The sequence below is a fragment of the Nocardioides sp. Root122 genome (genome assembly GCF_001425025.1).
Lineage (GTDB): Bacteria > Actinomycetota > Actinomycetes > Propionibacteriales > Nocardioidaceae > Nocardioides.
In genome coordinates this window covers 58449-113346 of the sequence record NZ_LMDE01000016.1, presented here as the reverse complement: position 1 = coordinate 113346, position 54898 = coordinate 58449, and the positions used below count along the sequence as shown (strand labels likewise).

The window sequence follows — 54898 nt, the reverse complement described above, 5'->3', positions numbered from 1 at the left end:
GAGCGGTCGTACCGCTACGTCCCGAACGGCTGGGACGACTGGTACGGAGCGTTCGAGAACCCGGGCGTCGGCTCCTTCCACGGCGGCACCTACGACTACTTCGACACCCCCTACAACATCAACGGGAAGCCGACGAACAACCGGCGCGGTGAGTACCAGACCGACACGCTGGGGATGTTCGCGCGCAAGATCGCGACGGCCAACGCCCGGAGGGCCCGGCCGTTCTTCATGTACCTGTCCTTCACCGCCCCGCACTTCGCCAGCACGAGCGAGCCCGATGACCCGCGACGGGGGCGGGACTTCACCCACCGGGACGGCACCCGCAGCACTTTCGCGACGCCGTCGCGCCCCGACTGGGTCAAGGGCAGGTTCGACCGGGCCGTCACGCGCGCCCCCGGTCTCCCGAAGGGTGGCGGACCGGCAGAGGCAGACGTCTCCGACAAGCCCCAGAAGCTGCGGATGCTGCCCGAGCTCTCGCACCAGGGCCGCCGTGCGCTCGCCGAGGTGACTCGCCAACGGGCCGAGGCGATCTACGTGATGGATCGCCAGGTCGGCAGTCTCGTCCGCACCCTGAAGAAGCGTGGCGAGTGGGACGACACCGTGCTCGTGTTCACCTCCGACAACGGCTACTTCCTCGGTGAGCACCGCCAGCGCACGGGCAAGACCAAGGCGCACGAGCCGTCCTTGCGGGTCCCGTTCCTCATCACCGGTCCCGGCATGCGCAGCGGCGAGGTCCGCAACGACCCCATCTCGACCGTCGACCTCACCGCCACCATCCTCGACCTCGCCGAGGCCGCCGCACCGCACCCCGCCGATGGGGCCAGCCTCACCACGACGATGCTCACCGGCGACCAGGGCTGGGACGTCCCGGTCGTGACCGAGGCAACCCACACCACCAAGGGTCGGCGCACCGACCCGGCCTTCCGCCGAGGCGACGCGCGCACCAGCATCGGTCTGCGCACCGCGCGGTACTCCTTCACCCGCTACGACAACGGCGAGGGCGAGCTGTACGACCTGTACGCCGACCCTGCGCAGATGGAGAACCGGTACGAAGACCCCGCCTACGCGGGGGTGCGCGCCTCCCTCGACGAGCTGTGGTCGCGCTACAAGGACTGCGCGGCAGCGACATGCCAGGTGCCGATGCCCGCGCAGCTCACTGTCGACGCACCCACCCTCTCCGGGCTGACCGCGCGGTACTGGCGACACATCGACGCCGTCTACGGCAGCTGACCGCACCGCGACCCCGGTCGGGCAGAGAGCTCTCTGGTCGTCCGAGGCAACCCACGGGGCCGCGGCTGCGTCAGTACTACGACTGGCCGAAACGCGGCCGCACCTCCCGGGAGTCGCCCCATGCGTCGCATCGCCTCCGCCCTCGCCTGCACCCTCGCCTGCACCCTCGCCGGCACCCTGATGGCCCTCGGGCTCCTCGCCCCCGCTGCCACGGCGGCGCCCGCGCCCGCGGCCGAGTCGGTCCGGACGGTCACCTACAAGGGCTTCGGCGCCACGGTGACCCTCGACCACCTCGACCGCATCTCGCGCACCTCCCCTGCGTTCCAGCACTTCGTCGAGCGCAGGCTCACGCGGCTCTGGAAGTCCAACGACCCGCGCCCGAAGTGCCGCGCGGCCGCCACGATGATCATCAAGACGTGGCGCTCGGACGGCTACGCGCTCGTCAGCGACATGGGCAACTTCGCCCCGTGCCCGGCTGGTGGCTGGGTGCAGATCGCGGTCCGCACGGACGCCGGGTGGCGTACGCCGGTCCGCCTCGGCGCCCAGGAGCCGTTCGGCTGCCGGGTGCTCGGCTCCTTCGAGGTGCCGGTCGCCGTCGTCCCGGACGGGAAGTGCTTCGCCGGCAACGAGCTGGTCTCCTACGAGGACTGGATCGCCGCGCACTGATGCAGTGAACGGCCTCCGGGACCTTGGTCCCGGAGGCCGCGGCACCTCGCCCCTGCCGCCGCGCGACGCCTGCCTGCAGGCTGGAGGCAGGAAGGCGGGCGGCCTCATGAGCACCACGATCGAGCGCAGCGTGCACCTGGCCGCGCCCGCCCAGCGCACCCGCCGGGCAGCGTCCGCTCGTCACGTCGTCGGCGCCTTCTTCCTCGTCATGGGCGGTCTCAACGCCGGCATCGTCGCGGCAGACCCCCAGACGTACCTGCCGTTCGCCGACGGCGCCTTCTGGCCCTTCGTCACCACCGCGTGGCACGAGCTGGTCATGCCCCATCCCCACGCCTGGTTCCTGACACTCGCCGCGGGCGAGGTGGTGCTCGGGCTCCTGCTCCTCCGCGGCGGGGCTCCGGCGCGGCTGGGGTGGTCGGGCGTGATCGCCTTCCACGTCCTGCTGATGGCCTTCGGCTTCGGCATCTGGGTGTGGTCCCTCCCCGCCCTGGCCGTCCTCGTCCCGGCCGCGCGAGCCGACTGGCCGGCTCTGGCCGCCCCGGCGTCGGTCACGCCCGCGCCGGTGGTGAGCCCGCGCGTCGTCCCCGTCACCCTGGGCATCCGACGGACATCGACCCTGCTGGCGTCCACGCTGGCGCTGGCCACGACGGTGCTGGCCGCGTCGCTCTACGGCCTCCTCGCCGACACGCCGTACCGGTCGCTGCCCGAGGCCACCGTCCTCGGCGCCCGCGCGCAGGACGCCTGCAGCATCGTCGTGGCCGGCCTGCTCCTCTGGCTGGTACGCCGCCCGATGCTCACCGCGGCAGCCGACCTCGCCCGCCTCGGCCTGCTCGGCTACCTGGCCTACAGCTACCTGATCTACGCCACCGGCGTGCCGATGAACCGCGCCTTCCTGGCGTACGTCGTCATCGTGGCGCTCTCCCTCGCGGGGCTGGCGAGCGGGCTGGTGCGGGTGTCGGCCCGGCAGGTGCCGGCCGGCACCGCCTCGCCCCGCCTGGCGCGCGGGACCGGCTGGATGCTCGTGGTCACGGGTGTGCTCTTCGCCGGCCTCTGGCTCTCGACCCTGCTGCCGTTCGCGCTGGGTGGCGCGCGACCTGATCCCGAAGGGGTCGGCGGCACGCCCTACCCGGTCTTCTGGCTCGACCTGGCCATCGTCCTGCCGGCGATCGTGGCCGTCGGCGTGCTGCTGCTCCGCGGTCGCCCGGCCGGGCCGCCACTGGCCGTCGTCGCGCTCATCAAGATCGTCACCCTCTTCACCGCCCTGTGGGCCGGTCCGGTGGTGGCGCTGGCCACCTCGACCGACGTCCACCTCGGGCCGGACGCCGTCCCCAGCCTGCTGTTGCTGGTCGCGAGCGCGTGGCTCGTCGGGCGGTGGCTCAGGTCCTTCCCCGCACCCACCCGTCAGCAGAGGAGCCCGTCATGAGCACGCTCGTCGTCTTCGAATCCTTCTGGGGCAACACCGCCACCGTCGCCCAGGCCGTCGCGGACGGCATCGCCGGCCCGGTCGAGGTCGTCGGGGTCGCCGACGCGCCCACCCCGCTCCCCCACGACGTCGACCTGCTGGTGGTCGGCGGTCCCACGCACGCCTTCGGGATGACCCGCGCCGGCACCCGTCGCGATGCGGTCAAGCAGGGTGGGGAGGCGGGGCACGAGGAGACCGGGATCCGTGAGTGGCTGGCCGCCCTGGCCCCGGTCCCGGGCCTGGACGTGGCGACGTTCGACACGAGGGCCGCCGCGGTGCGGCGGCTGCCGGGCTCCGCCGCCCGCGGGGCAGCCCGCAGCGTCTCCCACACCCACCTCGGTCGCGTGGTCGACACCGAGTCGTTCTACGTCGACGACAAGGACGGCCCGCTGCTGGACGGCGAGGTGGAGCGGGCGCGAGCCTGGGGACGGACGCTCCGGTCCTAGCCCTCCCCGGCGGCGCGTCGGGCCTCGCGCTCCCGCCTTCGCCGCAACGACGCCGGCAGCGTCAGGACGAGCGCCAGCGCGATGCCGATGAACATGCCGATGGAGTTGGCCGCGACGTCACGCGGGTCGGACACCCGACCCGGGATCGAGCGCTGGACGCTCTCGATCATCGAGGTGAGCACGATGCCTGAGGCGAGCGCGACCAGCCACAGCCGCGAGCCGACGAGCAGCAGCAGGAAGACACCCAGCGGGACGAACAGCCCGATGTTGGCCAGGAACTCGATGCGGTCGACGTCCAGCCGGCTGGTGAGCGCGTCCAGCTCGGGATAGCGCTCCATCCGCGTCAGGACGCGCAGCGCCAGGTCCTGGTAGTCGGGCTGGTCCTCGGCCGGTGTGAGCGTCACCAGGCCCACGAACCCGAGGTAGAGGAGGGTCAGCAGGCTGAGGAACGGATGTCGGTGCAGCACAGGACCATCTTCCCGGTGGGGCAAGCGATCCCCGCAACCGGCGCGGTGGCGGCCCGGGCGTCGGTGCCGTCCGCGAGGCTGTGCGCATGACCCGGGTCCAGCTCTCCCGCCTGCCCGGCGAGCGCGCGCTCGTCACCGACGGGTCCGGGCAGAGCGAGGTCGCGCTGAGCGCGCTGCCCGGGCTGGTGCGCGAGCGGGAGGCCGCCGAGGCGCCGCGCTGGGTCTGGGACGACACCGCACGGTGGTACCCCTCGCTCCTCGCCGCCGGCGTCCGGGTCCGCCGGTGCCACGACCTCCGGCTGTGCCACCTCCTGCTGCGACGCGCACCCGCCGTCGACGCGCGCCACCTGCACGGCGAGGACTCCGGGCTCTGGGACCACCTCGCACCGGCGGTGGCTGCCGACCCGGGCCTGTTCAGCGTGGACGCCGCGACCGACCACCTGCGCGCCGACACCGAGGACGCCCGGCAGCTCGCGGCGGTCGCGGCCTCGCCCGACGCCCCACGCCTGCGGCTGCTGCTGGCGGCCGAGTCGGCCGGCGCCCTCGCCGCGGCCGAGATGACTCACGCCGGCGTGCCGTGGCGCGTCGACGTGCACGAGCAGCTGCTCGAGGAACGGCTGGGCCAGCGACCCCCGCGGGGCGCCCGCCCCCAGCTGCTGGAGGAGGTCATCGACGACGTACGCCGCCTCCTCGGCGCCCCGGGGCTCAACCCCGACTCCCGTCCCGAGCTCCTCGCGGCGCTGCGGCGGGCGGAGGTCGAGGTGCCCGACACCCGGGCGTCGACGCTGCGGCGGGTCGACCACCCGGTGGTCGAGCCGCTGCTGCGCTACAAGCAGCTGGCACACCTGTTCCAGAACAACGGGTGGGCCTGGATCGACCAGTGGGTCAGCGGCGGACGGTTCCGGCCGTCCTACCAGCCGGCCGGCTCGGCGACGGGGCGCTGGTCCTCCAACGGCGGCGGCGCGCTGTCGTTCCCCGTGCAGGTGCGCTCCGCCGCCGTCGCCGACCAGGACTGGGTGCTGGTCGTGGCCGACGTGGCCCAGCTCGAGCCGCGGGTGCTCGCCGGCATGAGCGGCGACCACGAGCTGGCCCGCGCTGCACGCGGCGCCGACCTCTACCAGGGCATGGTCGACGCGGGAGCCGTCGCGACCCGCCAGGACGCCAAGCTCGGCCTCCTCGGAGCGATGTACGGCGCCACGTCCGGTGAGAGCGGCCGGATGGTGGCCGGGCTGACCCGCCGCTACCCCCGAGCCTTCGGGCTCGTCGAGGAGGCCGCGCGCGCCGGCGAGCGCGGGCAGGTCGTGCGCACGCTGCTGGGCCGCGGCTGCCCTGCGCTCGGAGGGTCGTGGGACGAGTCCCCGGACGCGCCGCCGGAGGACCTCGAGCTGCAGGACCGGCACCGCCGGGCCTACGGCCGGTTCACCCGCAACTTCGTCGTGCAGGGCACCGGTGCGGAGTGGGCCCTGTGCTGGATCGCCGACCTCCGCAACCGGTTGTGGGACCTCGGCGCGACAGGACCGCTCGACGCGCGTCCGCACCTGGTGTTCTTCCTGCACGACGAGGTGGTCGTGCACTGCCCGGCCGATCTCGCCGAGGCGGTCACCCGCGAGGTCGTCGACGCCGCCACGACCGCCGGTTCGCTGCTGTTCCGCGACGTCGCCGTGGACTTCCCGCTCAACGTCTCCGTCGTCAGGTCCTACGCCGAGGCCGGGAAGCCCGGCGCCAAGACAGGCCCGTCATCGGCGCCCCACCTGCCGTGACCGACTGTGGGCCTTGTCTCACCCTGAGCGGGGAACTCGCGTGTCAGGTTGCTCGACACCGAGATTCTTGATCTCGTCGCCGGATGGCCACAGGAATCGAACCTCCCCGCGACCTGCCCGCACCCGACGAGACCCACCCGGCGCTCGACGCCGCCATCGAGCCCGACACGTCCCGCGAGACCGGCCTCGACAAGCTGGTCTTCGGTGTCACGGCGCTGGTCAGCCTGGCGTTCCTCGTCTGGGGCTTCGTCAGCACCGGCAGTCTGGCAGACGCCTCCGCCAGCGGCCTGGCGTGGACGATGGAGAAGGCCGGCTGGCTCTTCGTGCTGACCTCGAGCGCCTTCGTCGTGTTCGTCATCTGGCTCGCGCTGGGCAAGTTCGGCAACATCCCGCTCGGCCGCGACGACGAGGAGCCGGAGTTCCGGACCATCTCGTGGGTCGCGATGATGTTCAGCGCCGGCATGGGCATCGGCCTGATGTTCTACGGCGTCTCGGAGCCGATCACCCACTTCGTCACCCCGCCGCCGGGCACGGGCGAGGCGGGCAACGCGGAGGCAGCGCAGGCCGCGATGGCCACCACGATGTTCCACTGGACGCTGCACCCGTGGGCGATCTACGCCGTCGTGGGGCTCGCCGTCGCGTACGGCGTCTACCGCAAGGGCCGCCTGCAGCTGATCAGCTCGGCCTTCGAGCCGATCCTCGGCCGCCACGCGCACGGTCTCGGCGGCAAGGCGATCGACATGTTCGCCATCTTCGCCACGCTCTTCGGCTCGGCCACCTCGCTCGGCCTCGGCGCCCTCCAGATCGAGTCCGGCCTGCAGATCGTCGCCGGCCTCGGTGACACCGGCAACGCCGTCCTGGTCGGCATCATCGCCGTCCTCACCGCCGCCTTCGTCCTGTCGGCCGTCTCCGGCGTCGCCAAGGGCATCCAGTGGCTGTCGAACATCAACATGGTCCTCGCCGTGGCCCTGGCCCTCTTCGTGTTCATCGTCGGCCCGACCGTGTTCATCCTGAACCTGGTGCCGACCTCGATCGGCAGCTACGTCGCCGACCTCCCGATGATGGCCGCCCGCACGGCGGCCGAGGGCGCGGAGACCAGTGACTGGCTCTCCAGCTGGACGGTCTTCTACTGGGCGTGGTGGCTGTCGTGGACGCCGTTCGTGGGCATGTTCATCGCCCGCATCTCCCGTGGCCGCACCATCCGCCAGTTCGTGACGGGCGTGCTCCTCGTACCGAGCCTGGTCAGCGTCGTGTGGTTCTGCATCTTCGGTGGTGCCGCGATCGACCTGCAGAAGGCGGGCACGGACATCGCCGGCGCCGGTGGCCTGGAGCAGCAGCTCTTCACCACCCTCGAGGCCTACCCCCTCGCCACGGTCTCCAGCATCGCCGTGATGGTGCTGGTCGGCATCTTCTTCGTCTCCGGCGCCGACGCGGCCTCGATCGTGATGGGCTCGCTCTCCGAGCGGGGCACCATCCACCCGAGCCGCCCCACGGTGATCTTCTGGGGTGTCGCCACCGGTGCCGTCGCCGCGGTGATGCTCCTCGTCGGGGGCGCGGACGCGCTCAGCGGCCTGCAGACCATCACCGTGATCGCCGCCCTGCCGTTCGTCCTGATCATGATCGGCCTCGCCGCTGCCCTGGTGAAGGACCTGGCCCAGGACCCGATGGTGGTGCGCCGCAAGTACGCCCTCGAGGCAGTCGAGGCCGCGGTCATCACCGGCGTCACCGAGCACGGCGACGACTTCGTGCTGTCGGTGAAGCGGGACCCCGACGCCTGACGGCCTGGTGCGCCTAGGGTCGGTGCCATGACCGCCACGCTCCGCATCGGTTTCGTCACCGGCGCCACCCCGGACAAGTGGGCGCGCCACTGGCGTGACCGCCGCCGCGAGCCGCTCGAGCTCGTGCCGGTCACGGAGGCCGAGCAGCTCGACGGCGTGCGGGACGGCAGTCTCGACATGGCGATCGTGCGGCTGCCCGTCGACCGCGAGGGCCTGCACTGCGTGCGACTCTACGACGAGCTGCAGGTCGCCGTCGGGTCGCGGGAGCACCTGCTGGCCGCCGCCGACGAGGAGGTCACGACGGCCGACCTCGCCGACGAGCAGCTCGTCCGCCCCCACTCCAGCGGCTGGACGCCGGCGGCCGAGCAGCTCGACTGGCCGCCGATGTCGGAGCAGGAGGCGATCGAGACGGTCGCCGCCGGCACGGGTGTGGTGATCCTCCCGATGTCGATCGCCCGGCTCCACCAGCGCAAGGACGTGGTGAGCCGGGTGGTCTCCGACCTGGAGCCCACGACGATCGCCGTCGTCTGGAGGATCGAGCGCGACGACGAGGTCACCCAGGCGTTCGTCGGTGTCACCAAGGGACGTACGGCGAACACCTCACGCTGACGTCTGCGGCGCACGCCACGGGGTACAGGGCGCTCATGCGCATCGTGATCACTGGGGCCAGCGGCAACGTCGGCTCGGCCCTCGTCCGCCGGCTCTCCCAGGACGGCTCCCACGACCTCGTCGGCGTCGTCCGTCGCCCACCCACCGGCCAGGCACCTGCGCCAGGGATGGACTGGGCCGCGGTCGACCTCACCGACCAGTCGGACGTCCCGGCACTTCAGGAGGCCGTGGCGGGGGCGGACGCGGTGGTCCACCTGGCCTGGGGGTTCCAGCCCTCGCACCGCGAGGAGCACCTCCGCGAGCTGGGCGTCGGCGGCACGGCACGCGTCATCGATGCTGTGCTGTCCACCGGCGTGCCGCACCTCGTCCACATGTCGTCGGTGGGCGCCTACTCGCCCAAGCGCGACGACGCGCCCGTCGACGAGAGCTGGCCGACCGGTGGCGTGCCCACCTCCATGTACAGCCGGCACAAGGCTGCCGCCGAGACGCTCCTCGACGAGCTGCAGGTCGACGCTCCCGGCCTCGTCGTGACCCGCATGCGCCCGGGCATCATCGGCCAGCGGGCAGCCGGCAGCGCGCTCCTCCGCTACGGGCTGCCCACGGTGGTGCCCGCTGCCCTGCTGCGCCACGTCCCGGTGGTGCCTCTCGACGCCGGGCTGGTGATCCCGATGGTGCATGCCGACGACGTCGCCGACGCGCTGGTCCGGGTGGTCGAGGGTCGGGTGCCGGGCGCGTTCAACCTCGCCGCCGAGCCCGCGATCACCGCCCAGGACGTCGCCGACGCACTGCACGCGCGCCTGGTCCACGTCCCGTCGGCCGTCGTGCGGGCGGCCGTGTCGGCAAGCTGGCACGGACGGCTCCAGCCGCTCGACCCCGGCTGGATCGACATGGCCTACTCCGTACCGCTGCTCGACACCACGCGGGCGCGCCGCGATCTCGGCTGGGCACCCACGACGGACGCGAGGGCGGTGCTCTCCGAGACCCTTGCGGGCATGCAGGACACGGACTCCGCCGGGACGCCCGTCCTGCGTCCGCGCACGGTCGCAGGCGGCCTCGTCCGCGCGCTCCGTCGTGGGCCGGTCAGCCGACGGAGCGAACCGTGAGGCCCGACGTGCTGCGGCGACCGCCCCGAGAGTCCGCTACGAGAGCCAGCCCCGGGCACCACCCGGGTCGTCGCCCGCAGGGGTGGACATGCCCGGCTCAGCGAGGCGACGGGCTCAGCGCCCGCCGAGCCGGGATGACGCCAGGGCCCGTCCGAGGAGCATGAGCGGGAGGGACGCGGCGACCACCGGCGGCGTGGCGATGAATATGCCGACCAGGAAGAGCCCGCTCTCGTCCTCTCCCGACCACCACGCGAAGAGCGTGACGATCGTCGACACGACTGCCACGAGCGCCGGCCAGAGCAACCGTGCGCTCCGGGGGGCCAGGGCCCCTGCGAGCACGCAGCCGAGCGCGACCGTGACGAACCACGCGACGTGCATGGCGTCGCTGGCCTTCCCGTCGCTCCACGAGACCCACACCAGCCACGCAGCCGGCGGAGCCAGCAGGGCCACGGCCACGGAGGCGGCCACCGACGTCGGACGTGTCGTCACCATGGGGCGAGTATCGACGCCATCGCCCCACGACCCCTGAGCCCGGGTGCTCAACCTCGCGGGGCGAGCACCTCGGTCCGGACCCACTCACCGAGCACGCGCGCCGACGCCTCGACCACGGTCGGCCAGTCGAGCGCCGACTCGTCGGCGGGGTCCGAGACGTGCTTGACCAGCCGCACGGGCACGCCGAGCTCGCGGCAGGCGTAGGCCACGGCGTAGCCCTCCATGTCGACGAGGTGTGCCCGCTCGGCCAGGGCGTCACGCACCGCCGGGTCGCTGACGAACACGTCGCCGGTCGCCAGGATCACGTCCGACTCCCCCACCTCGAGCCGCTCCTGCGGGTCGTGGCCGAGCGAGCGGATCACGTCAGCGCTCAGGTCGTGGTTGAGCACCGTCCCCGGCTCGAAGAGCCCGCTCAGCCCGGGACGGAGGGCGCCGGCGGTGCCGATGTTCACCACCGTCAGCCCGGCGTGGTCGTCGTACGACGACAGGGCGCGCGCGGTCGCGGTCGCGGCAGCCACCTTGCCCATGCCGGTGACGACCAGCGGCAGGCCGGCCGGCACGTGGGCGGCCTCGGCCGCGGTGGCCGAGACCACCAGCACGCGCGGCGTCACTCGACGTCCCGGTGCTTGCCGACCCGCGAGTGCGGGGTGGCCAGCACGGCCTCGATGCGGTTCTGGTCGTAGACCTCGCCGAGCCAGTCGAACAGGCCGCGCAGCGCCTCGGGGTCGGCGACGTAGTCGTCGTAGTGGACGCGGTAGGCCGCGTCACCCAGACCGGCGGCGGTGCTCAGGATCTTCTCCTCGATCGCCTGCACCTGCGAGAGGGGGTCGTCCTTGTGGGTCCAGTAGTTGCTGGCCGCGACGTCGGTGAGGTTGCGGGTGTTGACGACGAACCGCGCACCGGGGAAGACCTGGCGGAGGAAGTCGACGTAGTCGGGGAGGTCGGCGTCGTACCAGCGGATCTCCTTGTAGCCGCTGACCCGGGTGTCGTGCTCCGGGCGCAGCAGCGTCGCCTCGGCCAGCGCACGGATGTGCTGCAGCGAGGCGACCTCCGGGAAGCCCTCGATGCCGAACCACGGGTGCGTCGGCCGGCTCGCCCGCGCCGGGTCGACCCGGGCCTTCTCGGCGAGGCCGCTGCGGTGGAAGTCGTAGAGGTGGCGCATCGCGTGGCGGTTCTCCCCGCGCAGCAGCCAGCCCGGGATCGAGTTGAGGATGCCCATCAGCAGGGTCGACCCCGACCGGCCGTAGGTCATCACGAAGACGTGCTCGAGCTCCCTCATCGCGTCACCAGGACTTCTCGAGGGGCCGGCCCTCGTGGAAGCCGGCCGCGGACTGCACCCCGACGAGCGCCCGCTCGTGGAGCTCGGCGAGGTCGCTCGCGCCGGCGTAGGTGCACGAGGAGCGCACGCCGGAGCAGATCTGGTCGATGAGGTCCTCGACCCCGGGACGGTCGGGGTCGAGGTACATCCGCGACGAGGAGATGCCCTCCTCGTAGAGCCCCTTGCGGGCCCGGTCGTACGACGACTCGCCGGCCGTGCGGTTGGCCACCGCGCGTGCCGAGGCCATCCCGAAGGACACCTTGAACGGGCGGCCGTCGGCGTCGTGCATCAGGTCGCCGGGCGACTCGTGGGTGCCGGCGAACCAGGAGCCGATCATCACCGACGAGGCACCCGCGGCCAGGGCGAGGGCGACGTCGCGCGGGTGGCGTACTCCTCCGTCCGCCCAGACGTGCTTGCCGAGCTCGCGTGCGGCGGCCGCGCACTCGAGCACGGCGGAGAACTGGGGGCGGCCGACGCCGGTCATCATCCGGGTGGTGCACATGGCGCCCGGCCCGACGCCGACCTTGACGATGTCGGCACCGGCCTCGATCAGCGCCCGGGTGCCGTCCGCCGAGACGACGTTGCCGGCCGCGACGGGGACGGTGGGAGACAGCGCCCGGACCGCCTGCAGGGCCTGGACCATCCGGTCCTGGTGCCCGTGGGCGGTGTCCACGACCAGGCAGTCGACGCCGGCCTCGAGGAGGTCCTGGGCGCGGTCGGCGACCTCGCGGTTCACGCCGACCGCCGCGGCGATCCGCAGGCGGCCGCCGTCGTCGAGCGCGGGGTTGTAGAGCGTGGCGCGCAGCGCGCCGAGCCGGGTCAGCACCCCCACCAGCTCGCCGGACCCGGAGACCGCGACGGCCAGCGGCGCCTTGGCCCGCTCGATGGCGTCGTAGACCTCGCGGGGGTCGGTCGAGGCGGCCACCGTGACGACCGAGCGGTTCATCACCGCCTGGACCTGGGCGAAGCGGTCCACGTCCGCGCAGTCGGCCTCGGACACCACGCCCACCGGACGTCCGTCCTGCACCACGACGGCTGCCTTGTGCGCGCGCTTCGGGATCAGCGACAGGGCCTCGGCGACGGTCTGGTCGGGGCGCAGCTCGATCGGGGTGTCGAACACCGGGTGCCGCTCCTTCACCCAGGCCACCACGTCGGCGACCACCTGGATCGGGATGTCCTGCGGGATGACGGTGATGCCCCCGCGCCGGGCGACCGTCTCGGCCATCCGCCGACCGGCGATCGCCGTCATGTTGGCGACGACGAGCGGCAGCGTCGCGCCGGTGCCGTCGGAGGTGGCCAGGTCGACGTCGTAGCGGCTGGCCACGGAGGAGTGGCGCGGGACCATGAAGACGTCGTCGTACGTGAGATCAACGTCATGACCCTGCCCGTTCAAGAATTTCACACGCCGAACCTACGCTGCTACGACTTTCCAGCACGACCTGGCCCGCGAACCACTCTCGGGTCAGATCGCGACCATGCTCGGCGCGACTTAACCCGCGTCATTCACGCGGACTACATCAAGGTTCGAACGCTCTCCGGCCTGGATCACGCGTGCCGCCTACGGCACGGCTACTTGAAGAGGGTCGTCGTGACGGGGTCTATGTCCTCACCGGCGAGCACTGACTCCACTACATCGCCTACTCGCACGATGCTGTCGCGATCGTCGATCGGCGATCCTTTAGTCGGATCGACTCGAAGCGTTTCTACGCGCGTCTCGTATTCAGCTGGGCGCGGGGGCTGGAGTTGCGCACGCCATGACTTCAAGACTGCACCGAATTGGTCGTTTCCGGGCTCCGCTTCTCGTACCAGCACACGCCGGGACCGAAAAGTCCGCGCAATGCAGAACTTTTCGTCCACTTCGTCAGCGCGTACGACGATCTTGATAGGTAGCACTTCGCCCAAGGATTCACCCGAGTCCGGGTCGGTGATCACGACGGGCTCGTCGCGAACATAAAAGAACGTTCCTTCAGTGACCCCATCAGCGGCTCCGCGGTTGATGATGAGTTCTCGATCGCTATTGACGCGAGCGACCTTCCCCCGAATACGTTCTTGATTCATTCTTCATTTCCTTCGTGTCCAGGCAGTCGGTTGTCGCGCTTGAGGTATTTCGACCATTCGTCTTCCCGGACGTCCGAGGCTAGATCGCTCCAGTTGTCGATGGCTGTCGCGGTCGCATCGATTTCCGAGCGTAGGTCGTTTCCCACCGCGACGAACCAGTCTGCCACTCGTTCTTGGGAGATCCGCTCAGCCTTGCAAGCCGCACCGTGGGCTTCGACTCGGACTACTAGCCGCTGCAGTCTTTGTACCTGATCGAAAAGGTGGCGCGTCGCCGGCCGCGCCTGATTTCGAAAAACGCTCTGCGAGAGATCGATACGAAGCACGTTTCCAAGCGCCGCACCAGCAACTGCTGACACTACGGTGAGAAAGACCGTCACAGCGGTCCCAGGCTTGGAGACGCCCAGCACCACGGTGCAAACGACGATGACCCCTACCAGGACCCACGCGAGCAGGTTGTGCGTCTTCTCAGCTCGAGCGACACTTCCGGCCGCCGGGTTGTCCATCACGCGGCCATGGTCGCACACCGACATCGCATGTCGTGGGAGGCCATCCCTTGGCGCAGTCAAGCGAAGATGCGTTTTAGAGCCGTGTGCCCGAGGGCTTACACGCAATCACCTTCGTGGCCCGCTCCGTATTGGAATCACATCCGCACCAGGATGGTCTTCTTTACCGACGGACAGGTCGTCCGACTGGGTCCAATGCGTGATAAGTGGAGCTGGAACTCCAAGCGTGTGGGACAGGCGCGCGGCGTAGCTCTTCCCTTCAGCCTTCTTCAATGCCTGAGTGAGCAGCAGCGGGCGTTCCTCGGGCACCTGCACCGGTTCGTCGGTTCGCCACCCGCTGGACGACCACTGAATGTAGAGGCTCCGCGCTCGCTCCGAGGTGACGATGCCAAGTTCCCCGGCACGGTGAATGAGGCCCTTCACCTCAACGCCGTAGTCGGCCTTCACGCGCAAATACCCGTGAAGCGTCATCGAGGGTGTTAGGCGCTCCGCTGCCACCTCCTGGGGTAGCAGCAGGGCAGCGGCAAACCTGTCAGCGCGCTTCTCCCGCCGGTCGCGGGTACTAGTCAGGGGACGATCAAGATCCCGATCGGCAATGAGATGGAACAGTTCGTGGGCCACCAGGAACCGCTTGTACGCCGCGCTGCGATGAGAGGTGAGCGCGATCAGGGGACGATTCTCGAACGTCGAAGGGCGCGATGCCCCGGAGTGACGCGCATCTTCGTCTGCTTGAGGGTCAAGGTTGTCGATGACACCGACCCCGAGCCGCTCGCACAGTCGGATCACATTGGGTACCGGGTCGGTAGGACCTACCGCTGCGCGGCGGCGCACCTCGGCCGCCAGCAGCTCCGGGTCTCCGTCGAATTCCGAGGGGTCAGGCAACTGCGAAGGGCGGTAGCCGGAGGCGACAGACGCGTGGCGGAACAGGCGTGCGGCCTCGGAGTAGAGCCGATCGACTCTCTTCTCATCCCGAACCCTCGCGGTGGACTTCTTCTTATAGGTGAGGACCCCGATGTCGGCTGGCGTCGGGGTGACTGCGAAGAATTCGATTGGGACGGCGTAGGCCCGGCTGGCGGCGTGTGCCCACGACGACGGGAAAGGGCGGTCGCCCTTGACAACGTGCGTGAGCGCTCCAGAGGTGACGCCGAGGGCACTAGCCAGCTCAGCTTGGGTTATCCCTTCAAGCTCCCGAAGGGCGACCAAGCGCTCACCGCGGAACTCAGTCTCCATCTTCGGCGGTCTCGTCGAGCTCGACGTGGAAGAAGTCGGTGTCGGTGTCGCCGCCGGCGAATTCGAGTCGGTCGAAGATGCCCCCGGCGGGCAAGAGGTCCAAGGACAGGTCACAGGGAACGGCGCGTCCATAGACGCCAGGCGAAGTTGTGTGCACTAGACGCTGCGTGAAAGCAGGGTGCTCGTCCGACAGAGGCCCGCCGAGATCCCAGACCCACAGCACGGTGGTGCGCTGCCTCTCTGTCGGGGTGTCGAGCTCGCTCGCGCCTAGGGTCGGCAACGGAACGTCGCGACTGCTCCATGCCGCGATGCGCGCTGGGTTGCGACCCGCCGAGGGCACTCCGCCGGGGTAGCTACGACGACGCTCCTTCAAGAACCGAAGATCAAGGGCGTGCTCCTCGTTGCTGAGTAGGAGCTGACCCATGAGACGCGAGTCGCCGTTGAGCTCCCAGCCATTGGGCAGGCCGCACCGTTCAAGCTCGAGGCGCATGGCACAGCGAAGCATCATCGGCATCGCGTGCGGAAACTGCCTGGGCGGGTAGCGACGAGTGTCGTCCCGAGCATGAGCGACAGCGACTGCCATGCTCTCGTTGAGAGTAGCCGAGAGCACAGCTGCCTCGTGCGTGATGATCGGGCGCATCTCTTCGTCAAACCAGCTCAAGTTTGGCTCCCAGCGGGTGGTTGCTAAATTATTGAGCACCAATGTAACCCGTGCGGACCCACTCGTCCCGAAGAGACACGCCGGCGTTCGACCGATCTGTCATCCGAGCGCCAGGCGAGTGCTCGCAGTCGATGCCGATCGACTTACCCCCCAGCGTCTGCTTCCGACACAAGATCCGTCAGTCGAAGGTCGAGCGTGTCCGCAAAGGCCCATGCACTCGACAGGCTGATGTTGCGCTCGCCCCGCTCGACCGAGCCGACGTAGGTACGGTGCAGGCCAGAGAGATGCGCCAGCTCCTCTTGCGAGAGCCCCTTGGCTCGGCGAGCATTCCGCACCGCGACACCAAACCGCTCCAGCCGCTCTTGCAAGCGGGGGTTGTGATCCGGCACGAACCGGATCATTGTGTGTTGATGACTTTCAGTCGACAGACTATAAGTAGCATCCACGGATGCAACGTTCAACCATCCCGACTCGTAGCGCCGTGACAGGACGTCGTGCTACCGGCTCGGAGGTCGGGCAGCCGAGAACGGCCGCCGGCGAGTTGCCATGCGGTCACGCTCGCTGGGAGGAAACCGAGCACTACATCGCCGCTCGCGAATGGTGGGATCAGCGTCGCGACGAACCACTGACAGCAGAGCAGCTCGCAGCGGTTCGACTGTTCGGCAAGTTGGCCGCGAGGCCCCCGCCCGAGCCTCCCGACGAGTGTCCTAACGAACAGTCATAAAGACGTCGTCGTAGGTGAGGTCGTGGCCCGGGTTGTCATGGAGGAGCTGCACTGGCCGGAGTCTACGCAGCCGCGTCCGACGGCCTCGTCGGTCGCAGCACTGTCTCAGTCGTGGGCGGCGGCGGCCTCCTGCAGCGCACGCCAGGTGCGGTCGACGTCGGCCTGCGTCGTGCGCCAGCTGCCGACGGCGAGGCGGATCGCCGCGCGGCCCTCGACGGTCGTGTGGCTCAGGTAGGCCTCACCCGACGCGTTGACCGCCTCCATGGCGGCCAGCGTCTGCTCGTCCCCGGCGCGTAGCCGGAACACGACCAGCGACAGGGCCGGCTCGGTGACGAGCTCGAACCGGTCGTCCTCGTGGACCAGGCCGGCCACGTGCTCCGCCAGCGCGACGCCGCTGCGGATGTGCGCGCGCAGCCCGGAGAGGCCGTAGGTGCGCAGCACGGCCCACAGCTTGATGGCACGGAACCGGCGGCCGAGCTGGGGGTGCCAGTCGCGGTAGTCGACGACCTCGCCGGACTCGGTGGCGGCGTTGCGGAGGTACTCCGGGAGGATCGAGAGGGCGCCGGTCAGGGCCGCCCGGTCGCGCACCCAGAAGGTGCTGCAGTCGAAGGTCGTGAGCAGCCACTTGTGCGGGTTGGTCACGAACGAGTCGGCCGCCTCGACGCCGGCCAGGTGGCCGCGGTGCTCCGGGCACACCGCGGCGACGCCGGCCCACGCGGCGTCGACGTGCAGCCACACGCCCCACTCGCGGGCGACCTCGGCGACCGCGGCGATGTCGTCCATCGCGCCGGTCGACGTGCTGCCCGACGCGACGTGCACCATGAGCGGGCGCCGGCCCGCCTCCACGTCCTCGAGGACCGCGTCACGGAGGGCGTCCACGTCGATGGCCTGGGTGACCGGGTCGACCCCGACGGCGCGTACGGCGTCCTCCCCGAGACCCGCCATCATCGCCGCCTTCACCAGCGACGAGTGGGCCTGCGTGGAGCCGTAGACGCGCCACTGGTGGCCGCCGACGCCGTGCACGCGCGCCTCTCCCCCGCTGGCGCGGTGCAGCGCGGAGAGCAGCGCTGTGAAGGTGGCCGTCGACGCGGTGTCCTGGATGACGCCGCCGCCGGGCCCGTCGCTGCGGAAGGCCTCGGGCAGGCCGAGCGCCTCGGCGAACCAGTCGAGCACGACCTGCTCGACCTCGGTCACGGCCGGGCTGGTCGCCCAGATCATGCCCTGCGCGCCGATGCCGCTGGAGAGGAGGTCGCCGAGGATCGCCGCGGGCGAGGAGTTGGCCGGGAAGTAGGCGAAGAAGCGCGGGTGCTGCCAGTGCGTCAGCCCGGGCACGACGACCCGGTCGAGGTCGGCCAGCAGGGCGTCGAACGGCTCGCCGACCTCCGGCGCCGACGTGGGGAGCTGTCGTCGTACGTCGCCGGGGGCGACCTGCGCGCGCACGGGCAGGTCGTCGAGGGAGGCCCAGTAGTCGGCGATCCAGTCGATGGCCGCGTGGCCCTGGCGGCGGAACTCGTCGGGCGTCATGTGGGCCGGCTCAGCCTGGTGCTCGTCGGGCATGGCCCGAACGTACCGGTGCGACTCAGGTGCTCGTACTCAGCACCGGTCGGGTAGTCGGGCAGGTCCGCCGCGGCCGCTGGGCGAGCAGGCTGCTGCCATGACCTCCAAGAACGACTCCACCGCCAAGAACACCGCCGCCTTCGCCGCCCAGGCCGCCATCTCGTTCGGTGCCGCCCTGTTCGCCATGCTGGTCGCCATCTACTTCATGGACGCCGACCCGTGGATCAAGGGCTTCCTCGCCCTCGGCACGCTCTACCTGACCACCTCGACGTTCACCCTCGCGAAGGTCGTGCGTGACATGCAGGAGGACCAGCGGGTCTTCCACCGCATCGACCAGGCCCGCGTCGACAAGATCCTCGCCGAGCACGACCCCTTCAAGTCCGTCTCCTGACCACACGCTGACCGGGCACTTCCTCGCAGAGGAGGTGCCCGGTCATTGCGTGTGGTCTGGCGAGGAAGTGCCCGGTCAGCGTCAACGGAGTTGAGAGCTGGTGAGCCCGAGCAGGCGGCGCGCGACGATGAGCTGCTGGATCTGCTGGGTGCCCTCGAAGATGTCGAGGATCTTGGAGTCGCGCGCCCACTTCTCCAGCAGCTCGGCCTCGCTGTAGCCGAGGGTGCCGCACAGCTGCACGCAGGACAGCGTCACGTCGGAGCCGACGCGTCCCGCCTTCGCCTTCGCCATCGAGGCCTCGAGCGAGTTCGGCTTGCGGTTGTCGGCCATCCAGGCCGCCTGCATCATCAGCAGCTTCGCGCCCTCCCAGTCGGCCTCGAGCTGGAGGAACTTCGCTGCCGCGGCCGACTGGCTCAGCGCCGGCCGGTCGTAGTCGATGACGACCCCGGCCTGCTCGAGCAGGTCACGGGTGAGGTCGAGCGAGGCACGGGCGCACCCGACGGCCATCCCGGCGACCATCGGCCGGGTGTTGTCGAAGGTCGCCATCGCACCGGCGAAGCCGGACTTCACGTCGATCTCGGGCGAGCCGAGCAGGTCCTCGGCCGGCACGCGACAGTCGGTGAACGTGATCGCCGCCGTGTCGGACGCCCGGATGCCGAGCTTGTGCTCGAGCCGCTCGACCTTGAGGCCGGGGTTGTCCTTGCGGACCAGGAACGACTTGATCGCGGCGCGGCCCAGCTCCTTGTCGAGCGTGGCCCACACGACCACGCTGTCGGCGCGGTCACCGGAGGTGACGTAGATCTTCTCGCCGTTGATGACGTACTCGTCACCGTCCTGGACGGCCGTCGTGGTGATGTTGGCGGAGTCCGAGCCGGTGCCGGGCTCGGTGATCGCCATGGCCGCCCACGTGCCCTTGTAGCGCTCGAGCTGCTCCTCGTTGGCGACCGACGCGATGGCCGAGTTGCCCAGGCCCTGGCGCGGCATCGAGAGCAGCAGGGCGGTGTCGCCCCAGCACATCTCGGCGATCGAGAGCACGGACGCGAGGTTGGCGCCGTTGCGCACCCCGCCGTCGTCCTTCGGCCTCGCGTCACGACGTACGCCGCCCGCGCCGGCGCCGCCGGTCGCGCCGGTCTCGCTCACGCCGTCGATCAGCGCGGCGAGCATGTCGAGCTCCTTGGGGTACTCGTGCTCGGCGCGGTCGTACTTGCGCGAGATCGGACGGAGCATGTTCATCGCCAGCTGGTGGGCCTGGTCGACGAGCCCGGCCTGTTTCTTCGGGGTCTCGAGGTTGATCATCAGACAAGCACCGCACCTTCCATCAGTCCGACGGCACGCAGGTCGCGGTACCACCGTTCGACCGGGTGCTCCTTGACGAACCCGTGGCCGCCGAGCAGCTGGACGCCGTCGAGGCCGATCTTCATGCCCTTCTCGGCGCACAGCTGGCGGGCCAGCCCGACCTCCCGGGCGAAGTCCTGGCCGCGGGCGGCGCGGGAGGCCGCCTTCCAGGTGAGCAGGCGCATGGCCTGGAGCTCGATGGCGATGTCGGCGACCATGAACGCGACCGACTGGCGGTGGCTGATCGGCTCGCCGAACGCCTCGCGCTCGTTGACGTAGTCCTTGACGTAGTCGAGGACGGCCTGGCCGGTGCCGACCGCGAGGGCGCACCAGGCGAGGCGCGACAGCCGCACGCACTCGGTGTAGGCCGTGCCGTCGGTGTCGCCGAGCAGCGCATCGCCCCCGACGCGTACGCCGGTGAGGTGGAGGCGCGACAGGGCCGCGGCCCGCACGCCCATGGACGGGTCGGCCTCGACCTCGAGACCCTCGGCGCCGGACTCGACGAGGAACAGTGCCGGGGTGCCGTCGAGCATCGCGGCCACCACGAAGAGCTCAGCCTCCGCGCCGCGCACGACCGCCGACTTCACCCCGTCGAGCACGTAGCCGTCGCCGTCGCGCAGCGCCGTGGTGGCCAGGGCGAACGGGTCGAAGAGCACGGACGGCTCGGCGATGGTCAGGGCGGCCACGGGCACGTCCTGCCCGTCGGCGCCCCCGGTGAAGGCGGGGAGGTAGGTCTGCTGCTGCGCCTCGGTGCCCCACAGGCCGATCGCGGTGGCGACGGCACCGGGTGCCAGGGTGGCGACGGCCAGGCCCATGTCGCCCTGCGCGAGTGCCTCGGCGACGAGCGTGCCGGCCATGGCCGATCGCTCCTCCATGATGCCGCCGAGGGACTCCGGCACGCCGAGGACCGTGAGGCCGATCTCCTGCGCGGCCTGCAGCACCCCGGCAGGCGCGGCACAGGCGTCGTCGGCCTGGGCCGCGACCGGGCGGAGCACCTCCGCGGCCAGCTCGGCGACGACGTCGACGAGCATCTGCTCGTCCTCGGTCGGGGTCAGGTCGAACAGGCCGCGCGACTCCGCGGCGGCCGGCCGCTCGCCGGCGGTGCGCCGACCGGCCCGGGCGAACGTCCGACCGGCGGCGGTCGCGACCCGGAAGCCGTTGCGGGTGGTCGAGTAGACGACCTGCTCGGTCTGGCGACGCAGGCCGACGCGGTCGATGAGGTCGCTCTGCGCCAGCCGGTTCACGGCGGCGACCGCGAGCCCGATGGGGTCGCGGGTCTCCTTGGAGGACAACCCGTGGCGACCTCCCGGCCGGAGGCTGTTCATGATGGACATGACGAAACTGTAACTCCGAGTTACACCGAGCGCCAGAGGCCGCCCCGTGGTGCCGGTCACGACCCACCTCCTCGCTAGGATCCCCCGCATGCCCGACGACGAGCAGACCGTCCATCCCGAAGTCCGGGCGCCGCACGGCCCACTCCCCGAGAGTGGCACGGTGCGCCCCATCACGCGGTGGGGCACGCCCGTGATGCACCGTGCCCAATCGACCGTGACCTCCTACGACGACGACCTCGCGACCCTCGCCGCCGACATGGTGGCCACCATGTACGCCGCCGACGGCGTCGGCCTGGCGGCCTGCCAGGTCGGCGAGGACGTGGCGATGTTCGTCTTCGACTGCCCCGACGAGAGCGGCGTACGCACGGTCGGGCTGGTGTGCAACCCGGTGCTCACGCTGCCGGAGGGCAAGGACCGGCACCTCGAGGACGACGACGAGGGCTGCCTCTCCTACCCGGGCTCCTTCGAGCCGTGCGCCCGCCCGGACTGGGCACGGGTCGACGGCACCGGCCTCGACGGCGAGCCGGTGAGCTTCGAGGGCGACGGCCTGCTGGCCCGCTGCCTCCAGCACGAGACCGACCACACCCTCGGCACCGTCTTCGGTGACCGGCTCTCGGCCAAGTCCCGCAAGCGGCTCACCAAGAAGCACGATGCCGCCGCCGAGGACTACCCCGCGGCCTGGCCCACCGAGGCGTGAGCGGCCACGGCATGCACGAGCTGAGGATCACCCGCGAGAACGCCCGCTTCCAGCAGTGGGAGGCGCTGCTGACCAACCGGTCCAAGCGCCACCGCAACCGCGAGTTCCTCGTGCAGGGCGTGCGCCCGATCACCCGCGCCGTCGAGGAGGGCTGGACCGTCCGGGCACTGCTGCGCGCCGACGGGACGAGCTCGTCGTGGGCCGACGAGCTGTGGGCGACGACCGACGCCGAGCGCGTCGTGCTCGCGCCTGCCCTGCACTCCCGCCTCAGCGGCCGCGAGGAGGGTGCGGAGCTGGTCGCCGTCGTCGAGATGCCCGAGGACGGCGTCGCCCGGCTCGGCGACTCGGAGCGGCCGCACGGACCCGTCGTCGTCTTCGACCGCCCGTCGAGCCCCGGCAACATCGGCACCCTGGCCCGCTCCGCGGACGCGTTCGGCGCCGCGGCCCTGGTCGTGACCGGCCACGCGGCCGACCCCTACGACCCGCAGGCGGTGCGCGCCAGCACCGGCTCGCTGTTCGCCCTGACCGTGCTCCGGGTGCCGGCGCACGGCCCGGTCGTGGACTACGCCCACGCCAACGGCTATCGCATCATCGGCACCGACGAGCACGGCTCGGCGCTGGCCGACGCACCCCTCGACGGCCGGGTCGTGGTCGTCGTGGGCAACGAGACGCACGGCATCTCGTCAGGCTGGCGTGCGGTGTGCGACGACATCGTCAGCATCCCGATGGTCGGCACCGCCTCGTCGCTCAACGCCGCCGTCGCAGGGTCGATCGTGCTCCACGAGGCCCTGCGCCGCCGCGGCTGACGGAGGACCACGTGGACGCGGTGCTCGACTGGGTCGTCATGGTCATGCGGACCGTCGGCTCCCCCGGCGTCGGTCTCGCCACCGCGCTCGAGACGGTGTTCCCTCCCGTGCCGAGCGAGCTCGTGCTGCCGCTCGCCGGCTACACCGCCAGCCAGGGCCACTACGGCGTCGTCGCCGCGGTCGCCTGGGCCACGGCAGGGTCCCTGGCGGGCGCACTGCTCCTCTACTGGCTGGGCGCCGCATGGGGCCTCGAGCGGATCTGCTCGCTCGCCGACCGGATCCCCCTGATGCACGCCGACGACGTGCGCCGGGCGGTGTCCTGGTTCGGTGACCACGGTCGCGCCGCGGTGCTCGTGGGCCGGCTGGTGCCCGGCGTGCGGAGCCTGGTCTCGATCCCCGCCGGCGTGGACCGGATGCCGCTGACCACCTTCTGCCTCTTCACGACCCTGGGGAGCCTGGTCTGGAACGCGGCGCTGATCCTCGCCGGCTACGAGCTCGGCGCCCAGTGGCACCGCGTCGAGGCGTACGTCGGCAGCATCGGCAACGTCGTCTACGCCCTCCTCGCGGTGGCCGTGGTCGTCGTGGTCGCCCGGCGGCTGCGGCACCGGGTCAGCGGCGGGCCGCGGCGTAGCAGGCCACTGCGGTCGCAGCCGCCACGTTGAGCGAGTCGATGCCGGCGCGCATCGGGATGATCGCCCGCCGATCGGCCGTGGCCTCCCAGCGCGACGACAGCCCGTGTCCCTCCGAGCCCAGCACGAGGGCGAGCCGGTCGACGCCGTCGACGGCCACCTCGATCGGGACCGAGTCCGGCGACAGCGTCAGCGCGACCGTGGTGAACCCGCGTCGCGACAGGTCCGGCAGGGCGTCGTACCAGTCGGGCAGGCGGGTCCACGGCGTGCTGAACACGGCGCCCATGCCGACCTTGATCGAGCGGCGGTAGAGCGGGTCGGCGCAACGCGGTGCGAGCAGCACCGCGTCGAAGCCGAGCGCGGCGCCGGAGCGGAAGATCGCGCCGACGTTGGTGTGGTCGACGAGGTCCTCCAGCACGAGCACCGAGCGCGCGCCCTCGAGCACGTCCTCGACCGACGCGAGCGGACGCCGGCGCAGCGAGGCGAGCGCACCCCGGTGGACGTGGAAGCCGGTGACCTGCTCGATCAGCTGCTCGGACAGGACGTAGCAGGGACCACCGCTCGCCGCGAGCACGTCGTCGAGCCCTTCGAGCCACCGCGGGGCCATCAGGAACGACCGCGCCTCGTAGCCGCCCTCGACCGCCCGACGCACGACCTTCTCCCCCTCGGCGAGGAACAGGCCGTGCTCGGCCTCGAGGCTCTTGCGCAGCTCGACGTCGCGCAGGTCGCGGTAGTCGGCGAGGCGGGGGTCGTCGGGGTCCGAGAGCTCGACGAGCCTGGCCCCGCGGGGTTCAGCCACGTCCCAGCCCACGATCGCCGTAGTGCGCCGGGCGCGCCACGGCCACCACGTCGCCGATGACGATGATCGCCGGCGGCACCACCTCGTGGGCGACCAGGTCGTCGGCCAGCGAGCCGAGCGTGGTCAGCACGGTGCGCTCGGTCGGCATGGTGCCGTCGACGATGACACCGACCGGGGTCCCGGCGGGGCGACCGCCCTCGATGAGCGTCGCCGCGATGGCGGGCGCGTTGTCCACGGCCATGAGCAGCACCACGGTGCCGCGCATCCTCGCCACCGCGCCCCACTCGACCAGCGAGTCCGGGTGGCCGGGCGGGATGTGGCCGGAGATGACGGTGAACTCGTGCGCGACGCCGCGGTGGGTGACCGGGATGCCCACGCGTGCGGGGACCGCGATGGCGGAGGTGAGGCCGGGTACGACGGTCACGGGCACGTCAGCGGCGGCGCAGGCCAGCAGCTCCTCGTAGCCGCGGCCGAAGACGAAGCTGTCGCCGCCCTTGAACCGCACCACCCGCTTGCCGGCGCGAGCCCGGTCGACGATCACCTCGTTGATGTAGTCCTGCGAGGCGGAGCGCCCGCGCGGCAGCTTGGCGACGTCGATCAGCTCGACGTGCGGTCCGAGCTCGTCGAGCAGCTCCCGCGGGGCCAGCCGGTCGGCCACCACCACGTCGGCCGAGGCCAGCGCGTGGCGGGCTGCGACGGTGACCAGCTCGGGCTCGCCCGGGCCGCCGCCGACGAGCACCACGCCCGGCGTCCGGTCGAGCGCGTCGGAGGCGGTGAGGTGGCCGTCGCGCAGGGCGGTGACGATGTCGTCGCGCAGCGCCGCCGACTTCCGCGGCTCCCGGTTGCCCAGCACCCCGACGGTCACGCTGCCGTGGTGGCCGACGGCCGGCGTCCATGCCGTGCCGCCGAGCGCGTCGTCGGCGCGCACGCAGAAGGTGTGCCGGGCCTCGGCGGCGGCGACGACACGGGCGTTGACCTCCGCGTCGTCGGTGGCGGCGACGACGTACCAGGCGCCGTCGAGGTCGGACTCGGTGAAGGCCCGCAGGACCAGGACCAGCTCGCCCGAGAGCCCCTCGATGGCCGGGGTGACCTCGGGACTGACCACGGTCACCGCCGCGCCCGCCGCCAGGAACGCGGGGACCCGACGCTGGGCGACGTGGCCGCCGCCGACGACGACGACCTTGCGACCGGTGAGCACCAGCCCCGCCAGGTAGGGGTGGGCCGCCGGCGAGGTGTGGTCGGTCATTGGCTCATTGTCCCAACCCGCGCTGTGGACGGGCTCGCTAGGTTCGAGGAATGAGCACCGGTATCGAACGACCCGTCAGCCCGAACCCCTACGACCTCCTCCCGGCGACCGCGTCCTTCACCGTCACGAGCGACGACGTCACCGACGGTGCGCCGCTCAAGGACGACCAGGTCGCCGACAAGGGCAACACCTCCCCGCAGCTGAGCTGGTCGGGTGCACCCGAGGGCACGAAGTCCTACGTGGTCACCTGCTTCGACCCCGACGCACCGACGCCGAGCGGCTTCTGGCACTGGTGCCTCGTCGACATCCCGGCCGACGTCACCACCCTCGACACCGGTGCCGCGGCGGGCGACCTCCCCGGCAACGCCTTCCACGTCCGCAACGACGGGGGCGAGGCCGGCTTCATGGGCGCCGCCCCGCCGGAGAACGACCAGCCGCACCGCTACTTCTTCGTCGTGCACGCCGTGAAGGACGCCTCGCTCGGCGTCGACGACTCCGTCTCCCCCGCGGTCGTCTCCTTCAACCTGGCGTTCAAGACGCTGGGCCGCGCGATCATCCACGGCACCTACCAGCACTGACCCACCCGACCGGCCCGCTCGGGCCGCTCGGCCCAGGAAGGCCCCTCCGGTCCGGACCCTCGCGGTCCAGACCAGAGGGGCCTTCTTTCGTCATTCCGCTCATGCGCGTGCGCCCCAGCCGCTTTCATTCCTCCAGGTCGGTTGTCGGTCACTTCCGCGACGAATGTTGACGAAGTCTCGATCTGCCGCGCTCAGTTCCCGCAAAGGTTCGACGAACTACACATAACCGTCGTACTCTCAACCCGGAATCTCCCAAGATTCTCTCAAGATTCGCACTGCCCCCGACGCGGATCTTTCCTGGAGGAACCCCGTGCAGTCCCGACTCGCCCCCCTGCTGGTGACGCTGGGCGTCGCCCTCTCCGTGCTGGTCGCCACCCCTGCCACCGCCCGCAGCGCGACCTGGCCCGTCCCCACCGGCGAGCTCGCCCTGGCGAACAGCGCCAAGGACGTGCGCAGCCTGTCCATGGACGAGCTCGAGGACCGGCTGATGGCCGAGATCAACCAGGCCCGCGCCGCCAACGGCCTGGCGAAGGTCTGGGTCTTCGACGCGTGCACCGACCGGCTCGCCGAGCAGTGGGGTGAGCGCATCGCCCGCACGGGCCTGTTCGAGCACCGCGACCAGAACGAGGTCATCGCCCGCTGCGACAACTCGTGGGCCGGCGAGACCCTGGTCCGCGGCTCGGGCCTGACCCCCCGCGACATGGTCGACCTGTGGCTCGACTCCCCCGGCCACCGCGCCATCCTGCTCAGCCCGCGCGCCAAGCGCGCCGGGATCGCGATCACCCGCGACGCCCAGGGCCGGATGATCGGCGTGGTCAACCTGGTCCGCCACAGCTGATCCCGAGGCGCTGCCTCCCCGGCTGCTCCTTCGTCCGTGGTGCGCGACACCCGCGCGGTGTGAGACCATCCCCGGTCCCCTTCGAGGGTGACCGGGGATCGTTGCGTCGGAAGGGGGAAGCGGATGCTGCACGTCGCCATCGCGACCCGTGCGTTCCGCCGCTACTCCACCTATCGCGCCGCCACCCTCGCGGGGATCTTCACCAACTCCGTCTTCGGCATCATCTATTCCTACGCCTACCTCGCGCTCTGGAGGGCGAACCCCACCGCGGGCGGGTACGACGCGCAGGACGCGGTGACCTATGTCTGGCTCGGTCAGGCCCTGCTGATGACGATCGCGCTGTGGGGTGGCGGCACCACCGACGACCTCGCCGAGCGGATCCGCACCGGCGACGTGGCGATCGACCTCTACCGGCCCGTCGGGCTCGTCGGCTGGTACCTCGCGGCCGACCTGGGCCGGGCGGCGTACCACCTCCTCACCCGCGGGTTCGGGCCGACGGTCATCGGGCTCGTCGTCTTCGACATCGCACTGCCCGCCTCGCCCGTCGCCGCACTGGCCTTCGCGGTGTCGCTCGTGCTGGCGGTGGTCGTGAGCTTCGCGATCCGCTTCCTCGTCGCGAGCACGGCCTTCTGGCTCCTCGACCAGTCCGGGGTGAAGGTGATGAGCGGGGCGTTCGCGATCTTCTTCAGCGGGATGATGCTCCCCCTCGTGCTGTTCCCCGGCTGGCTCGGTACCCTTGCGCGGGCCCTGCCGTGGGCGTCGTACGTCCAGGTGCCTGCCGACATCTGGCTCGGCAAGCACACCGGTGCCGACCTCGCGGCGGCCCTCGGCTTCCAGCTCGTGTGGGCCGTGGTCCTGCTGGCGGCCAGCCAGGGCGTGCTGCGGCTGGCGACCCGGAAGGTGGTGGTCCAGGGTGGGTGAGGCTGCGGCTCGACACCTGCGCACCTACGGGCAGATCGCCTGGCTGTGGATCCGCGCGGCCTGGCAGTACCCGACCTCGTTCGTCCTGCTCGCGGTCGGCAACGGCCTGATCACCGGGCTCGACTTCGTCGGCCTCTGGATCATGTTCGCGCACCTGCGTGACCTCGCCGGCTTCTCGCTGCACGAGGTGGCCCTGCTCTACGGCAGCGCGTCGCTGGCGCTCGCGGTCGCCGACACCGCCATCGGGAGCGTCGAGCGCATCGGCACCTACATCCGCACCGGACGGCTCGACCAGATGATGACCAAGCCGGTCCCGCTGCTGGTGCAGGTGTGCGCCGACCAGTTCACCCTCCGCCGGCTGGGGCGCCTGACGCAGGCGGCGGCCGTGTTCGGCTGGGCGTGCACCTACGTCGACTGGACCCCGCTGCGCGTCCTGGTCGCCGTCTCGATGCTGGTCAGCGGCGCGCTGGTGTTCTTCGGGCTCTTCGTGGGGTTCTCGTGCGTGCAGTTCTGGACGACCGACGCGACCGAGATCGCCAACGCCTTCACCTACGGGGGCGCGACCGTCACCCAGTACCCGCTGAGCATCTTCCCGCGCGAGGTGTTGGTCGGACTCACCTTCGTCATCCCGGTCGCGTTCGTGAACTGGTATCCCTGCCTCTACCTGCTGGGCCGCAGCGACCCCTTCGGCACGCCCGACGCGTTCCAGTTCGCCTCGCCCGTCGCCGGCCTGGTGACGGGGGCCGCCGCACTGCTGGTCTGGCGCACCGGCGTCCGCCACTACACCTCGACCGGGAGCTGAGCCATGCCGTCCCCGCAGTCCGTGCCGTCCCTCATCGAGGTCCGCGACCTCGAGCGCACCTTCGACGTACGCCGCCCCGTGGAGGGACGCCGTCGGCGCGTGCGCGAGCAGGTGCGCGCCGTGCACGACCTCACCTTCTCCGTCGCGGCCGGCGAGATGGTCGGCTACATCGGCCCCAACGGCGCCGGCAAGTCCACCACCATCAAGATGCTCACCGGCATCCTGGTGCCCACTGGGGGGCAGGTGCGGGTCGCGGGCCTGGACCCCAGCCGCCAGCGCGTCGACCTGGCCCGGCGGATCGGGGTCGTGTTCGGTCAGCGGTCGACGCTGTGGTGGGACCTGCCGCTGCGCGACTCCTTCGAGCTGCTGCAGAAGATGTACCGCATCCCGCCCGCGCGCTACCGCGAGAACCTCGACCGCTTCATCGACCTGCTCGACCTCGAGGCGCAGCTCGACACCCCGGTGCGCCAGCTGAGCCTGGGCCAGCGGATGCGCGGCGACATCACCGCGGCGCTCCTCCACGACCCCGAGGTGGTCTACCTCGACGAGCCGACGATCGGACTCGACGTGGTCAGCAAGGGCCGGCTCCGCGAGTTCCTCCGGGCGCTCAACGCCGAGCGGGGCACCACCTTGCTGCTGACCACCCACGACCTGCAGGACATCGAGGCCCTGTGCGACCGGGTGATCGTGATCGACCACGGCACCGCGGTGTACGACGGGTCGCTGGCCGGGCTGCACGCCGAGGGCGGGAGCAGCCGCACGCTCGTGGTGGACCTGGTCGACGAGGCGGACCCGATCGACGTACCGGGGGCGAGCGTGCGGCGGGTCGAAGGCCCCCGCCAGTGGCTGTCCTTCCCGACGGAGGCCAGCGCGGCGCCGATCGTGGCCGCGGTGGCGGCGGCGTACGACGTGGCGGACCTGTCGATCCAGGAGCCCGACATCGAGGACGTCATCCGCGAGCTCTACTCACGCGGGGGCTGAGCGGGGTCAGCCGACGAGGTGGTCGGAGGAGTCGCGCTCCGGCGAGGTGAGCGGGAGCCGCTCGAGGAGCAGCAGCGCCCGGTCGTCGTCGCCGCGCGGCACCTTCTTGAGGACCCGCTTGGGCATGCCGTTGAAGCCCCGGGCGTCAACGGCCTGGAGCGCCTGGTCGCGCAGCCAGTCGATGCCGTCGTCGAGGTCGCGGTCCGACGTCTCGATGACGCCGTCGGTGTAGAACATCAGCGCCTCGCCCGGCTGCAGGCGACCGCGGCTCGGCGAGAAGTCGGCCTCGGCGATCACGCCGAGCGCCATCCCGCGCGCGTTGTCCACCGTCCAGCCGCGCTGGCCGAGGTGCCAGTGGAGCGCCGGGGGGTGGCCGGCGCTGGTGATCGTGTAGTCACCCGTCACCAGGTCGACCTTGAGGTGCACCGCGGTGGCCAGGGACTCGTCGGACTCCTGGCGGAGCAGGAAGTGGTTGGCTGCCGACATCAGCTCGCCCGGGGGCAGCGCCCCGATGAGACCGCCGAGGGCCCCCGCGAACTGGAGCGCCTGCGGGCCCACGGAGGTGCCCTTGCCGCAGACGTCGACCAGAGCCATCTCCAGCCAGCGACCGTCGCGCAGGTCGGCGACGAGGAAGTCCCCGGCATAGCTGGGGCCGTTGGCGGTGATGGTGGCGGACTGCGAACGCCACCCGACGGGGAGGGGCGGCACGACACCCTGGCGCTGGAGCCGGTCGCGCAGCTGGGTCAGCACGGCCTCGCTCAGCGCCATCGGCAGCCCGGAGCGCTGGCGGCTGGACTGGTAGAGCACCAGCACCGCTCCGAGGGAGAGGATCAGCAGGCCGAGGACCGCGCGCTCGCCCACCAGTCCCGACTCCACCGAGCTCCAGACGGCGGCCGCGATGACGCACGGGGTGAGGATGAGCAGGGGCCCGAAGCGCAGCAGCATCACGCCGAGCATGAGGTAGAGGAACCACAGGGACACCGGCACCGCGGTGCCGGCCACGAGCACGGGCGCCATCGACAGCACGACCATGCCGATCAACAGGCTGAGCAGGAACATCTGGCTGCCGCGCGAGCCGGTGCGCCAGCCCTCGACGCGCTGCTGGACGTACGAGGAGAATCCTCGGACCATGCTCCCCCGCGCGCTCGACACCGGCCAAGGTTAGAGCCGGCCCCGTGACGCACGAGGCCTAATGGGGAAACTGTTACTCCGCCGTGAAGCCGGTCACCTCGACCCCGGACCGCTGCACGCCGACGACGTGCGCTGGATAGTCTCGGGGCCATGTCGCTGGTTCCGTTGCAGGCCGACCTCCTCGGTCCTGACTACCGGGTCGAGACCTTCTCCCTTCCCCCCGACGACGAGGGTCCGGTGGTCGCCACCCTCGTGACCCTCGAGCCGGAGGAGCCGAACGGACGCGCGGTGCTGCACGTGCACGGGTTCGCCGACTACTTCTTCCACACCGAGTACGCCCGGTGGTGGGCCGACCGCGGCTACACCTTCTACGCGATCGACCTGCGCAAGTACGGCCGCTCGCTGCGCGACCACCAGACGGCCAACTACGTCGCCGACCTCAACGAGTACTTCGGCGAGATCGACCTGGCGTGGTGGCGCATCACCCACCGCGACGGCCATCGCGAGGTCGTCGTGTCGGGACACTCGACCGGCGGGCTGACGGTGTCGCTCTGGGCGCACGAACGCCGGCCGGCCGAGCTCCGGGCGATGGTGCTCAACTCGCCGTGGTTCGACATGCAGGGGTCCGCCTGGCTCCGCAACCCGGCGACCCGGGTCGCCATCGACCGGATCGGCAGCAGCCGGCCGCTGCAGGAGATCCCGCGCAAGATCAGCGGCGTCTACGGTCGCACCCTGCACCGCGACCACGGCGGGGAGTGGGACTACGACCTGACGTGGAAGCCGCTAGAGTCCCGGCCGGTCTACGTCGGCTGGCTGCGCGCCGTGCGTCGCGGTCATGCGCAGCTCCACGCCGGGCTGGACGTGGCGTGCCCGACCCTGGTCCTCTCCTCGACGAGCTCGGCCTTCGGTGACGACCTCGGCGACGACGCCTTCACCCACGACATCGTGCTCGACGTGCAGCAGATCCGCCGCTGGGCCTCGTCGGTGGGCCGGCACGTCACCTCGGTCGCGATCGACGGCGCCATGCACGACGTGGTCCTGTCCCGTCCGGCCGCTCGCGAGCGGGCGTACGACGCCGTCGACACGTGGCTGCGGGCTTGGGTGGAGCAGCCTCACCCGTCGCAGCGGGCCTCAGACGAGCAGGGCGACGAGGGCGGTCAGGCCGACGACGGCGATCACCGCGCGTAGCAGGCTCGGCGAGAGCCGACGACCGACCGTGGCACCGAGCTGGCCGCCGACCACCGAGCCGAGGGCGATGAGGCCGGCGACGCGCCAGTCGATGTCGGCGACCGCGATGAAGACGAGCGCGGCGACGGCGTTGACGATCAGCGCCAGGACGTTCTTGGTGGCGGTGTGCCGCTGCATGGAGTCGGCCACCCCGATGCCGAGGACGGCCATCAGCAGCACGCCCTGCGCGGCGCCGAAGTAGCCGCCGTACACCCCGGCGGCGGCGACCGCCGGCCAGACCCACCACACGCCGTGGTCGGGGATGCCCCCGCGGGACTCGGCGCGCGCCGCGACCGCGCGCTGGATGCGGGGACCGAAGATCACCAGCAGCACGCCGAGCAGGATCAGGACCGGCACGATGGTGTCGAAGGCCGACGACGGGAGCCACAGCAGGAGCAGCGCACCGATCGTGCCTCCGAGCAGCGACGCGAGCCCCAGCTTGAGCAACCGGGGCCGCTGGCCGCCCAGCTCGCGGCGGTAGCCGATGACGCCGGACAGGCTGCCGGGCACGAGGCCGACGGTGTTGCTGACGTTGGCGGTCACCGGAGGCACACCGAACGCCAGCAGGGTCGGGAACGTGATCAACGTCCCCGACCCCACCACGGTGTTGATGGTGCCGGCCGCCACTCCTGCGAGGGTGACCAGCACCATCTCGAGCGGACTCATGCGATCGGACTCACTGGCCGGCAGGTGCCCCCGGGTCGAGCGGGTCGACCGGACCGTCCGCGGCGCCGGCGTCCGGCTCCGAGCCCGCCACCGAGCTCGGCAGCGACTTGCCCGGGTTGGCTGCGGACTCCGCCTCGGCGATGGCCTCCTCGACGGCCTTGCTGGTGGCACTCAGCTCCGGGTCGCCGGACGTACGGGGCAGCTGCGGCTCCGACGGTCCCATGTCGACGCGGGTGCGAGGAGTGGCGTCGCGCGGAATCCCGGCGATCTCGTGGATCGACGAGCCCAGCCCCTCCATCGCCTTGGTGATCTCGGACGGGATGACCCACACCTTGTTGGCGCTGCCCTCGGCGATCTTCGGCATCATCTGGAGGTACTGGTAGGCGAGCAGCGACTGGTCGGGCTGGCCGTCGTGGATCGCCTGGAAGACCGTCTGGATGGCCTGGCCCTCACCCTGCGCACGCAGGATCGAGGCCTCGCGGTCGGCCTGGGCACGGAGGATCTGCGACTCCCGGTCACCTTCGGCGTTGAGGATCTGCGACTGCTTCGAACCCTCGGCCGTGAGGATCGCCGCCTGTCGCTGACCCTCGGCGGTGAGGATCACGGCACGCTTCTCACGGTCGGCGCGCATCTGCTTCTCCATCGAGTCCTTGATGGAGGGGGGCGGGTCGATGCCCTTGAGCTCGACGCGGTTGACGCGGATGCCCCACTTGCCGGTGGCCTCGTCGAGGACGCCGCGCAGGCCCGAGTTGATGGAGTCGCGACTGGTCAGCGTCTCCTCGAGGTCCATGCCGCCCACGATGTTGCGCAGCGTGGTCATGGTGAGCTGCTCGATCGCCTGGATGTAGTTGGCGATCTCGTAGGTCGCGGCGACCGGGTCGGTGACCTGGAAGTAGATGACGGTGTCGATGGACACCACCAGGTTGTCCTCGGTGATCACCGGCTGCGGCGGGAAGCTCACGACCTGCTCACGCAGGTCGATGAGGTAGCGCATCCTGTCGATGAACGGCACGAGGATGTTGAGGCCCGCAGGCAGCGTCGCCTTGTACTTGCCGAACCGCTCGACGATGGCCGCACGTGCCTGCGGCACGATCTTGACCGTCTTCGCGAGCAGGACGACGACGAACAGGACGATGAGCAGGAACAGGACCAGCAGTGCTGTGCCCATGGTTTCCCCCGATCTTCTGTGGTGCTGTGGGTGGCTGTGCAGGTGTGGCGGTCGGCGTCGCTCAGGACTCGAGGGTCGCCACCGGGTGGACGTAGGCCGTCGCACCCTTGATCTGGAGGATCTCCACCGTCTCGCCCGGGGCGATGCGGAGGTTCTCGTCGTAGGGCAGCGCGGTCCAGGTCTCGCCGCCCGCCTTGATACGGCCCGCGGCCAGGCCGGTGATCTCCTCGGTGACGAGGCCGCGGGTGCCGACGAGCTTGCCATGGCCGAGCGCGAGCTCGGGCCCGCCGTGGAGCCGCTTGACGAACGTGGGGCGCACGAGCGAGAGCATGGCGACCGACGCTGCCAGCGCGGCGAGCACCTGGACCGCGATCGGCAGTCCGATGATCGCGGCGAGCATGCCGATCACGGCGCCGGCGGCGAGCATGGCGAGGATCAGGTCGAGGCTGAACATCTCGGCCACGCCGAGGACGATCGACAGCGCCAGCCAGCTCTCCCACAGGTGGTCGCGGATCCAGTCCATGCCCCGACCCTATCGAGTGGGTGCTCGGCTCAGCGGGAAGGACGGCGACGCGCGGCGAAGCGGTCGTCGGCACGCGTCAGCAGCAGCGGCATCCCGAACGTCTCGGACAGTGTCGTCTCGGTCACGACGTCGTCCACCGGTCCCGCGTCGACCACCCGGCCCTCGCGCAGCAGCATCGCGTGGGTGAAGCCGGGCGGGATCTCCTCCACGTGGTGGGAGACCAGGACGGTGGCCGGCGAGTCGGGGTCGAGGGCGAGCTCCGACAGCGTGGCGACGAGGTCCTCGCGGCCGCCGAGGTCCAACCCTGCGGCGGGCTCGTCGAGCAGCAGGAGCTCGGGGTCGGTCATCAGCGCGCGGGCGATCTGCACACGCTTGCGCTCGCCCTCGCTCAGGGTGCCGAAGGTGCGCTCGCGCAGGTGGGCGGCGCCGACGTCGGCGAGCAGCGCTGTCGCGCGGTCGTGGTCGAGGTCGGCGTAGTGCTCGCGCCAGCGGCCCACCACGCCGTAGGACGCGGAGACCACGACGTCCTTGACCAGCTCGCTCCGCGGGATCCGGTCGGCCAGCGCCGCGCTCGTCAGCCCGATGCGCGGGCGCAGGTCGAACACGTCGGTCGTGCCGAGCACCTCGTCGAGGATCCCGGCCACGCCCGAGGTGGGGTGCAGCTGGGCAGCGGCGACCTGCAGCAGGGTGGTCTTGCCGGCACCGTTGGGCCCGAGCACCACCCAGCGCTCGTCCTCCTCGACCAGCCAGCTCACGTCGTCGAGGAGCAGGGTGCTGCCACGGCGGACCGTGACCCCCGCGAGCTCGATGACGGCGACCATGCTCGTCACCCTATCCAGCAGCGGACGCGGGGCCGTGGCCAACACGGCGGGGGCGACCGGCGAGTAGCCTCGACCCGATGTCCAGCACGTCCTCCTCATCCGGCTCCTCTCCCTCCGGCGCCCCCGCCCTGCCACACGCCGCCGTGCTCGCCTGGTGGCTGACCGCGTGGTTGCGCGGGCACGAGCAGACCGACCACGTCCTCGACGTGCTCGCCGACGACACACACCTGCTCGAGGGCGGCTCCGCACTCGACCTGCTCGCGCGCTCGCGGGCCACCGGGGCGACGTACGCCGGCCTGGCGCTGCCGGTCGACGGGGACCCCCTCGGCCTGGGTGGCCCGCGGGCGTTCAACGAGGCGGCGCTCGAGGCCGGCCAGGCCGTCGTGGTGGGGCCCCTGGGCCTGGTGCCGGTGGAGCAGGGCGACACGGTGCAGTGGCGCACGCACGAGGCCGGGCAGCGCCAGCTGCCCGACGTCGGCGAGGCGGATCGCGCCCTGCGGGAGTCGCTGCTCGGCGCGGCCGGCGACCTGGCCGACCTCGACGTCGCCCGCTGGCGGCCCGAGGCCGCGGATGCGCTGATGAACCTGCACCACCGACCGGGCCTCGACGCCCCGCTCGGCACCCCGCCGCGCTGCGTGGACCTGGCGGCCCGCGGCCTGCAGGCGTGGACGATCGTCGACCTCGCCCTCGTCGACGACGGCGGCGCGCTCTCGTCCTACGAGGTCGAGCGACGCCGTGGCCTCCTGCAGCCGCTGGCGCGCACCGCCCGCCGGGCGATCGTCGCGGCCTGCTCCCCCGAGGTGTGGCCGCCGGCGTGACGACGCCGGCGGGTCGGTGACCTCAGCTGCCGTCGGAGCCGCTGCCGTAGGGCGGCGGCGGGGTCGGGGGCTCGTAGGTGCCGGGCTCCTGCTTCGGGCTGGGGCCGTACTGGTTGTCGCGGCGTCGGGAGTCGGTGCAGAACCAGACGAGCAGGAAGATCCAGCCGATGACCGGGATGATCCCGAGCAGCTGCCACCAGCCGCTCCTGCCGATGTCGTGCAGCCGGCGCGCGCCGACCGCGAGCTGCGGGAGGACCAGGACCAGCGAGGCAAGGGTGTTGACCAGCCCGCCCTGCCGCACGTCGTAGTCCGTGCCGAGGGCCGTGTCGACCACGCTCGCGACGATCCCGACGATGGCGGTGAACAGCACGAACCACCAGAACTCCGAGCGCCGGGCGCGGCCGCTGAAGTCGACGTACTTGGCGAAGCAGGTGCGCACCGAGGTCGCGAAGTCCACGGGGACCTCCCTGGTATGGGCGGACCCGCGGGTCGGACCGCTCGAGGTCCAACCTAGGGCACCCGCGGGCCCGAGGCGCGGACGCGCGCCGCTGCGCCACAGGCACCGGACTAGCCTTCCTCCCACCATGGAAGACGCACCGAAGACCCTGCTGGTCACCCTCACCGGCAAGGACCGTCCGGGTGTCACGTCCGCGATGTTCGACGCGCTCGCCGCCGCCGGCGTCGAGGTCCTCGACATCGAGCAGATCGTGCTGCGCAGGCGGCTGCTGCTCGGCATCCTCGTCACCGCGCCACGGGACTGGAAGAAGCTGCGCGACGTCATCGAGCGGACCGCCGCCGAGCTCGACATGACCGTCGAGGTCGACCGGGGCGCCGGCGACAACCGCAGCCGGCCCGGCGACCGGTCGCACATCACCCTCATCGGCAGCCCGCTCAAGGCCTCGGCGGTCGCGGCGGTGGCGGGGCGGATCGCGGACTCGGGGGCCAACATCGACCGCATCGAGCGGATGGCGCGCTATCCCGTCACGGCCATCGAGCTGCACGTCTCGGGCGCGCCCGCCGAGACCCTCCGCCCGCTGCTGGCGGCCGAGGCGGTCCGGCTCGGCATCGACCTCGCCGTCCAGCGCGAGTCGCTCCACCGGCGCGGGGTGAGACTGATCGTGATGGACGTCGACTCCACGCTGATCCAGGGCGAGGTGATCGAGATGATCGCCGCGCACGCCGGCCAGGAGGCGGAGGTCGCTCGGGTCACCGAGGCCGCGATGCGCGGCGAGCTCGACTTCGAGGCGTCCCTGCGCGAGCGCGTGGCGCTGCTCGAGGGCGTGCCGGCCACCGCGCTCGACGAGGTCTACGACTCGATCGTCCTGACGCCCGGGGCACGCACCATGGTGCGCACGCTGCGCCGGCTGGGCTACCGCTTCGCGATCGTCTCCGGCGGCTTCACCCAGATCACCGACAGGCTCGCGGCCGAGCTCGGCATCCACTTCGCCCGCGCCAACCAGCTCGAGATCGTCGACGGCCTGCTCACCGGGCGCATCGTCGGTGACGTCGTCGACCGCGCCGGCAAGGCCGCCGCCCTGCGCGAGTTCGCGGCCGAGGTCGGGGTGCCGCTGGACGCCACGATCGCCATCGGCGACGGCGCCAACGACCTCGACATGCTCAACGCGGCAGGCCTCGGCATCGCCTACAACGCCAAGCCGATGGTGCGCGACGCCGCGCACACCTCGGTCAACGTGCCCTACCTCGACACCGTCCTCTACCTGCTGGGCATCTCGCGCGAGCAGATCGAGGAGGCCGACGCCGAGGTCGGCATCGTCACGCCCGCGCCGCCGCTCGTCGGCTGAGGTCGCCACCACCGGGGAGACGCCCCACGGCGACGCACCCGCCGACCTCGTCGTCGACCAGGACCTCGGTGGCCAGTCCGGCCGCCGTCATCGCGGCGGTCGTCAGCGGCGCCTGCCCCGGGCTCGTCTCGACGAGGAGCACTCCCCCGGGCGCCAGCCAGCGCACCGACCCCGCCGCCAGGCGGCGGTGCAGGTCGACGCCCTCCGCCCCACCGTCCAGGGCGGCACGCGGCTCGTGGTCGCGCGCCTCGGGTGGCATCGACGCGATGCGGTCGGTGGGGACGTAGGGGGCGTTGGCAGCAAGTACGTCGACCCGGCCCGCGAGCGCGACCGGCAGTGCGTCGTAGAGGTCGCCGAGGTGGAGCCGGGCCCTCGGCGCGTTGTGACGGGCGCACTCGAGGGCGTCCTGGCTGAGGTCGGCGGCATGCACGTCGACCGTCTCGTGGCCCGGGCCGGCGAAGCACGCGGCGACGGGCGCCACGCCGCAGCACATCTCGACCACGACCGGGCGGTCGCGGCGGGCGGCGTGGTCGAGCGCCGTCCTCGCCAACAGCTCGGTGCGTCGTCGCGGCACGAAGACGCCGGGGGCCACCGCGAGTCGGTGCCCGAGGAACCCGACCCAGCCCAGCACGAGCTCGAGCGGCTCACCGGCGACACGGCGCGCGACCAGGTCGTCGAGCTCCGCGCGCGACCGGACCGCCTCCTGCAGCAGCGCGGCCTCGTCCTCGGCCCACACGCAGCCGGCCGCCCGCAGGCGGGCCACGAGAGCACCGTCGGACGAGGCGTCAGCCGGCCGGGTCACCCGTCGCCGACGTGGAAGGACTCGAGACGGCAGGCGCCGGGGGCGACGGTGCTCCAGTCTCCGGGAACGGCGAAGACCGCGAGCGCGGAGGTCGGGAACCCGCGGGTGATGAGGCCCGTCGTGGCGTCGGCGTCGCCGTCGCCGTCGTCGAGCAGCTCGGCGACGTAGGCCACCGTCGGGTTGTGCCCGATGACCACCAGCGTGGCGACCGCCGGATCGGTCTCGCGGACCAGGTCGACCGCGGCGTCGGGGCCAGCGGCGTAGAGGGAGGACGAGAGCTCGGGCTCGAGGTCCCACCCGGCGCCCTCCGCGACGGCCGCCCAGGTCTCCTGGGTGCGCACCGCGTCGGAGACCAAGGCCGCGTCGGGCTCGACTCCCTGGTCGCGCAACCAGCGCCCGGTCTCCGCAGCGTCGGCGTGCCCGCGCGGCGCGAGGGCGCGCTCGCGGTCGGACGGCCCGGTGGCCTCGGCCTTGCTGTGGCGCATCAGGACGAGTCGTCGTACGCCGCTGCTCCTTGGCTCCTGCATCCTCCAACCCTTCCAGCCGCTAGCCTGCCTGTCATGCCCAACGGACCACTCATGATCATCGGTGGTGCCGAGGACAAGGTGCGCAAGCCGACGATCCTCAAGCACTTCGTCGCCCTCAGCGGAGGTCGGGACGCACGCATCGCGGTCATCCCGACGGCCTCGTCCCTCGGGCGCGAGGTCGTCGACGTCTACGACGCGCTCTTCACCAAGTTCGGCGCCGCGCGCGTCGATGCCGTACGCCCCGAGACGCGCGACCAGGCCCACGATCCCGCACTCGTCAAGGCGCTCGACGAGGCCACCGGCATCTTCATGACCGGCGGCAACCAGCTCAAGCTCTCCTCCGTCGTGTGCGGTACGCCGGTGGGCGAGGCGATCCTGCGCGCGCACCAGCGCGGCGCGGTGGTGGCCGGCACCTCGGCCGGCGCGAGCATCCAGTCGTCCCACATGGTCGCCTTCGGCGTCGGCGGGTCGACGCCCAAGCAACGGATGACGCAGGTGGCGGCGGGCCTCGGCCTGGTCGACACGACCGTCATCGACCAGCACTTCGACCAGCGCAACCGCTACGGCCGGCTGCTGATGATCGTCGCGCAGAGCCCGCAGCTGCTGGGCATCGGCGTCGACGAGGACACCTGCGGACTCGTCGAGCCCGTCGACGGCGACGCGGTCCTGCGGGTGATCGGCAAGGGCGCGGTGACGATCTTCGACGGCTCGCGGATGGTCTCCAACGCCTACGAGGCCAAGCGCTCCAGCCCGCTCCTGGCCAGCGGCGTGGTCTTCCACGTGCTGCCCGAGGGGGCGGCCTTCAACCTGACCACCCGGTCGCTGGTCCCGCAGGAGCCGACCGTCGACGTCGAGGAGGCGGTCGAGCTCGCCGAGGCCAGCCGCGACCTCCGCCAGCTCGCCCGCGACATCGCGGCCGCCGATGCCGCCCCGTCCGCCATCCGACGCCGCCTGAAGATGCGTCGCACCCAGCCCCACCCGCCGCAGGACTCCACCCCGACCGAGGGAGAACGTTGATGAGCGAGCGACCCACACCGGACCTCGAGATCGTCGAGACCCGCGTCTACCGCGGGGCCAACGTGTGGTCCTACGACAAGTCGATCCACCTGGTGGTCGACCTCGGGTCGCTGGAGCAGTACCCCACCAACACCATCCCGGGATTCTCCGAGGACCTCGTCGCGATGCTCCCGGGCCTCCGGGAGCACTCCTGCTCACGCGGGCGCCGCGGCGGCTTCCTCGAGCGGCTCAACGAGGGAACCTGGCTCGGGCACGTGGCCGAGCACGTCGCGCTCGCACTGCAGCAGCTCGTCGGCCACGACATCCGGCGCGGGAAGACGCGCCAGGTCAAGGGCCAGCCCGGGCGCTACAACATCATCTACGGCTACATCGACGAGAACGTCGGCCTCAGCGCCGGCCGCCTGGCGGTCCGGCTCGTCAACCACCTCGTCGAGGGCGACCCCGACTTCGACTGGGAGGCCGAGCGCGACGACTACATCCGCCGCGCCGAGCGCACCGCCTTCGGTCCCTCGACCCAGGCCATCGTGGACGAGGCGGTCTCGCGCGACATCCCGTGGATCCGGCTCAACCAGCACTCCCTCGTCCAGCTCGGCCAGGGCGTCCACGCCAAGCGGATCCGCGCCACCATGACCAGCGAGACCTCCTCGATCGCCGTCGACATCGCCTCCGACAAGGACCTCACCACCAAGCTCCTCGGCGCGGCCGGCCTGCCGGTACCCAAGCAGGAGTCGGTGCGCACCGAGGACCAGGCCGTCGCGGCCGCACGCCGCATCGGCTACCCCGTCGTGCTCAAGCCCCTTGACGGCAACCACGGCCGGGGCGTGTGCCTCGACCTGCAGGACGAGGCCGACGTACGCGCTGCGTTCGCGATCGCGGAGGGCCAGTCGCGCCGTGGCACCGTCATCGTCGAGTCGTTCGTGACGGGCAAGGACTACCGCTGCCTCATCATCGACGGTCGCATGGTCGCGATCGCCGAGCGCGTGCCGGCATCGGTGACCGGCGACGGCACGTCCACGGTGGAGGAGCTGGTGGACCTCACCAACGCCGACCCCCGCCGCGGAGTGGGCCACGAGAAGGTGCTCACGCGCATCAAGATCGACGAGGCCGCCATCGAGGTGCTCGCCGACCAGGGCCACTCGCTCGACTCGGTCCCCGCCGAGGGCGAGATGGTCAAGCTGGCCCTCACCGGCAACATGTCGACCGGCGGCATCTCGATCGACCGCACCTTCGAGGCGCACCCGGAGAACGTCGAGATCGCCGAGGAGGCCGCCCGCATGGTCGGCCTCGACATCGCCGGCATCGACTTCATCTGCCCCGACATCACCCAGCCGGTCCGCGAGGCGGGTGGCGCGATCTGCGAGGTCAACGCGGCGCCCGGATTCCGGATGCACACGCACCCGACGATCGGCGAGCCGCAGTTCATCGCCAAGCCGGTGGTCGACATGCTCTTCCCGCCGGGGGCCACCTCGCGGATCCCGATCGTGGCGGTCACCGGCACCAACGGCAAGACCACGACGAGCCGGATGATCAGCCACATCTTCAAGGGCATGGGCCGCAAGGTCGGCATGACCTCCACCGACGGCGTCGTCATCGACGAGCGCCTCGTCATCCGGGCGGACGCGTCCGGACCGCGCTCGGCGCGGATGGTCCTGCAGAACCCGCGCGTCGACTTCGCGGTCTTCGAGGTGGCCCGCGGCGGCATCCTGCGCGAGGGCCTCGGCTACGAGCGCAACGACGTCGCCGTGGTGCTCAATGTGCAGCCCGACCACCTCGGCCTGCGCGGCATCGACACGGTCGAGCAGCTCGCCGACGTCAAGGCGGTGATCGTCGAGGCCGTGCCGCGCGACGGCCACGCAGTGCTCAACGCCGACGACCCGCTGGTGCGCGAGATGCGGCGCAAGTGCTCGGGCCAGGTGGTGTGGTTCTCCATGGACGAGCCGGGCAGCGAGACGCGCGACATGATCGACGCCCACTGCCGCCGCGGCGGCAAGGCCATCGTGCTCAACCCCAGCGAGCGCGGCGAGATGATGGTCGTCCAGCACGGGCGCCGCGAGATGCAGCTCGCGTGGACCCACCTCCTGCCGGCGACCTTCAGCGGTCGCGCGCGGATGAACGTCCAGAACTCGCTCGCCGCAGCGGCGGCGGCGTTCGCCGCCGGCGCTCCCCTGCACGACATCCGGCAGGGCCTGCGCACCTTCTCGACCAACTACTACCTCTCCCCCGGCCGCCTCAACGAGGTCGAGGTCAACGGCGTCAACGTGATCGTCGACTACTGCCACAACGCGCCCGGCATGAAGATGCTCGGCGACTTCGTGGACCGCGTCGGCGACTCGATCGCCTCGTCGCACGACCTCGCCCGTCCCTCCCGCATCGGCATCATCGCCACCGCGGGTGACCGGCGCGACCAGGACATGCGCGAGCTCGGGCACATCGCGGCCCAGCACTTCGACGTCTGCATCGTCCGCGAGGACGTCGCCCTGCGCGGCCGCGAGCGCGGTGACACGGCCAAGCTGGTCCTGGAGGGCGTACGCACCGCGATGTCCGAGGGGGCCCGCTGCAAGCAGGCCGAGCTGGTGCTCGAGGAGATCGAGGCCGTGCGGCACGCCATGAGCCGCGCCAACCGCGGCGACCTCGTCGTGGTCTGCGTCGACAAGCACGCCGAGGTGATGGCCGAGCTCGAGAGCTGGTCGGGCGACGCCCAGGCCGGCTCCGTCGCCAACCCCGACGCCCCCGCGGCGGACCCGGACTACTCGCCGCCAGCGGAGTCCTGAGCGGGCGAGCGCCGCCACACGACGTACTCGTAGACGGCGTCACCGTCGTCGCCGCTCCGGGGGAAGGCGACGGCCTGGCGGGAGACGACGCGCTCGAGGCCGTACGACGCCGCGCGCCGCTCGACCTCCGCGCTCGGGTGCCTGCGCACCTCGCCCGTGCCGGAGACGACGCTGACCGGGAGGGCCTGCACCGAGGACCCCGGCAGCAGTGGCTCGTGGCTCACCGCGAGGTGGCCGCCCGGACGCAGGCGCGAGGACGCGAGCCGCAGCACCTCGAACAGGTCGGGCGCCAGCTCGAGGAACCCGATCGCGGTGACGAGGTCCCAGGACCGGTCGGTGCCGCGGACGAAGGTGGCCGCGTCGGCGACGACCACGGCGGCACCCGGGACCTTGTCCGGTGCCAGCGCGACCATGCCCGGCGACGGGTCGACCAGGGTGAGGCCGGCCCGGGGGTAGAGGCCGTGGAGCACCAGCGCGGTCTGCCCGGTGCCGGCACCGAGGTCGAGCACGCTCGACGGTTCGAGGCCGAGCGGCGCGAGCAGCTCGGCGAGGTGCTCGTTGGCAGCCCACTCCGCGCCGCCCGTGGTCTCGTCGTAGGTGGGGGCCAGCGCGTCGAAGAGCCGCGCCCAGCTGCTGCTCACCCGGCCGCCCGCACCTTGGCGGAGAGGACCTCGGGCGAGTCCGGCGTGCCGCGGTGCGCGGCGATCCAGTCGTAGGCCTGCTGGCGCTCGGCGTGGCACATCAGGCCGACCACGTCGCCCGGTTGCGCGCGATCGACCAGGGCCGCCAGGCACCCCACCTCGGTGTCGTAGGTGTCGATGTCGGTGACGCCCACCCGGGCCGCACCGGCGCGGAGCAGCTCGTCGATCTCGGCCATCGTGCGCCCGCGCAGGTAGTGCGCCTTGTGGCCGATCGCCACCACGTCGCTGCCCTTCGCCCCGATCTCGCCCAGCGCGTCGATCAGCTCGTCGGTGCGGTCGCCCACGGCGCCCAGCCCGAGGAGCAGACGGGCGCCGGGACGGCGTACGCCCGCCATGATCTCGAGCAGCGCCTCGAGGCCGGCCTCGTTGTGGGCGAGGTCCATCACCACGGACACCTCGCCGGGCAGCGAGAAGAAGTTCATCCGGCCGGGGTTGTGCTCGGCGTCGGGGCGGAACGACGTCAGGCCGGCAACCACGTCCGCGCGGGACAGGCCGATGGCGAGCGCCGCGGAGGCGGCGGCGAGGGCGTTCTCGATGTTGAAGCGGGACAGGCCGGCGAGAGTCATCGGCACGTCGACCAGCTCGACCAGCGGGTCGGGGTCGGCACCGGGCACGAGGACCGTGATCCAGCCGTCGATGACCGTCGTGGCCCGGCCGCCGTGGCCGAGCGCCTCCCGCACGGCCGGCGAGTCGGGGTCGCGACTGAAGATCCATGGCTGCGCCGAGATCACCGCGCGCATGGCCAGGACCCGGGGATCGTCGCCGTTGAGCACCGCCCAGCCGTCCTTGCGGGTGATCCGCGGGACGACCGACTTCACCTCGGCGAGCTGGTCGACGGTGTCGATGCCCTGCTGGCCGAGGTGGTCGGCGGTGACGTTGGTGACGACCGAGACGTCGTTGCGGGTGATCCCGATGCCCTTGAGGAGGATGCCGCCTCGGGCGGTCTCGGTGACCGCGAGCTGGACGCCCTCGAGGCCCAGCGCCCGACTCGCTCCGGAGGGCCCCGAGTAGTCACCGCCCTCGACCAGGACACCGTCGCGGTAGATGCCGTCGGTGTTGGACCACCCGACCACCAGCCCGCTGGTGCGGGCGATGTGGGCGATCATCCGGCTGGTGGTGGTCTTGCCGTTGGTGCCCGTCACGGCGACGACCGGGATCGCCGGCGTGATGGTGGTCGGGCGCTCGCCCGTGGCCGCACGGGCGACCTCCTCGGCGGCGGCGCTGACCGCGGCCTCGACGTCCGGCGTCGGGAGCGCGTCGAGGGCGTGGGCGACGGCCTCGCCGAGCGCCCGCGCACGGCCGCGGTTGCGCCACGGGAAGGCGACGACCAGCACGTCGGGGTCGGACGTCGGGCGGACGCGCACCGCGAGGCGCCGCGTGCCGGCCTCACCGGCGATGGCGCGCACCAGCCGCTCGACCGCACGCACCGCGAACCGCGCCCGGAACCCCGACCCCGCCGCTCCCGGCCGCGTCGTGCGCAGTCCGATCCGGCGGGCGAAGCGCAGCACCGCCTCGTCGCTGGCCTCAGTGATCGTCGAGACGTCGAGCGTGAGCTTCACCGCGGCGCGCGGGAAGTAGAGGTTGGGGCCTTCGAGGATGCGCAGCTCGACGAGGGAGGTCACCGCAGGAAACTAGCGGAACGCGGGCTCCCCGCTGTAGACCAGCCTGCCGGCCGGTTACAGGCCCATCGCGTGGAAGCCGCCGTCGACGTGCACGATCTCGCCGGTGGTGGCCGGGAAGAAGTCGCTCAGCAGCGCGCACACGGCCTGCGCGGTGGGCGTGTGGTCGGTCTCGTCCCAGCCGAGCGGGGCGCGGTCCTTCCACGCCGACTCGAGGTCCTCGAACCCGGGGATCGCCTTGGCGGCCAGGGTCTTCAGCGGGCCGGCGGACACCAGGTTGCAGCGGATCCCCTCGGGACCCAGGTCCCGGGCGACGTAGCGGCTGGTGTTTTCCAGCGCCGCCTTGGCGACGCCCATCCAGTCGTACGCCGGCCACGCCGTGGTCGCGTCGAAGGTGAGCCCGACGATCGAGCCGCCGCGCTGCATGAGCGGGCGGGTGGCGACGGCCAGCGACTTCAGGGAGTACGCCGACACCTGCACGGCCTGCGCCACGTCCTCCCACGGCCCGGTCATGAACTTGCCGCCGAGCAGTGTCTCGGGGTTGCCGTAGGCGATGGAGTGGACGACGCCGTCGAGCCCGTCGACGTGCTCGCGGACCTGGTCGGCCAGACCGGCGAGGTGGTCCTCGTCGGTGACGTCGAGCTCGAGCACCGGAGCCTCTTGCGGGAGGCGCTTGGCGATCCGCTTGGTGATGTTCAGGGCGCGGCCGAAGTTGGAGATGAGCACCGTCGCGCCCTGCTCCTGCGCGACCCGTGCGGTGGCGAAGCCGATCGAGCTGTCCATCGTGACGCCGGCGACGAGGATGCGCTTGCCGTCGAGGATTCCCATGTCTGTGTGTCCCTTCGCGGGGTCGGTGGCGGTCGAGTGCTGGGGGCGGGTCAGTGGCCCATGCCGAGGCCGCCGTCGACCGGGATCACGGCCCCGGTGACGTAGGCGGCGCCGTCGGAGGCGAGCCAGGTGACGGCCGAGGCGATCTCGGCCGGCGAGGCGTAGCGGCCGAGTGGCACCTGGGTGCGGATAGCGGCCTTCTGGTCGTCGGTCAGCACGTCGGTCATGTCGGTCTCGACGAAGCCGGGCGCGACGACGTTGGTGGTGATCGAGCGGCTGCCGAGCTCGCGGGCCAGCGACCGGGCGAGGCCGATGAGGCCGGACTTGGAGGCGGCGTAGTTGACCTGTCCGGCGGACCCGAGGAGCCCGACGACCGAGGAGATCAGGATGATGCGGCCCCGCCGCTGGCGCAGCATGCCCTTGGCGGCGCGCTTGGCGAGCCGGAACGTGCCGGTCAGGTTGGTGTCGATGACCGAGGACCAGTCGTCCTCGCTCATCCGCAGCACGAGGGTGTCCTTGGTGATGCCGGCGTTGGCCACCAGCACCTCGACCGGGCCGTGCGCCTCCTCGACCTGGGCGAACGCGGCCTCGACGGCCGCGGGGTCGGTGATGTCGCAGCGCACGTCGAGGGCGCCGTCGGGGGCACCGCCGTTGCGGGTGGTGACGGCGACCTTGTCGCCGAGCTCGATGAACGCCTCGGCGATCGCACGGCCGATGCCGCGGTTGCCGCCGGTCACCAGGACGGAGCGGGGGGCGGGGCTGGATCCGGGAGTCTCGGTCACGTCCACGACGCTAGTGATTACCGTCGGGTACGAGGAATCACTCGTCCTCGAGGCGGAAGCCGACCTTCATGCCGACCTGGAAGTGCTCGACCTCGCCGTCCTTGGCCTGGCCGCGGATCTGGGTCACCTCGAACCAGTCGATGTGGCGCAGTGTCTGGCCGGCGCGCTGGATGCCGTTGCGGACGGCCTGGTCGATGCCGTCCGGGGACGTGCCGACGATCTCGGTGACGCGGTAGGTGCGGTTGGTCATGGCGTGCTCCTTGGCGTGGCAGGTGGGTGGCGCCGGATCCCTGGCGGTCCCGGGCGGCCCTTCTCCGCCGAGCCTAGCGACGTACGATGGGAGGCATGGCCAAGCAGGATGCCGTACGCATCACCACGGCTCGCAGCAGCGCCGCCGAGGACATGAAGTCCCGTCAGCGGCGCTACGCGCTGTCTATGTCCATCCGCCTCGTGTGCTTCGTCGCGGCGGTGGCGGTCGGCCCCGGCGTGCTGCGCTGGGTGCTGGTGGGCGCGGCGGTGTTCCTCCCGCTCTTCGCGGTCATCATGGCCAACGCCGGCGACCAGCGCGACGACGGATTCACGCTTCAGGACGCGCCTTCGGCCCATGAACTGACGGCTGGCGACCCCGAAGAGTGAGGAAAAATTGCTCCTTGCGTGTCGCCCTCGAAAGTTTGGTTTTCACAGATATGGCGTGCAATGATCCCGGTGCGATCACGGCATCCCCCGTCTGTGATCGCTCCTGAAGTGCCGGACAGCTTCCCCCCGTGGCTGTCCGGCACTTCTCTTTTCTCCCCCGTCGCCCGCCTCGAGAGGACACCCCATGGAGCCCGACCGCGTCATCTGCTCGGCCAAGGGCTGCCAGGGCGAGGCCACGTGGGAGCTGCTCTGGAACAACCCCAAGATCCACACCGCCGAGCGGCGCAAGACCTGGCTGGCGTGCGACGAGCACCGGCAGTCGCTCTCGGACTTCCTCGGAGCCCGGGGCTTCCTCAAGGAGGTCGTCCCGCACGCGGGATGACGCCTCCCCCGCAGCCTGAACGCTCGTCGTGCTCGTCGCGACGATCACTCCAGATCCGGGGTGCGATCCGTCCACTCGGCGCGGCTGAGCTCGTAGGCCACCTCGCCGCGCTCCCAGCCAGGAACCCGGCGCCTGTCGGGAGAGGCCGCCCACGACGCGTGCTGCGTCATCCCCACCTTCTCCAGCACGCGACGCGAACCGGCATTCGCTGCCATCGTCGAAGCGACCACCCGATCGATGTCCCGGCACGAGAACGCTTGTCGAACCATGGCCTCAGCGCCCTCCGTCGCGAGCCCGCGGCCGTGGCTCGAGGCTCGCAGTCGGTAGCCGATGCCAGACGTATCGGGCCGGCCGTCGAATGACGACGCCGACCACCACCCGACGAAGCTGCCGGCAACGAAGCCAGCCCAGTATCCGAGTCCGCGCCCTGCATCGCTCTGGTGGTCGAGGCGCCGGCGCCACTCTGCGGCCGTCTCGTCAGGGGTCGCAGGGCGCCCCAGGATGTACGTCATGACCGCTGGGTCGGAGTTCAGGTCGATCATCAGGTCCTCGTCCTCGACCCCGACCGGTCGAAGCGCGAGACGACGCGTCGACAGTACGGGAAGTGCGCGCCGCTGCGATCCGAGCTCCACCACCCCGCGACCATAGTCATCGGACAAGCCCAGGGGCATCGATCCCCTGCGCGGTCCGCAGGTGCCGATCAGCCCTTCTTGTTCGTGTCCAGGTCGAGGGAGTGGAGCAGCGTGTGCCGCACCTTGCTCCACTGGGCGCTCCACGCCTGGAGCGGCGCCAACGAACGCTCCAACATCTCGAGCTGGTCGTCCAGGACCGCGAGCTCAGCCGTGATGGCCTGGATGGTCAGCCTCTTGGCACGGATCTCCTTGACGACGATCTCGAGCTCGGCGTCCACCTGCGGCGCCGACTCGACGGCCGTGCGCATGGACTCGAGCATGCGGTTGGCCGTCGCGAGGACGGAATCCGGGACGACGGCCTGCGCCCCTGCCCCTCCCGCCTGGGCCACCTGCTCCACCAGCGCCCGCGTGCTGTTCAGGAAGAGGTCCGTCGCCGAGTGCACGATGCCCTTGCGCTCCTGCCGCGGCCCGTTGCGAGGCTTCTCGGCCTCCACGCTGTCGTCCTGGTCCATGTCTCCGATTGTGGCGCACGAGGACGACCCAGGTGCGGTGCCTGGACGGCGCGGTGGACACTCGCACCATGACCGACCACCCGGGTGAGTCGTCGTTGACGACCGATCGACTCGTCCTGCGTCCCTACGAGCCGGGCGATGCGGCGCGCGTGCTCGACGTCCTGCGGCGTCCTGAAGTGATCCGCTGGCTGGGCGATCCGCCGCACGTGCCCATGGCCGACCTCGAGGAGGCCCGCCGCTGGATCGACGACCGGCGCCAACGTGAGGCGCGGGACCCGTGGGACGTGACGCGGGCGATCGTCGTCCGTGCCACGGGGACCGTCGCCGGGACCGTGTCCGTGGCGAGGGCCTACCGGCGCAACGGTGACTTCCTCGACGAGTACGAGGTCGGGTGGCACCTGCATCCCGACTCGGTCGGGTCCGGCTACGCGACCGAGGCCGCCGCGGCCCTGCTCGGCGACGTCTTCGCGCGCGGGCTTCCCGAGGTCTGGTGCGGCATGTTCGTCGGCAACGAGCCGTCACGCAGGGTCGCGGAGCGGCTGCACCTGCCGTTCATCGGCGTGCGCGAGGATCCGTGGTACGAGGGTGAGAGCCGGCTCTACCGCCTCGAGCGCAGCCAGTGGCAGAGCCGCGATCGGACCTAGCGGACGGGATCAGCCGCCGATCGCGGACATCGGGCGGTCCGGCTGGAGGAAGGTCACGTCGTCGATGCCGTGGCCGGCACGCTTGCCGCGCATGGCGATGACCCAGCGCTCGGCGATCTCCGCGTCGTCGGCACCGGTGCGCAGCGACGTACGCAGGTCGGACTCCTCGCGGGCGAAGAGGCAGTTGCGCACCTGGCCGTCGGCGGTGAGGCGCACGCGGTCGCAGTCGCCGCAGAACGGGCGGGTGACCGAGGCGATCACGCCGACCGTGCCCGGGCCGCCGTCGACGTCGAAGAGCTCCGCGGGGGCGCTGCCGCGCGGGGCGCCGTGCGGGGTCAGCGTGAACTCGGCGCTCAGCGCCTCGAAGATCTCGTCGGCGGTCACCATCGACTCGCGGCTCCAGCCGTGCTGGGCGTCGAGCGGCATCTGCTCGATGAAGCGCAGCTCGTAGCCGTGCTCGATGCTCCAGCGCAGCAGCTCGGGGGCCTGGTCGTCGTTGGCCCCCCGCAGGAGCACGGCGTTGAGCTTGATCGGGCCCAGCCCGGCAGCCTTGGCCGCCTCGAGCCCGGCGAGGACGTCCTTGAGCCGGTCGCGGCGGGTGATGGCCGCGAAGGTGTCGGGGCGCACGCTGTCGATGCTCGCGTTGATCCGGTCGAGACCGGCGTCGGCCAGCGCCTGTGCGGTGCGGGACAGGCCGAGGGCGTTGGTGGTCAGCGAGGTCTCGACGCCGAGGGCGTGGGTGCGCGCGACGATGTCGACCAGGCCGCGGCGCAGCAGCGGCTCCCCGCCGGTGAAGCGGACCTCGGTGATGCCCAGCCGCTCCACGCCGATGGTGACCAGGCGGACCACCTCGTCGTCGGTCAGCGTCTGCTCGGTGGGCAGCCAGTCGAGGCCCTCCGCCGGCATGCAGTAGTTGCACCGGAGGTTGCAGCGGTCGGTGAGCGAGACCCGCAGGTCGGTGGCCACGCGGCCGAAGCGGTCCGCCAGAGGAGTCGTCACCTGTCCGAGTCTAACGAGGCGGGGGTCAGCGGGTCAGGACGTCCCGGATAGCCTCGACTGGTGAGCAAGCTGCGGTTCCTGGTCTCGCGCCGCTGGATCGTCTTCGCACTCGTGGTCGTCGCCCTGGCCTGGGTCGCGTGGCGCCTCGGTGAGTGGCAGTTCCACCGGCTCGACGACCGCAAGGAACGCAACGCGATCATCGAGCGCAACGAGAAGGCCGGCGCGGATCCCGTCGCCGAGGTGATGGCGCCCGGCGAGCCCGTCGACGCCTCCGAGGAGTGGCGCATCGTGGAGGCGGTGGGCACCTACTCGGTCGAGGACACCGTGATCGTGCGCTACCGCACCCGCGACGGCGAGGCGGGCGTCGACGTCGTCGTACCCCTCGAGACCACGGACGGCCAGACGCTGCTGGTGGACCGCGGCTGGTACGCCACCGACAACCGCGGCGCGACCCAGGAGGACGTGCCCGAGCCGCCGGCGGGCGAGGTGACGGTGACCGGGTGGGTACGCCAGGACGCCGAGGGCAGCAGCACCGAGGTCTCCGACCTCTCGACCCGCGCCGTGAACAGCGAGCGGATCGGCGACGCGCTCGGTCGCGAGGTGCTCGGCGGCTGGGTCGACCTGCGCTCGGAGTCCCCCGAGCCCGCCACCCCCCTGCTGCCGGTGGAGATGCCCGACCTCGACAACGGCCCGCACTTCTTCTACGGCCTGCAGTGGTGGTTCTTCGGAGTCCTGGCCATCTTCGGGTTCTTCTACCTGATCTACGACGAGTGGCGCGGCGGTCGCGGACCGTGGGGCAGCCAGGAGAACCCACGGCCTGAGCCGACCTCACCCGCGCCGAAGCGGGCCCCGGTCCCGGCGGCGCCGAAGGTGCGGCGCAAGACCTGGCGCGAGCGCCTCGACTCGGGCGCCGAGGACGAGTCAGAGCGCGCGGAGGAGCCCGCCGTCGACCGGGAGCATCACGCCCGTCAGGAATGACGCCACCGGCGAGAGCAGGAACGCGGCCACCGCGCCGAACTCCTCGGGCCGGCCGTAGCGGCCGAGCGGGATGGTCGCCTCGGCGGCCCTCCGGGCCGCTTCGGGGTCGTCGGTCGACGCGTCGAGCTCGGCGACGCGCTCGGTGGCGATCCGGCCGGGCAGCAGGCCGTTGACGCGGACACCGTGCGGTCCCAGCTCGTCGGCGAGGGTCTTGGCGACCATGGCCAGACCGGGCCGCAGACCGTTGGAGATCGCCATCTGCGGCAGCGGGGCGCGCACGCTCGACGAGAGCACCAGGCCCAGTGCGCCGCCGGCGGGCAAGGCGGCGCCGACCTCCCTCGCCAGGCGTACGGCGCCGAGGAACACCGACTCGAAGGCCTCGCTCCACTGCTCGTCGGTGATCGCGGAGACCGCACCCTTCGGCGGACCGCCCACGCTGATCAGGGCACCGTCGAGGCGCCCCCACGTGTCCCGCGCCACCGCGAGCAGCCGGGCCGGGGCGTCCCGGTCGGAGTTGTCGGCCACCACGGCGACGGCAGCCTCACGACCGGCTGCCTCGTTGAGCGACGCGGTCGCCTCGGCCAGCGACTCCTCCGAGCGGCCCGAGATCACCACCCGCGCCCCCTCGGCGACGAGCACGTCGGCGGTCGCGCGGCCGAGCCCGCGGGCCCCTCCGGTGACGATGTGGACGCGGTCGGTGAGCTGCAGGTCCATGTCACGAGCCTAGTCGCGAGCGACGGAGGAGCTCCCGGCCTGGCGAGGGAGGTCGAGTGGCGCCGCGACCGAGGAACGAGGTCGCGACGCGGCGTACCGAGACCCGCGACCTACGACGGGCCTCAAATCCGCGTCAGCTGGGCGCCGGGACGGGCGCCTCGCGGAACTGCGTCGCGTGGAGGGTGGCGTAGAGGCCACCGGCGGCGAGCAGCTCGGCGTGGGTGCCCTGCTGGACCACCCGGCCGTCGTCGAGGACGAGGATCAGGTCGGCGTTGCGCACGGTCGAGAGCCGGTGCGCGATGACCAGTGACGTACGTCCCTCGAGCGCGGCGTCGAGCGCGTCCTGGACGGCCGCCTCGGACTCGCTGTCGAGGTGGGCGGTGGCCTCGTCGAGGACCACGATCGCCGGCGCCTTGAGCAGCAGCCGCGCGATGGCCAGTCGTTGCCGCTCGCCACCGCTGAGGCGGTAGCCCCGGTCCCCCACGACCGTGTCGAGGCCGTCGGGCAGCGCGCGGACCAGCCCGGCGATCTGCGCCGCCTCGAGCGCGGCCCACACCTCGGTCTCGGTCGCACCGGGCCGGGCGTAGAGCAAGTTGGCCCGGATGGTGTCGTGGAACATGTGGGCGTCCTGGGTGACGTAGCCGACGACGTCCTCCAGCGACTGGAGCGTCACGTCGCGGACGTCGTGGCCACCGACCCGGACGGCGCCGGACTCGACGTCGTAGAGCCGGGCAACGAGGTGCGTGACCGTCGTCTTGCCGGCACCGGAGGGGCCGACGAGGGCGACCATCTGCCCCGGCTCGGCGGTGAAGGTGACCTCGTGGAGCACCTGCCCGGTGTCGCGGGACTCGGTCCTGGCCACGGTCTCCAGGGACGCGAGCGAGATCTGGTCGGCCCGGGGGTAGGTGAAGGCGACGTGGTCGAACTCCAGGCGCGAGGCGGTGACCGGCAGCTCGACGGCGTCGGGCTTCTCCTGGATCAGGGACGGGAGGTCGAGCACCTCGAAGACCCGGTCGAAGCTCACCAGCGCGGTCATCACGTCGATCCGGACGTTGGAGAGCCCCTGCAGCGGGCCGAGGAGACGGGTGAGCAGCACGCCCAGCGCGACGATGGTGCCGACCGACAGGTCGCCGCGGATGGCCAGCCACCCACCGATGCCGTAGACCAGCGCCGTGGCCAGCGACGGCACGAGCGTCATGGCCGCGAAGAAGACCCGGGTGAGCAGCGAGATCCGCACGCCGAGGTCGCGCACGACGGCGGCCTTGCGGGCGTAGGCCACGTCCTCGGACTCGCGACGGCCGAAGAGCTTGAGCAGCATCGCGCCGCCGACGTTGAAGCGCTCGGTCATCGCGTTGCCGAGGTCGGCGTTGCCGTCCATCTGCTGGCGGGACAGGTCGGCCAGCCGGTTGCCCACCCAGCGCGAGGCGATCAGCAGGATCGGGAAGAGGGCGAGGCAGAGCAGCGTCACGGGCCAGCTGAGGAACAGCATCGTCACCCCGACGACGATCGCGGCGATGATGTTGGACACGGTGCCCTGGAGCGTCGAGGTGAACGCGCGCTGGGCGCCGATCACGTCGTTGTTGAGGCGGCTGACGAGCGCACCGGTCTGGGTGCGCGTGAAGAACGCCAGGGACTGCCGCTGGACGTGCGCGAAGACCTGCGTGCGCAGGTCGTAGATCAGGCCCTCACCGATGCGGCTGGAGAGCCACCCGGTGATCAGCCCGAAGGCGGAGTCGACGACGGCGACGACCGCGACCAGCACGGCCAGCCAGACCACCAGCGACGTGTCGCCGGTGCGGACGCCGTCGTCGATGATCGCCTTGAGCAGCAGCGGTGGCACCACGACGAGGGCCGCGTCGACCACCGTCACCGCCAGGAATCCCGCGATCAGCGGGCGGTGCGGTCGCGCGAACCCCAGCACCCTCCGCACCGTGCGGCGCTCGATCTTGTTCTCGACCACGCTGCGATCGCTGCGGAGGAACCGCCACGGTGGGCCACCTGCGCCCGGCCCCATCGACATCCCTGCTCCTTCGTTCGTCCGTTCCGGTGAACGTCCGCATCCCGGGCATTGTTCCTCGCGGCACCGACAGCCCGACCACGCGGGCCGCCGCCCGGTCGGGCGGTCAGCCCGCGAACGCCGCGGCGACTGCGCGGAAGCGGCGTACCTGCGCCTCGCGCTCGAGCCTGCGCTGCTCGTCGAGGTCGCGGTCCGCCGCGCCTTGGAGCAGTGCCTTGGTCTCGGGCACGACGCCCGGCATCGGTGCCACGAGCGCCGCTGCCAGGTCGGCCACGGCCGCGTCGAGCTCGCCCGCGGGGACGGCGGCGGTGGCCAGGCCGATCCGGACGGCCTCGTCGGCGGGTACGACGCGGGCGGTGGCGCAGATCTCGAGCGCTCGGGCGTAGCCGACGTGCTCGACGAGCGGCTTGGTGCCGGTCAGGTCGGGGACCAGGCCGAGGGCCGACTCCTTCATCGAGAACTTCGCGTCCTCGGACACGACCCGCAGGTCGCACGACAACGCGAGCTGGAAGCCCGCGCCGATGGCGTAGCCGCGCACCTTGGCGATCGAGACGAAGCGCGGATCGCGCAGCCAGGTGAAGCCCTGCTGGAACGCGTCGATGCGCGCCGACGCCTCCTCGTTGCTGAGCGCGAGCAGCCCCACGACGCTCTCCTCGCCCGCGGTCGAGGGGTCGAGCATCGCGCGGTCGAGCCCGGCGGAGAACGTGTCGCCCTCCCCCGTCACCACCACGACGCGCACCTCGTCGGGCAGGGTGCGGCC

60 protein-coding genes (2 of these 60 only partly in view) are annotated in these 54898 nt (G+C 71.6%); 26 read left to right on the top strand and 34 right to left on the bottom strand.

Features of this window, described 5'->3' with window-relative positions; translation table 11 throughout:
- The 4 genes from ASC64_RS21270 to ASC64_RS21255 all read left to right on the top strand — a co-directional run.
- A protein-coding gene (locus ASC64_RS21270) for a sulfatase family protein (protein ID WP_308195199.1) crosses the window boundary here: on the top strand, positions 1-1230 show its 3' portion. Its footprint begins 801 nt before the window's first position; 1230 of the gene's 2031 nt are visible here — the last part of the coding sequence; its start codon lies off the left edge, out of view; it ends in the stop codon at positions 1228-1230.
- A gap of 120 nt (positions 1231-1350) precedes the next feature.
- Positions 1351-1896 carry a hypothetical protein gene (locus tag ASC64_RS21265; RefSeq protein ID WP_056909558.1) on the top strand — a complete coding sequence of 182 codons (546 nt, stop codon included), beginning with the start codon at positions 1351-1353 and terminating at the stop codon, positions 1894-1896.
- Between the two features lie 106 nt (positions 1897-2002).
- Positions 2003-3319, top strand: a complete 1317-nt coding sequence (locus tag ASC64_RS22595) for a hypothetical protein (protein ID WP_200937950.1) — start codon at positions 2003-2005, stop codon at positions 3317-3319.
- On the top strand, positions 3316-3804 hold the full coding sequence (locus ASC64_RS21255; protein WP_056909557.1) for a flavodoxin family protein: 489 nt from the start codon (positions 3316-3318) through the stop codon (positions 3802-3804). The genes ASC64_RS22595 and ASC64_RS21255 overlap by 4 nt, the downstream gene beginning before the upstream one ends.
- On the opposite strand, the gene ASC64_RS21250 is transcribed toward ASC64_RS21255, so the two are convergent.
- A complete protein-coding gene (locus ASC64_RS21250) occupies positions 3801-4271 on the bottom strand; it encodes a VanZ family protein (RefSeq protein ID WP_056909556.1) in 471 nt (156 codons plus the stop codon). The two genes, ASC64_RS21255 and ASC64_RS21250, sit on opposite strands and share 4 nt — an antisense overlap.
- An 86-nt stretch (positions 4272-4357) precedes the next feature.
- Between ASC64_RS21250 and ASC64_RS21245 the strand changes: the two genes are divergently transcribed.
- The 4 genes from ASC64_RS21245 (at position 4358) to ASC64_RS21230 (ending at position 9521) form a co-directional block, all read left to right on the top strand.
- The gene (locus tag ASC64_RS21245) at positions 4358-6031 is read left to right on the top strand and encodes a bifunctional 3'-5' exonuclease/DNA polymerase (protein WP_056909555.1); all 1674 of its coding nucleotides are present in this window, start codon (positions 4358-4360) and stop codon (positions 6029-6031) included.
- Between the two features lie 83 nt (positions 6032-6114).
- Positions 6115-7809: a BCCT family transporter gene (locus tag ASC64_RS21240; RefSeq protein WP_056909554.1), complete on the top strand. Its 1695-nt coding sequence runs from the start codon at positions 6115-6117 to the stop codon at positions 7807-7809.
- A gap of 27 nt (positions 7810-7836) precedes the next feature.
- Complete coding sequence (locus ASC64_RS21235; RefSeq protein WP_056909553.1) at positions 7837-8418, top strand: LysR family substrate-binding domain-containing protein; 582 nt, start codon at positions 7837-7839, stop codon at positions 8416-8418.
- Between the two features lie 35 nt (positions 8419-8453).
- Positions 8454-9521, top strand: a complete 1068-nt coding sequence (locus ASC64_RS21230; protein WP_056909552.1) for an NAD-dependent epimerase/dehydratase family protein — start codon at positions 8454-8456, stop codon at positions 9519-9521.
- Between the two features lie 114 nt (positions 9522-9635).
- On the opposite strand, the gene ASC64_RS21225 is transcribed toward ASC64_RS21230, so the two are convergent.
- The 10 genes from ASC64_RS21225 to ASC64_RS21190 all read right to left on the bottom strand — a co-directional run bounded on the left by ASC64_RS21225 (position 9636) and on the right by ASC64_RS21190 (position 18064).
- The gene (locus ASC64_RS21225) at positions 9636-10013 is read right to left on the bottom strand and encodes a hypothetical protein (protein ID WP_056909551.1); all 378 of its coding nucleotides are present in this window, start codon (positions 10011-10013) and stop codon (positions 9636-9638) included.
- A 47-nt stretch (positions 10014-10060) separates the two neighbouring features.
- On the bottom strand, positions 10061-10624 hold the full coding sequence (locus ASC64_RS21220) for a nucleosidase (protein ID WP_056909550.1): 564 nt from the start codon (positions 10622-10624) through the stop codon (positions 10061-10063).
- Positions 10621-11292, bottom strand: coding sequence for a sulfotransferase (locus tag ASC64_RS21215; RefSeq protein WP_056909549.1), 672 nt, complete (start codon positions 11290-11292; stop codon positions 10621-10623). The genes ASC64_RS21220 and ASC64_RS21215 overlap by 4 nt, the downstream gene beginning before the upstream one ends.
- A gap of 4 nt (positions 11293-11296) precedes the next feature.
- The gene (locus ASC64_RS21210) at positions 11297-12733 is read right to left on the bottom strand and encodes a GuaB1 family IMP dehydrogenase-related protein (RefSeq protein ID WP_056909548.1); all 1437 of its coding nucleotides are present in this window, start codon (positions 12731-12733) and stop codon (positions 11297-11299) included.
- A gap of 167 nt (positions 12734-12900) precedes the next feature.
- Positions 12901-13389 carry a hypothetical protein gene (locus ASC64_RS22250; RefSeq protein ID WP_156385337.1) on the bottom strand — a complete coding sequence of 163 codons (489 nt, stop codon included), beginning with the start codon at positions 13387-13389 and terminating at the stop codon, positions 12901-12903.
- Positions 13386-13895, bottom strand: a complete 510-nt coding sequence (locus ASC64_RS22245; RefSeq protein ID WP_156385336.1) for a hypothetical protein — start codon at positions 13893-13895, stop codon at positions 13386-13388. The genes ASC64_RS22250 and ASC64_RS22245 overlap by 4 nt, the downstream gene beginning before the upstream one ends.
- 105 nt (positions 13896-14000) lie before the next feature.
- Positions 14001-15122: an XRE family transcriptional regulator gene (locus ASC64_RS21205; RefSeq protein ID WP_056909547.1), complete on the bottom strand. Its 1122-nt coding sequence runs from the start codon at positions 15120-15122 to the stop codon at positions 14001-14003.
- On the bottom strand, positions 15112-15783 hold the full coding sequence (locus ASC64_RS22420; RefSeq protein WP_162245830.1) for a hypothetical protein: 672 nt from the start codon (positions 15781-15783) through the stop codon (positions 15112-15114). Before ASC64_RS22420 ends, ASC64_RS21205 begins: the two co-directional genes overlap by 11 nt.
- A gap of 143 nt (positions 15784-15926) precedes the next feature.
- Positions 15927-16184 carry a helix-turn-helix domain-containing protein gene (locus tag ASC64_RS21195; RefSeq protein ID WP_056909545.1) on the bottom strand — a complete coding sequence of 86 codons (258 nt, stop codon included), beginning with the start codon at positions 16182-16184 and terminating at the stop codon, positions 15927-15929.
- A gap of 428 nt (positions 16185-16612) precedes the next feature.
- Positions 16613-18064, bottom strand: a complete 1452-nt coding sequence (locus tag ASC64_RS21190) for a pyridoxal phosphate-dependent decarboxylase family protein (RefSeq protein ID WP_200937949.1) — start codon at positions 18062-18064, stop codon at positions 16613-16615.
- A gap of 97 nt (positions 18065-18161) precedes the next feature.
- Here ASC64_RS21190 and ASC64_RS21185 point away from each other — a divergent pair, with 97 nt between their 5' ends.
- On the top strand, positions 18162-18455 hold the full coding sequence (locus ASC64_RS21185) for a YiaA/YiaB family inner membrane protein (RefSeq protein WP_056909544.1): 294 nt from the start codon (positions 18162-18164) through the stop codon (positions 18453-18455).
- Between the two features lie 81 nt (positions 18456-18536).
- On the opposite strand, the gene ASC64_RS21180 is transcribed toward ASC64_RS21185, so the two are convergent.
- Together ASC64_RS21180 and ASC64_RS21175 are read right to left on the bottom strand one after the other, a co-directional pair.
- Positions 18537-19751, bottom strand: a complete 1215-nt coding sequence (locus ASC64_RS21180; protein ID WP_056909543.1) for an acyl-CoA dehydrogenase family protein — start codon at positions 19749-19751, stop codon at positions 18537-18539.
- The gene (locus ASC64_RS21175) at positions 19751-21124 is read right to left on the bottom strand and encodes an acyl-CoA dehydrogenase family protein (protein ID WP_082550707.1); all 1374 of its coding nucleotides are present in this window, start codon (positions 21122-21124) and stop codon (positions 19751-19753) included. The genes ASC64_RS21180 and ASC64_RS21175 overlap by 1 nt, the downstream gene beginning before the upstream one ends.
- 88 nt (positions 21125-21212) lie before the next feature.
- On the opposite strand from ASC64_RS21175, the gene def reads away from it, so the two are divergent.
- From def to ASC64_RS21160, 3 genes are read left to right on the top strand one after another with little or no spacing between them, the layout of a single operon-like run.
- Positions 21213-21821, top strand: a complete 609-nt coding sequence (def, locus tag ASC64_RS21170; protein WP_056909542.1) for a peptide deformylase — start codon at positions 21213-21215, stop codon at positions 21819-21821.
- Between the two features lie 11 nt (positions 21822-21832).
- Positions 21833-22627 carry a TrmH family RNA methyltransferase gene (locus ASC64_RS21165; protein WP_056909599.1) on the top strand — a complete coding sequence of 265 codons (795 nt, stop codon included), beginning with the start codon at positions 21833-21835 and terminating at the stop codon, positions 22625-22627.
- An 11-nt stretch (positions 22628-22638) separates the two neighbouring features.
- Positions 22639-23289, top strand: coding sequence for a DedA family protein (locus ASC64_RS21160; RefSeq protein WP_235563864.1), 651 nt, complete (start codon positions 22639-22641; stop codon positions 23287-23289).
- Here the strand turns inward: ASC64_RS21160 and ASC64_RS21155 are convergent.
- Positions 23237-24055, bottom strand: a complete 819-nt coding sequence (locus tag ASC64_RS21155; protein WP_056909597.1) for a TrmH family RNA methyltransferase — start codon at positions 24053-24055, stop codon at positions 23237-23239. The genes ASC64_RS21160 and ASC64_RS21155 overlap by 53 nt on opposite strands.
- Positions 24048-25301, bottom strand: coding sequence for a uroporphyrinogen-III C-methyltransferase (cobA, locus tag ASC64_RS21150; protein ID WP_056909541.1), 1254 nt, complete (start codon positions 25299-25301; stop codon positions 24048-24050). The genes ASC64_RS21155 and cobA overlap by 8 nt, the downstream gene beginning before the upstream one ends.
- Positions 25302-25351: 50 nt before the next feature.
- On the opposite strand from cobA, the gene ASC64_RS21145 reads away from it, so the two are divergent.
- From ASC64_RS21145 to ASC64_RS21125, 5 genes are all read left to right on the top strand, one after another.
- Positions 25352-25879 carry a YbhB/YbcL family Raf kinase inhibitor-like protein gene (locus ASC64_RS21145; protein WP_056909540.1) on the top strand — a complete coding sequence of 176 codons (528 nt, stop codon included), beginning with the start codon at positions 25352-25354 and terminating at the stop codon, positions 25877-25879.
- Positions 25880-26189: 310 nt separating this feature from the next.
- The gene (locus ASC64_RS21140) at positions 26190-26717 is read left to right on the top strand and encodes a CAP domain-containing protein (protein ID WP_056909539.1); all 528 of its coding nucleotides are present in this window, start codon (positions 26190-26192) and stop codon (positions 26715-26717) included.
- Between the two features lie 123 nt (positions 26718-26840).
- A complete protein-coding gene (locus tag ASC64_RS21135; RefSeq protein WP_056909538.1) occupies positions 26841-27638 on the top strand; it encodes an ABC transporter permease in 798 nt (265 codons plus the stop codon).
- A complete protein-coding gene (locus ASC64_RS21130) occupies positions 27631-28440 on the top strand; it encodes an ABC transporter permease (RefSeq protein ID WP_056909537.1) in 810 nt (269 codons plus the stop codon). Before ASC64_RS21135 ends, ASC64_RS21130 begins: the two co-directional genes overlap by 8 nt.
- A 3-nt stretch (positions 28441-28443) precedes the next feature.
- Complete coding sequence (locus tag ASC64_RS21125) at positions 28444-29421, top strand: ABC transporter ATP-binding protein (RefSeq protein WP_056909536.1); 978 nt, start codon at positions 28444-28446, stop codon at positions 29419-29421.
- A 6-nt stretch (positions 29422-29427) separates the two neighbouring features.
- Here ASC64_RS21125 and ASC64_RS21120 read toward each other — a convergent pair whose 3' ends face one another.
- A complete protein-coding gene (locus ASC64_RS21120) occupies positions 29428-30573 on the bottom strand; it encodes a PP2C family protein-serine/threonine phosphatase (protein ID WP_156385335.1) in 1146 nt (381 codons plus the stop codon).
- A 129-nt stretch (positions 30574-30702) separates the two neighbouring features.
- Between ASC64_RS21120 and ASC64_RS21115 the strand changes: the two genes are divergently transcribed.
- Positions 30703-31740 carry an alpha/beta hydrolase gene (locus ASC64_RS21115; RefSeq protein ID WP_082550706.1) on the top strand — a complete coding sequence of 346 codons (1038 nt, stop codon included), beginning with the start codon at positions 30703-30705 and terminating at the stop codon, positions 31738-31740.
- On the opposite strand, the gene ASC64_RS21110 is transcribed toward ASC64_RS21115, so the two are convergent.
- The 4 genes from ASC64_RS21110 to ASC64_RS21095 form a co-directional block, all read right to left on the bottom strand.
- Positions 31684-32445, bottom strand: coding sequence for a sulfite exporter TauE/SafE family protein (locus tag ASC64_RS21110; RefSeq protein WP_056909534.1), 762 nt, complete (start codon positions 32443-32445; stop codon positions 31684-31686). The two genes, ASC64_RS21115 and ASC64_RS21110, sit on opposite strands and share 57 nt — an antisense overlap.
- Positions 32446-32455: 10 nt before the next feature.
- Entirely contained in the window at positions 32456-33613 is a 1158-nt protein-coding gene (locus tag ASC64_RS21105; protein WP_056909533.1) for an SPFH domain-containing protein, read from the bottom strand.
- A gap of 61 nt (positions 33614-33674) precedes the next feature.
- Positions 33675-34136: an NfeD family protein gene (locus tag ASC64_RS21100; protein WP_056909532.1), complete on the bottom strand. Its 462-nt coding sequence runs from the start codon at positions 34134-34136 to the stop codon at positions 33675-33677.
- A 29-nt stretch (positions 34137-34165) separates the two neighbouring features.
- Entirely contained in the window at positions 34166-34957 is a 792-nt protein-coding gene (locus tag ASC64_RS21095; RefSeq protein ID WP_056909531.1) for an ABC transporter ATP-binding protein, read from the bottom strand.
- A gap of 77 nt (positions 34958-35034) precedes the next feature.
- On the opposite strand from ASC64_RS21095, the gene ASC64_RS21090 reads away from it, so the two are divergent.
- Positions 35035-35775 (top strand): hypothetical protein, encoded by a 741-nt coding sequence (locus ASC64_RS21090; RefSeq protein WP_056909530.1) that lies wholly within the window; start codon positions 35035-35037, stop codon positions 35773-35775.
- A gap of 22 nt (positions 35776-35797) precedes the next feature.
- Here the strand turns inward: ASC64_RS21090 and ASC64_RS21840 are convergent, their stop codons facing one another.
- Positions 35798-36232 carry a DUF805 domain-containing protein gene (locus ASC64_RS21840; protein WP_200937943.1) on the bottom strand — a complete coding sequence of 145 codons (435 nt, stop codon included), beginning with the start codon at positions 36230-36232 and terminating at the stop codon, positions 35798-35800.
- A 127-nt stretch (positions 36233-36359) separates the two neighbouring features.
- Between ASC64_RS21840 and serB the strand changes: the two genes are divergently transcribed.
- A complete protein-coding gene (gene serB, locus ASC64_RS21080; protein WP_056909529.1) occupies positions 36360-37577 on the top strand; it encodes a phosphoserine phosphatase SerB in 1218 nt (405 codons plus the stop codon).
- Here the strand turns inward: serB and ASC64_RS21075 are convergent.
- The gene (locus tag ASC64_RS21075; protein WP_235563863.1) at positions 37549-38340 is read right to left on the bottom strand and encodes a putative protein N(5)-glutamine methyltransferase; all 792 of its coding nucleotides are present in this window, start codon (positions 38338-38340) and stop codon (positions 37549-37551) included. The genes serB and ASC64_RS21075 overlap by 29 nt on opposite strands.
- 35 nt (positions 38341-38375) lie before the next feature.
- Positions 38376-38906 carry a SixA phosphatase family protein gene (locus ASC64_RS21070; RefSeq protein ID WP_056909527.1) on the bottom strand — a complete coding sequence of 177 codons (531 nt, stop codon included), beginning with the start codon at positions 38904-38906 and terminating at the stop codon, positions 38376-38378.
- Positions 38907-38939: 33 nt separating this feature from the next.
- On the opposite strand from ASC64_RS21070, the gene ASC64_RS21065 reads away from it, so the two are divergent.
- The gene (locus tag ASC64_RS21065; RefSeq protein WP_056909526.1) at positions 38940-39923 is read left to right on the top strand and encodes a cyanophycinase; all 984 of its coding nucleotides are present in this window, start codon (positions 38940-38942) and stop codon (positions 39921-39923) included.
- Positions 39923-42694 carry a cyanophycin synthetase gene (gene cphA, locus ASC64_RS21060; RefSeq protein ID WP_056909525.1) on the top strand — a complete coding sequence of 924 codons (2772 nt, stop codon included), beginning with the start codon at positions 39923-39925 and terminating at the stop codon, positions 42692-42694. Before ASC64_RS21065 ends, cphA begins: the two co-directional genes overlap by 1 nt.
- Here the strand turns inward: cphA and ASC64_RS21055 are convergent.
- Genes ASC64_RS21055 through ASC64_RS21035 form a run of 5 tightly spaced genes read right to left on the bottom strand, consistent with a single transcriptional unit; the run spans position 42670 to position 46874 of the window.
- Positions 42670-43335 carry a class I SAM-dependent DNA methyltransferase gene (locus tag ASC64_RS21055; RefSeq protein ID WP_056909524.1) on the bottom strand — a complete coding sequence of 222 codons (666 nt, stop codon included), beginning with the start codon at positions 43333-43335 and terminating at the stop codon, positions 42670-42672. The two genes, cphA and ASC64_RS21055, sit on opposite strands and share 25 nt — an antisense overlap.
- Positions 43332-45017 carry a Mur ligase family protein gene (locus tag ASC64_RS21050; RefSeq protein ID WP_235563862.1) on the bottom strand — a complete coding sequence of 562 codons (1686 nt, stop codon included), beginning with the start codon at positions 45015-45017 and terminating at the stop codon, positions 43332-43334. The genes ASC64_RS21055 and ASC64_RS21050 overlap by 4 nt, the downstream gene beginning before the upstream one ends.
- 54 nt (positions 45018-45071) lie before the next feature.
- Positions 45072-45842, bottom strand: a complete 771-nt coding sequence (gene fabI / locus ASC64_RS21045) for an enoyl-ACP reductase FabI (RefSeq protein ID WP_056909523.1) — start codon at positions 45840-45842, stop codon at positions 45072-45074.
- Positions 45843-45892: 50 nt separating this feature from the next.
- Complete coding sequence (gene fabG, locus ASC64_RS21040; RefSeq protein WP_056909595.1) at positions 45893-46624, bottom strand: 3-oxoacyl-[acyl-carrier-protein] reductase; 732 nt, start codon at positions 46622-46624, stop codon at positions 45893-45895.
- 37 nt (positions 46625-46661) lie between these two features.
- On the bottom strand, positions 46662-46874 hold the full coding sequence (locus ASC64_RS21035) for a dodecin (RefSeq protein WP_056909522.1): 213 nt from the start codon (positions 46872-46874) through the stop codon (positions 46662-46664).
- A 95-nt stretch (positions 46875-46969) separates the two neighbouring features.
- On the opposite strand from ASC64_RS21035, the gene ASC64_RS21030 reads away from it, so the two are divergent.
- Together ASC64_RS21030 and ASC64_RS21025 are read left to right on the top strand one after the other, a co-directional pair.
- A complete protein-coding gene (locus ASC64_RS21030; RefSeq protein WP_235563861.1) occupies positions 46970-47260 on the top strand; it encodes a DUF3099 domain-containing protein in 291 nt (96 codons plus the stop codon).
- A gap of 184 nt (positions 47261-47444) precedes the next feature.
- Complete coding sequence (locus tag ASC64_RS21025; protein ID WP_056909520.1) at positions 47445-47642, top strand: hypothetical protein; 198 nt, start codon at positions 47445-47447, stop codon at positions 47640-47642.
- A 44-nt stretch (positions 47643-47686) separates the two neighbouring features.
- Here the strand turns inward: ASC64_RS21025 and ASC64_RS21020 are convergent, their stop codons facing one another.
- Positions 47687-48277, bottom strand: a complete 591-nt coding sequence (locus ASC64_RS21020) for a GNAT family N-acetyltransferase (RefSeq protein WP_162245829.1) — start codon at positions 48275-48277, stop codon at positions 47687-47689.
- Positions 48278-48342: 65 nt separating this feature from the next.
- Entirely contained in the window at positions 48343-48786 is a 444-nt protein-coding gene (locus ASC64_RS21015; protein ID WP_056909518.1) for a hypothetical protein, read from the bottom strand.
- Between the two features lie 68 nt (positions 48787-48854).
- Between ASC64_RS21015 and ASC64_RS21010 the strand changes: the two genes are divergently transcribed.
- Positions 48855-49430, top strand: coding sequence for a GNAT family N-acetyltransferase (locus tag ASC64_RS21010; RefSeq protein WP_156385333.1), 576 nt, complete (start codon positions 48855-48857; stop codon positions 49428-49430).
- Between the two features lie 9 nt (positions 49431-49439).
- Here the strand turns inward: ASC64_RS21010 and moaA are convergent, their stop codons facing one another.
- Entirely contained in the window at positions 49440-50429 is a 990-nt protein-coding gene (gene moaA, locus ASC64_RS21005; RefSeq protein WP_056909516.1) for a GTP 3',8-cyclase MoaA, read from the bottom strand.
- A gap of 60 nt (positions 50430-50489) precedes the next feature.
- On the opposite strand from moaA, the gene ASC64_RS21000 reads away from it, so the two are divergent.
- Entirely contained in the window at positions 50490-51407 is a 918-nt protein-coding gene (locus ASC64_RS21000; protein WP_056909515.1) for an SURF1 family cytochrome oxidase biogenesis protein, read from the top strand.
- Here ASC64_RS21000 and ASC64_RS20995 read toward each other — a convergent pair.
- The 3 genes from ASC64_RS20995 to ASC64_RS20985 form a co-directional block, all read right to left on the bottom strand.
- Positions 51351-52121: an SDR family oxidoreductase gene (locus tag ASC64_RS20995; RefSeq protein ID WP_056909514.1), complete on the bottom strand. Its 771-nt coding sequence runs from the start codon at positions 52119-52121 to the stop codon at positions 51351-51353. The two genes, ASC64_RS21000 and ASC64_RS20995, sit on opposite strands and share 57 nt — an antisense overlap.
- Before the next feature lie 133 nt (positions 52122-52254).
- Entirely contained in the window at positions 52255-54135 is a 1881-nt protein-coding gene (locus ASC64_RS20990; protein WP_056909594.1) for an ABC transporter ATP-binding protein, read from the bottom strand.
- 109 nt (positions 54136-54244) lie between these two features.
- Positions 54245-54898: the 3' portion of an enoyl-CoA hydratase/isomerase family protein gene (locus ASC64_RS20985; RefSeq protein WP_056909513.1), read on the bottom strand. It continues 132 nt past the right edge of the window; the window shows 654 of its 786 coding nt (coding positions 133-786); its start codon lies off the right edge, out of view — the gene reads right to left on this strand; its stop codon occupies positions 54245-54247.

Excerpts from the sequence above, each read along its gene's own strand:
- ASC64_RS21265 (WP_056909558.1), top strand. The coding sequence starts at position 1,351 with ATGCGTCGCATCGCCTCCGCCCTCGCCTGCACCCTCGCCTGCACCCTC.
- ASC64_RS22595 (WP_200937950.1), top strand. The coding sequence starts at position 2,003 with ATGAGCACCACGATCGAGCGCAGCGTGCACCTGGCCGCGCCCGCCCAG.
- ASC64_RS21255 (WP_056909557.1), top strand. The coding sequence starts at position 3,316 with ATGAGCACGCTCGTCGTCTTCGAATCCTTCTGGGGCAACACCGCCACC.
- ASC64_RS21245 (WP_056909555.1), top strand. The coding sequence starts at position 4,358 with ATGACCCGGGTCCAGCTCTCCCGCCTGCCCGGCGAGCGCGCGCTCGTC.
- ASC64_RS21240 (WP_056909554.1), top strand. The coding sequence starts at position 6,115 with ATGGCCACAGGAATCGAACCTCCCCGCGACCTGCCCGCACCCGACGAG.
- ASC64_RS21235 (WP_056909553.1), top strand. The coding sequence starts at position 7,837 with ATGACCGCCACGCTCCGCATCGGTTTCGTCACCGGCGCCACCCCGGAC.
- ASC64_RS21230 (WP_056909552.1), top strand. The coding sequence starts at position 8,454 with ATGCGCATCGTGATCACTGGGGCCAGCGGCAACGTCGGCTCGGCCCTC.
- ASC64_RS21225 (WP_056909551.1), bottom strand. The coding sequence starts at position 10,013 with ATGGTGACGACACGTCCGACGTCGGTGGCCGCCTCCGTGGCCGTGGCC.
- ASC64_RS21215 (WP_056909549.1), bottom strand. The coding sequence starts at position 11,292 with ATGAGGGAGCTCGAGCACGTCTTCGTGATGACCTACGGCCGGTCGGGG.
- ASC64_RS22250 (WP_156385337.1), bottom strand. The coding sequence starts at position 13,389 with ATGAATCAAGAACGTATTCGGGGGAAGGTCGCTCGCGTCAATAGCGAT.
- ASC64_RS21205 (WP_056909547.1), bottom strand. The coding sequence starts at position 15,122 with ATGGAGACTGAGTTCCGCGGTGAGCGCTTGGTCGCCCTTCGGGAGCTT.
- ASC64_RS21195 (WP_056909545.1), bottom strand. The coding sequence starts at position 16,184 with ATGATCCGGTTCGTGCCGGATCACAACCCCCGCTTGCAAGAGCGGCTG.
- ASC64_RS21190 (WP_200937949.1), bottom strand. The coding sequence starts at position 18,064 with ATGCCCGACGAGCACCAGGCTGAGCCGGCCCACATGACGCCCGACGAG.
- ASC64_RS21185 (WP_056909544.1), top strand. The coding sequence starts at position 18,162 with ATGACCTCCAAGAACGACTCCACCGCCAAGAACACCGCCGCCTTCGCC.
- ASC64_RS21180 (WP_056909543.1), bottom strand. The coding sequence starts at position 19,751 with ATGATCAACCTCGAGACCCCGAAGAAACAGGCCGGGCTCGTCGACCAG.
- ASC64_RS21175 (WP_082550707.1), bottom strand. The coding sequence starts at position 21,124 with ATGTCCATCATGAACAGCCTCCGGCCGGGAGGTCGCCACGGGTTGTCC.
- def (WP_056909542.1), top strand. The coding sequence starts at position 21,213 with ATGCCCGACGACGAGCAGACCGTCCATCCCGAAGTCCGGGCGCCGCAC.
- ASC64_RS21165 (WP_056909599.1), top strand. The coding sequence starts at position 21,833 with ATGCACGAGCTGAGGATCACCCGCGAGAACGCCCGCTTCCAGCAGTGG.
- cobA (WP_056909541.1), bottom strand. The coding sequence starts at position 25,301 with ATGACCGACCACACCTCGCCGGCGGCCCACCCCTACCTGGCGGGGCTG.
- ASC64_RS21145 (WP_056909540.1), top strand. The coding sequence starts at position 25,352 with ATGAGCACCGGTATCGAACGACCCGTCAGCCCGAACCCCTACGACCTC.
- ASC64_RS21135 (WP_056909538.1), top strand. The coding sequence starts at position 26,841 with ATGCTGCACGTCGCCATCGCGACCCGTGCGTTCCGCCGCTACTCCACC.
- ASC64_RS21125 (WP_056909536.1), top strand. The coding sequence starts at position 28,444 with ATGCCGTCCCCGCAGTCCGTGCCGTCCCTCATCGAGGTCCGCGACCTC.
- ASC64_RS21115 (WP_082550706.1), top strand. The coding sequence starts at position 30,703 with ATGTCGCTGGTTCCGTTGCAGGCCGACCTCCTCGGTCCTGACTACCGG.
- ASC64_RS21110 (WP_056909534.1), bottom strand. The coding sequence starts at position 32,445 with ATGAGTCCGCTCGAGATGGTGCTGGTCACCCTCGCAGGAGTGGCGGCC.
- ASC64_RS21105 (WP_056909533.1), bottom strand. The coding sequence starts at position 33,613 with ATGGGCACAGCACTGCTGGTCCTGTTCCTGCTCATCGTCCTGTTCGTC.
- ASC64_RS21100 (WP_056909532.1), bottom strand. The coding sequence starts at position 34,136 with ATGGACTGGATCCGCGACCACCTGTGGGAGAGCTGGCTGGCGCTGTCG.
- ASC64_RS21095 (WP_056909531.1), bottom strand. The coding sequence starts at position 34,957 with ATGGTCGCCGTCATCGAGCTCGCGGGGGTCACGGTCCGCCGTGGCAGC.
- ASC64_RS21090 (WP_056909530.1), top strand. The coding sequence starts at position 35,035 with ATGTCCAGCACGTCCTCCTCATCCGGCTCCTCTCCCTCCGGCGCCCCC.
- serB (WP_056909529.1), top strand. The coding sequence starts at position 36,360 with ATGGAAGACGCACCGAAGACCCTGCTGGTCACCCTCACCGGCAAGGAC.
- ASC64_RS21070 (WP_056909527.1), bottom strand. The coding sequence starts at position 38,906 with ATGCAGGAGCCAAGGAGCAGCGGCGTACGACGACTCGTCCTGATGCGC.
- ASC64_RS21065 (WP_056909526.1), top strand. The coding sequence starts at position 38,940 with ATGCCCAACGGACCACTCATGATCATCGGTGGTGCCGAGGACAAGGTG.
- cphA (WP_056909525.1), top strand. The coding sequence starts at position 39,923 with ATGAGCGAGCGACCCACACCGGACCTCGAGATCGTCGAGACCCGCGTC.
- fabI (WP_056909523.1), bottom strand. The coding sequence starts at position 45,842 with ATGGGAATCCTCGACGGCAAGCGCATCCTCGTCGCCGGCGTCACGATG.
- ASC64_RS21035 (WP_056909522.1), bottom strand. The coding sequence starts at position 46,874 with ATGACCAACCGCACCTACCGCGTCACCGAGATCGTCGGCACGTCCCCG.
- ASC64_RS21030 (WP_235563861.1), top strand. The coding sequence starts at position 46,970 with ATGGCCAAGCAGGATGCCGTACGCATCACCACGGCTCGCAGCAGCGCC.
- ASC64_RS21025 (WP_056909520.1), top strand. The coding sequence starts at position 47,445 with ATGGAGCCCGACCGCGTCATCTGCTCGGCCAAGGGCTGCCAGGGCGAG.
- ASC64_RS21015 (WP_056909518.1), bottom strand. The coding sequence starts at position 48,786 with ATGGACCAGGACGACAGCGTGGAGGCCGAGAAGCCTCGCAACGGGCCG.
- ASC64_RS21010 (WP_156385333.1), top strand. The coding sequence starts at position 48,855 with ATGACCGACCACCCGGGTGAGTCGTCGTTGACGACCGATCGACTCGTC.
- ASC64_RS20995 (WP_056909514.1), bottom strand. The coding sequence starts at position 52,121 with ATGGACCTGCAGCTCACCGACCGCGTCCACATCGTCACCGGAGGGGCC.
- ASC64_RS20990 (WP_056909594.1), bottom strand. The coding sequence starts at position 54,135 with ATGGGGCCGGGCGCAGGTGGCCCACCGTGGCGGTTCCTCCGCAGCGAT.